Here is a 56,137-nt window from a genome sequence, read left to right as displayed (position 1 = left end):
TTCACGGTCAACAGCGCGACGCAGATCACCGCGACGACGCCTGCGCATGCCGCGGGTGCGGTGGCGGTCGCGGTGACGACCCCGGGCGGTACCGGCAGCAAGGCGAACGCGTACACCTATGTCGCCGCGCCGACGGTCACGGGCGTCGCGCCGACGCGGGGTCCCGCCGCGGGCGGCACCAGCGTCGTGATCACCGGCACGAACCTCGCGGGCGCGACGGCGGTCAGCTTCGGTGGCACCGCGGCGACCGCGTTCACGGTCAACAGCGCGACGCAGATCACCGCGACGACGCCTGCGCATGCCGCGGGTGCGGTGGCGGTCGCGGTGACGACCCCGGGCGGTACCGGCAACAAGGCGAGCGCGTACACCTATGTCGCCGCGCCGACGGTCACGGGCGTCGCGCCGACGCAGGGTCCCGCCGCGGGCGGCGCCAGCGTCGTGATCACCGGTACGAACCTCGCGGGCGCGACCGCGGTCAGCTTCGGCGGCACCGCGGCGACCGCGTTCACGGTCAACAGCGCGACGCAGATCACCGCGACGACGCCTGCGCATGCCGCGGGTGCAGTGACCGTCGCGGTGACGACGCCGGGCGGCACCGGCAGCAAGGCGAACGCGTACACCTATGTCGCCGCGCCGACGGTCACGGGCGTCGCGCCGACGCAGGGTCCCGCCGCAGGCGGCACCAGCGTCGTGATCACCGGCACGAACCTCGCGGGCGCGACCGCGGTCAGCTTCGGCGGCACCGCGGCGACCGCGTTCACGGTCAACAGCGCGACGCAGATCACCGCGACGACGCCTGCGCATGCCGCGGGTGCAGTGACCGTCGCGGTGACGACGCCGGGCGGCACCGGCAGCAAGGCGAACGCGTACACCTATGTCGCCGCGCCGACGGTCACGGGCGTCGCGCCGACGCAGGGTCCCGCCGCAGGCGGCACCAGCGTCGTGATCACCGGCACGAACCTCGCGGGCGCGACCGCGGTCAGCTTCGGCGGCACCGCGGCGACCGCGTTCACGGTCAACAGCGCGACGCAGATCACCGCGGCGACGCCTGCGCATGGCGCGGGTGCGGTGGCGGTCGCGGTGACGACGCCGGGCGGCACCGGCAACAAGGCGAGCGCGTACACCTATGTCGCCGCGCCGATGATCACGGATGTTGCCCCGGCCGAGGGGCCGTCGTCCGGCGGGACCCTGGTGACGATCACCGGCACGAACTTCGCCAGCGCGACCGGCGTCAGCTTCGGCGGCAGCGCGGCGACGTTCACGGTCGACAGCGCGACACGGATTACCGCGACGGCGCCTGCACACGCGGCCGGCGCGGTGGCGGTCACCGTCTCCTCGCCGGGTGGCGACGGCAACCTGCCAGGCGCGTACACGTATGTCGCGGCACCGACGGTGACAGGCATCGCGCCGGACCGCGGTCCGGTCGTCGGCGGCACCGAAGTCGAGATCACCGGCACGGGTTTCGCCGGCGCGTCGGTCGTGAAGTTCGGCACGACGCCGGCGATGTCGTTCACGGTGGACAGCGCGACGCAGATCACCGCGTTCGCGCCGGCGCACGCGGCCGGCGTCGTCGATGTCGTCGTGACGACGGTGGGCGGTGCCAGCGCAACGACGGGCGCGGACCACTACACCTACGTCGATCCGCGCCGCTGCCACGTGCGCGCCGATGCGACCGGTGCGAACGACGGCAGTTCCTGGGCCGATGCGTACACCGACCTGCAATCGGCACTCGCCGAAGCGGGCTGCGCCGAGGTCTGGGTCGCGCGTGGCGTCTACCGCCCCGTCGTGCCGGTCGATGCGGGCAACGTCACCGCGGCCGAACGCGCGGCCGCGTTCCGCCAGCGACCACTGACGGCGCTGTACGGCGGCTTCGCCGGCAGCGAGGACATGCTCGATCAGCGCGATCCGTCGGCGCAGCCGACCGTGCTGTCGGGCGACCTCGCCGGCGACGACACCGGTGCGATCGACGGCGTTGATCCGCTCGTGCCGACGGACGCATCGGCCGATGAGAACAGCCTGCATGTGCTCGTCATGGGCGGGGCCGGCCTGCCGATCGACGCGGCCACCGTGCTCGACGGCTTCATCATCACGGGCGGCCACGCGGACGGCAGCGGCGCGGACGGCAACGGCGGCGGTCTCGCCTGCGATGGGCGCGGCGCGGGCAACGCGTGCAGCCCGACGCTGGCGCGGGTCGTGTTCAGCGGCAACCACGCCGCGCTCGACGGTGGTGCGCTGCACGCCGACGGCAGCAACGGTGGCGACGCCAGCCCGGTGCTCGACCAGGCGCTGTTCCGCGGCAACCGTGCCGGCTGTGGTGGTGGCGCGTCGTTCGCGAACAGTGCCGGCACGAGCAATCCGGTGATCGCGCACTCGACGTTCGCCGGCAACACCGCGTCCACTGCAGGCGGTGCGCTGTGCCTGCGCTCCAACGCGGGCGGCAGCGGCACGCCGCAGCTCGGCAACGTTACCTTCAGCGGCAACCTCGCCGGCGATGGCGCCGGTTCGGGCAACGGCGGCGCGATCCATGGGCTGGCCGATTCCGCGGGCACGCTGCATCTGCAGGTGCGCAACGTGACCTTCAGCGGCAATCACGCCGCACTCGATGGCGGTGCGATCCACCTCTCCGCCGCCGACGGTGGCGTGGCCGCGGCGAGCCTGGGCAATGCCGTGCTGTGGAACGACAGCGCTGTGGGCGCAGGAGCGGAAATTGCCCTCGCGGGCGGCGCCACCGCGACGCTGGCACACGGCGTCGTCGATGGCGGATGTCCCGCCGGCGTCGCCTGCAGCGGCGCGATCATCAGCGCCGATCCGCGCCTCGGCGTGCTCGCCGACAACGGCGGCGCGACGCCGACGCACCTGCCCGGCGCGGGCAGCTCCGCCGTCGATGCCGGCGACGACGCCACCTGCGAGGCGGACGACCAGCGCGGACTGGCGCGCCCGCAGGGCACGCATTGCGACCTCGGCGCGGTCGAGGCGGGCCCGCCTTCGCTGAGCCTCGTGCTCGATCAGGCCGGTCCCGCCTGGGTGACGTACGGCGAGGTCGTCGACTACGTCGTGCGGCTGGTCAACGCCGGCGAAGGCGCCGCGACGAACCTCGCGGTGCAGGCGACATTCGGCGGCGGCGCCGACATCGGCAACACGCAGTGGCAATGCATTCCCGGCAGCATCGGCGCGACCTGCACGATCGCCGGCAACGGCCCTGTCGACGACAGCGTGACGATCCCGCCGGGCGTGAGCGTGACCTGGCTGATCCATGTGCCGGTATCGACCTCGACGCCGGCCGGCACGCTCGACTTCATCTTCGGCGCGAGCGGCATCGCGGCCCTGCACGACAGCTCGACGATCGTGCTGTTCCGCGACGGCTTCGAGGCGGGCGAGTCGCCTTGAAGCGCTTCAAAGATTGAAACACGAGGCACACGGAGCACGCGGGGAATTCAAGGCGAAGCCTGGAACACACGGACGCGAAGGAAGAACGGAGCCGGAACGATCGGAATACGTGGCACACGGAGCATGGGAGGTTCACCACTCGAGCCCTTGCTCTGCTCCGTGTTTCAATCGTCGAGCTTCGTGGGACAACGGCCGTGCGTGGGTATCGGCGAAAGATCGGGGTACAGGGCATGCGGAGTATCGGTATTCGAATGTGGTGGACAGCACGGGTCCTGGCAGCGATGGCGGTGGCGGCGTCGGCGCCTGCGCGGGCCGACTACCGGATCGCGCCGGTCGGTGGCGACATCACGGGCAGGCAGCTGTCGGCTCAGCTTGCCGCGGGTGACGTCAGCCTCGTCGCTGCATCCGGCGATCTCGTCGTCGACGATACGGTGAGCTGGGGCGCGCACACGCTGACGCTGTCGGCACCGGGCGGCGCGATCGACGTCAACGCCGTGATGACCGCGTCCGGTTCCGCGAACCTCGCGCTCGAGGCTTCCGCCGCGGGCGGCGTCAACATGGCGCTCGGCGGCAATGCGTCGACCGGCAATGCGTTCATCGGGCGCGTGGATTTCACCGGCAGCGCGCAGGCGTTGCGCCTCGACGGCGCCGATTGCACGCTGATCCGTGATGCCGCCGGGCTCCAGGCCATTGCCGGCAGCAGCCTCGAAGGTTGCGTTGCGCTGGCCGCCGACATCGACATCGGCGTGCTCGCGGGCTTCCAGCAGCTCGCCATCCAGCACCACGGCGTCCTCGACGGCCTCGGCCATGCGTTGAGCCTCGCCACCGACGGCAGCCTCTTCGTGATGTTCACGACCGTGGCGAGCGACGCGGTCATCCGCAATATCGGCCTGCAACGCGGCAACGTGTCGGGCATCGGGCCGCTCGCCTATACCAACAACGGCGTCGTCAGCAACGTGTATTCGGCGGTCGACGTGACCTACACCGGCCTCATCAACGGCGCCGGCAGCCTGCTCGGGGAGAACGCGGGCTACATCAACAATGCCTGGGCCAGCGGCAACGTGACGGCACAGTACGCCGGCGCCGGCGGCCTCGTCGGTTACAACCATGTCGGCAGCAACGGCGAGGGCGGTTCGATCCGCCATGCCTGGGCACGCGGCAACGTGAGCGGCGCCGCGGCGGGCGGCCTCGTCGGCATCGCCCAGTCGGGCACGATCCGCGACGCCTATGCGACCGGCAACGCGACCGGCGCGACCGGCGCGGGCGGACTGCTGGGCACGTCATTCGGCGGCAGTGGCAGCGCGCTCGAGAACGTGTTCGCGACCGGTGGCGTTTCGGGCGGCGGTGCAAGCGCCCTCGTCGGCTCGGCGACACCCAGTGCGATCAGCCATGCCTGGTTCGTCACCGACACGCCGGGCCTGCACCCCGACAACGGGGTCGGTAGCGCGACGACGCTCGCCAGCCTCGTCGCCGCGTTGCCGGCCGGCTTCGACGGCGCCGTGTGGGAAAACCAGAACGGTCGCACGACGCCATACCTGAAGTCGGTACCGGGCGCGGTCTACGTGAAGGCGGAAAGCGCGAGCGGCGCGAGCGCACGCGTGTACACGCCGGTATCGACGCTCGATCAGCTGCAGGCGATCGAGCACGACGTCGCCGGCGCATATGCCTTGTTCGAGGACATCGACGCGACGCCGACGCGCACCTGGAACAGTGGCCAGGGTTTTGCGCCGATCGGTCCCGCTTACTTCACCGGGCGCTTCGACGGCCTCGGCCACGTGGTCGCCCATCTTCACGTCGACCGCTTCAACACGAGCTATCTCGGCCTGTTCGCGATGATCGGCAGCGGTGGCGTGGTGCGCGGCGTCGGCGTCGAAGACGCTTACGTCCACGGCAACCAGTACATCGGCGCACTGGCCGGCGAGAACGACGGCAGCATCGTCGATGCCTGGGCCAGCGGCAGCGTGTCGGCTGCATTCGATGTCGGCGGACTCGTCGGCGCCAATGTCGGCAGCATCGACAGGGCCTATTCCACGGTTGCGGCCGCGGCCCAGGCCCATTCCACCGGCGGCCTCGTGGGTTACCACGTCATCGGCACGATCAGCCGTTCCTACGCCAGCGGTCAGGTGACGGGCACGAACAATGTCGGCGGCCTGGCGGGCCTCACGACCACCAGCAGCAGCATCAGCAACAGCTACTGGGACAGCTACAGCACCGGGCGCGCCGCCGCCGTCGGCAGCGGTGGCGCCGCGGTGACCAATGTCGGCGCGGTCACCAGCGATCCGGCGCAAGCGGGCGCGGCGAATTACGCCTTCGGGCAAAACGCGTATGCGAACTTCAACTTCGCCGGCGACTGGGTCGCGTTCGAGGGAACGCGCCCGTTCCTGCGCAGCGAGTGGCAGACGACGCTGACGAACGCGCACCAGCTGCAGCTGATGAACCTCGCGAAGGGCGCGCGCTACACGCTCGGCGGGCCCTACACGTCGTTCGGTCATGTCGATGCCGGCGAGACCGGGCGCAACGACGGGACCGCGGCCAGGAGCGCGGGCATGTGGGCGCGGACCGGCTTCGCCCCGGTGGGTGCTTCGGCAGCCGATCCCTTCACCGGCGAACTCGACGGCCAGCATCACGTCATCCGCGGCCTCGCGGTGCGCAATCCCGGCGCGGTCGCCGGACTGTTCGCATGGGTCACGGGCGGCAGCCTGCGCAACCTCGGCCTGCGCGACGTCGACATCATCGGCGCAGGCTATGTGGCCGGCCTCGCCGTGCGCATGGACGAACTCAGCGAAGCCCGCAACGTCTACGTCACCGGCCAGGTCAAGGCGATCGCCGCGCCGGCCAGCGGCGAGATCGAGCAGGCCGTTGCCGCGGGGCTGGTCGCCGTGCTCGACGGGAGCAGCATCGACGCGAGCTACGGCCGGGCCCGCGTCGAGGCGGTTGCCGGCAGCAGCGGCAGCTATGACCTCGGCATCGTCGGCGGGCTGGTCGGCGCCAACGTCGATGGCAGCCTCGGTCACAGCTACGCCAGCAGCGAGCTCGGCGTCGCCACGGATCCCGCCAGCCTCAACTACGCGGGCCAACTGGTCGGCGCCGACAACGGCGGCGTCTACCTCGAGGACTTCTGGGACGGCGACGCCGGCCCCACGGGCGTGGGTTCGGGCGATGTCGCCGGCGCGACGGGTCTGACGCGGACGCAATGGCTGTCGCAGGGCCCGATCGCGAGCGGATCGTGGGACACGACCGCCACGTGGGTCGCCGGCTATCCGTTCCCGCTGCTGCGAGGATTCCCGCACGTGCGCGTGATCGCGCAGGGCGCGCATGTGACGCAGGGTGTTCCGGCCGTGACGGCGGATTCGTATTCCGTCATCGACCAGGACGGTTTCGACGCGAGCGCATGGGTCGTGGGCACGCCGTCGTGGTTCGCCGATCCTGGCCTGCCCGCCGGCGCCGTCGCCAACATCGGCGGCACCGGCGTGACGATGGCGGCGGCATATCCGTTGCACGAGGTGACCTACGTCGGCTCGGACATCGTGCAGCCGCCGGCGATGCCACACCTCGCACTCTCGCTCACGCAGGGCGCCCCGGCCTACGTGACCTACGGCGAGATCGTCGACTACGTGGTCACGCTGGCCAACAGCGGCAATGCACCGGCGCTGGCCCAGGTGCAGGCGAGCTTCGCCGGCGGCGCGGATGTCGCGTCGGCGAACTGGCAGTGCATCGCAGGCAGCGTCGACGCGAGTTGCCTCGCCGCCGGTGCGGGCCCGATCAACGACAGCGTGACGATCCCGCCGGGCGTGAGCATGACCTGGCTGATCCACGTGCCGGTGTCGACCTCGACCACCGCGGGCACGCTCGACTTCACGTTCACCGCCGCAGGGATCGACGCGCTGCACGACAGTGCGACGATCGTGATCTTCCGCGACGGGTTCGACGGCGACATCGCATCGACGGAGGAAGCACCTTGATGAACGCACTGATCCGCGCGTCCTGCATCGCGCTCGCGGGCATGTCCGCATCCATCGCGCCGACCGCGCGCGCCGGCCAGGGCGCGCTCGTGCTCGAGGCGAGCGACGGCCACGCCTTCGCGCGCTACGGCCAGACGCTCGCCTACGTCGTCACGCTGACCAACAACGGCACGACCGCGGCGAGCGGCGTGGCCGTCACCGCCACGCTTTCGCCGGCGTGGGATGCAGCCGCTGCAAGCTGGACCTGCTACCCCGGCACCGACGGCGCGACCTGCACCGCGAGCGGCAGCGGGCCGCTCGACGACCTCGCCACCTTGCCGCCCGGCGCGCGCGCGACCTGGGTGCTGCAACTGCCGGTGCGCATCGACGCGGAAGACGCCATGGCGACGGTCGACGTGACCGCGACCGGCGCCGCGCCCGTGAGCGACACGAACGCGCTCGTGATCTTCAAGGAAGGTTTCGACGTGCCGTACGGCGACGGCACGCAGGACGTGGGCGACATCGTGGACGAGTGAAGCGGAAGACCGAAACCACGAAGGACACGAAGGGAAGCGCATCGAGTCGATCCGGCGCTGCGCCGCGCGGGGATGGTGGTATGCCGTCCGGCCGGGTGTCGCACGCTTTCCGCCTCTCCCGGTGCCGGAACCCATCGCCGGAAAGCGAGACCGATCCCACGACGACGCCAACCCTGGGCCGATATCCCTTCTTCGTGTGCCCGGTGTGCTCCGCGTTCCAGGCGTCCCTTTCAGGCGGAACGCGCGCGCGCGACCGCGGCGCGCCGCGCGCGGCGTTCTTCGCGGCGCCGGCGGCGGTGCTCGCTCATGCGCGCGAAGATGAGGTAGATCGCGGGCGTCGACAGCAGCGTGAGGCTCTGCGAGACGATCAGGCCGCCGATCATCGCGATGCCGAGCGGGCGGCGCAGTTCCGAGCCGACACCGAAGCCGATCGCGAGCGGCAGCGCGGCGCAGATCGCGACCATCGAGGTCATCATGATCGGGCGGAAACGCACCAGCGAGGCCTCGCGGATCGCCTCGAGCGGCGCGAGGCCGTGTTCGCGTTCGGCGACGAGCGCGAAGTCGACCATCATGATCGCGTTTTTCTTGACGATGCCGATCAGCAGCACGATCGCGATCATCGATACGACCGAGAGCTCCGTGCCGGTGAGGATCATCGCGAGCAGCGCGCCGACGCCGGCCGACGGCAGGGTGGAGAGGATCGTGACCGGGTGGATGAGGCTCTCGTAGAGCATGCCGAGCACGATGTAGACGACGATGATCGCGCCGAAGATCAGCAGCGAGCTGTCGCCCTGCTGGCGCTGGAAGTTGCGGAAGTCGCCGGCGAAGTCGAGGCGGATGTCGCCGGGCAGGCGCATGCCCGAAATCGTGCCCTCGATGATCGCCTGCGCCTGGCCCATGCTCACGCCCGGGGCGAGGTTGAAGCTGAGGCTCATCGTCGAAAACTGGCCTTCGTGGCTCACCTCGGTCGGTGCGATGCCGTCGACCATCTTCGTGACCGCGGTGATCGGCACCATCGCGCCGGAGTTCGAGCGCACGTAGAGACGTTCGAGCGAGCCCGGGTCGGTCGCCTGGTTCGGCAGCGCGCTGAGCACGACCTTGAACTGGTTGACGTCGGAATAGATCGTCGACACCTGGCGCTGGCCGAATGCGTCGTTGAGCGCGCTGTCGACCGCGGCGACGCTGATGCCCAGGCGCGTCGCGCTGTCGCGATCGACGACGAGCGTCTGGCGCGGGCCCGATTCGTCGACGTCGCTGCCGACGTCGCGCAGTTGCGGCACCTTCTTCAGTGCCTCGACGAGCTTCGGCGTCCATTGCTGCAGGCTCGCGATGTCGTTGCCCTTGAGCTGGACCTGGTACTGCCCGCCGCCACCACCGCCACCGCCGCCGCCCCCGCTCGGCAGGTCCTGCACCGGGCGCAGGCGCATCTGCACGCCGGGCATCGCCTGCGCGGCGCGATTGAGCCGCGTCATCACCGCGAACGTCGACTCGCCGTGGCGTTCGGCGAGCGGCTTGAGCGTGATGTAGAGCTGGCCCGAACCGCCGCCGCCGCGGCCGAAGCCGCCGCCGAGGCGCGAGCCGACGCTGTCCACCGCGGGATCCTGCATGACCAGCGCGGCAAGTTTCTGCGTCTGCTCCATCATGCGCGGCGGCGAGATGTCCGCACCCGCGCTGATGCGTCCCTGCAGCATGCCGGTGTCCTGCTGCGGGAACAGGCCGCTCTGCAGGAAGCGCATGAGGAACACGGTCACGACGATCAGCAGCAGCGGCTGCAGCGCGGTCAGGCGCGGCCAGCGCAGCGCGTGGTCGAGCAGACGGCGATACACGCCGAGCATGCCGGCATGGATCGCATCGATGCGCGCGCCGAGCCGTGACGGTTTCGCCTCGGCGTGCGGCGACAGGAAGCGCCCGCACAGCGCCGGCGTCAGCGTCAGCGAGACGAGTGCCGAGAACAGGATCGCCGCGATCAACGTGATGCTGAATTCCTTGAAGAACTGCTCGGTGATGCCGCTCGCGAACATGACCGGCGCGAACACCGCGACCAGCGAGGCGGTGATCGAGACGATCGTGAAACCGATCTCCTTCGCGCCGCGCAGGGTCGCCTCCAGGCGCGGCATGCCCGCGTCGACGTGGCGGATCACGTTCTCGATGACCACGATCGCGTCGTCGACGACGAAGCCGATCGCGATCACCAGCGCCATCAGCGACATGTTGTCGAGCGTGAAGCCGAGCACGTACATGACGATGAACGCGCCGGCGATCGACAGCGGTACCGCAGTCGCCGCGATCAGGGTCGGCGCGAGGCGGCGCAGGAACAGCGCCATCGTGACGATGACCATGCCGAGGCTGATCAGCAGGCTGACCTGCACCTCGTCGATCGAAGCGCGGATGATCGGCGTGCGGTCGAAGAACGGCGTCAGCGTCACGCCGGCCGGAAGCCACGTCTGCAACACCGGGATTTCCGCCTTGACGCTGTCGACCGTCGCGATGACGTTCGAATCGGCCTGCTTGCGGACGAACAACAGGATCGCGCGGCGCGTGCCGTACCACGCGGCCTGGTACTGGTCCTGCTGTCCGTCGCGCACGTTGGCGACGTCGCTGAGGCGCACCGGCACGCCATTCCTCACCGCAACGACGAGGTCGGCGAACTCCGCCGCCGTGTGCAGCGCGTCGTTCGCCGACACCGCCATCGTCGTGCGGCCGTCGGAGAGGAAACCCTGTGGCGAGGTCACGTTCGCCGCGGTCAGCGCGTTGCGCAACTGGTCGGGCGACAGGCCCATCGAATTGAGCGCACGCAGGTTGAGGTCCACGCGCACCGCGGGCGTCGCGCCGCCGGCGACGTCCACGTCGCTGACGCCGGGCAGCTGGCGGATACGTTGCGCGATCAGCGAATCGGCGTAGTCGTAGAGTTTCGACAGCGGCTCGGTGTCGGAGGTCAGCGCGAGCGCGAGCACGGGCTGGTTGTTCGGGTTCGCCTTGCGGTAGGTCGGCGCGTTGGTGAGCCCCGCGGGCAGGTCCGGCGCAGCCGCATTGATCGCGGCCTGCACGTCGCGCGCGGCGTCGTCGACCTTGCGGCTGCCGTCGAAGATGAGGATCACCGACGCGCTGTTCTCGCTGCTCGTCGAGTTGATCGTGTCGATGCCCGGGATCTGGCCGAGATGGCGCTCGAGCGGCGCGGCGACGGTCGCCGCCATCACGTCGGCGCTGCCGCCGGGCTGGCTCGCGCTGACGAAGATCACCGGCGGCTCGAGGTTCGGCAGCGCGGCGATGCCGAGCAGGAAGTAGCAGATCGCCCCCGCGACGAACAGGCCGATCGCGAGCAGCGACGTCGCGATCGGGCGGCGGATGAACGGCGCGGAGATGTTCATCGCGATCCCCCGTGCCGCGCGGGCGGAGGCTCGGGCCGGCGCGGCGGCGTGCGGACGGGGAACGTCATGCCGACCTCGGCTGCGCGATCATCCGCGCGCGCGCCGCACGGCGCCGTCGCGCCCAGTCCGACAAGCGCTCGAAATAGAGGTAGATCACCGGCGTCGTGTACAGGGTGATCAGCTGCGACAGCAGCAGGCCGCCGACGATCGACACGCCGAGCGGCTTGCGCAGTTCCGAACCGATGCCGTTGCCGAGCGCAAGCGGCAGTGCGCCGAGCAGGGCGGCCGCGGTCGTCATCATGATCGGCCGGAAACGCAGCAGGCAGGCGCGGCGGATCGCCTCGTGCGGTTTCATGCCGTCGCGCTGCGCCTCGATCGCGAAGTCGATCATCATGATCGCGTTCTTCTTGACGATGCCGATCAGCAGCACGATGCCGACGATGCCGTCGACCGACAGGCTCATGCCGCACGCGATCAGCGCGAGCAGCGCGCCGACGCCCGCCGGCGGCAGGGTCGAGATGATCGTGATCGGATGGATGTAGCTCTCGTAGAGCACGCCGAGCACGATGTAGATCACCACCACCGCGGCGAGCAGCAGCAATACCTCGTCGGTGAGCGAGGAAGAGAATTCGGCCGCCTTGCCGACGAACTGCCCGCGCACCTGCGGCGGGAGCTTCAATTCCGCCTCGACCGCATGGATCGCGTCGACCGCATCGGACAGCGAATGGCCGCGCGCGAGGTTGAACGAGATCGTCACCGCGGGCAGCTGGTCCTGGTGGCTGACCACGAGCGGCGCGTTCGTCTCGGTCGCGCTCGCGAGGGCCGACAGCGGGATCGCGCCGCCGGCGCCGAGCGTGATGCCGACGTTGCCGGTACTGCCGATGCCTGACGGCGTCGCCGAATTGCTCGACGTCGCCTGGCCGAGCGTGGTCGCGTTGCTGCCGGTCAGCGCGCCGTTGCCGTTGCCACGCACGGTGAGCTGGTCGAGCAGCGCCTTGCTCGTGCGGAACTCGGGCGCGACCTCGAGCACGACGCGGTACTGGTTGAGCTGGGTGAAGATCGTCGAGATCTGGCGCTGGCCGAACGCGTCGTAGAGCGTGTCGTCGATCGTCTGCACCGGCACGCCGAGCCGGCTCGCCTTCTCGCGGTCGATCGTGAGGTGCAGCGCATTGCCCTGCGTGGCAAGGTTGTTGTCCACGTCGGCGAGCTCGGGCCGCTTGCGCAGCGCCTCGGTCATGCGCGCGGCGAAGCCGGCGAGCTCGCTCGAATTCACTTCCGACAACGCGTACTGGTATTCGGTCGGCGCGACGCGCGTGTCGAGTGCGACGTCCTGTACCGGCTTGAGGTAGAGCGCGACGCCGGGGATGTGCGCGGCCGCGCGCTGCAGCGCGGGCACGACCTCGGCGAGGCCGCCGCGCTCGCCGCGCGGCTTCAGCACGATGCTGAGCTGGCCCTGGTTGAGCGTCGGGTTGACCGAGCCCGCGCCGACGAACGCGGCGACGCCGGCGACGCCGGGCACCTGGCGCACCGCATCGGCGACCGCCTTCGTGCGCTGCTCCATCGCCGGGAACGCGATGTTCTGGTCGGCCTGCACGACGCCGGCGACCAGGCCGGTGTCCTGTTCGGGCAGCAGGCTCTTCGGGATCAGCACGTACAAGGCGATCGTCACGACGACGGTCGCCGAGGCGACGAGCAGCATCAGCGGCTGGCGCGCGAGCACCCAGTCGAGGCTGCGTGCGTAGACGTCGACGATGCGCGTCCACAGGTCGCGCTTGCCCGCATGCGCGGGGTCGTCGTGCGCGTGGTCGCCGGCCGGCAGCGCGTCCGCCTTGAGCAGGTACGCGCACATCATCGGTGTCAGGGTCAGTGAGATGAACATCGAGATCGCGACCGCGATCGTCAGCACCCAGGCGAACTCGTGGAACAGGCGGCCGGTCACGCCGGGCATGAGCAGCAGCGGCAGGAACACCGCGATCAGCGACACGGTCAGCGACAGCACGGTGAAGCCGATCTCCTTCGCGCCCATGATGGCCGCGGCGACCGAAGGTCGCTCGTCATCCCCTTCTCCCCGCGGCGCGGGGAGAAGGTGGCCCGAAGGGCCGGATGAGGGGCCGCGTCGCGAATAGCCCTCGAGGTAGCGCACGATGTTCTCGATCATGACGATCGCATCGTCGACGACGAAGCCGGTCGCGACGGTGAGCGCCATCAGCGACAGGTTGTCGAGCGAGAAGCCGGCGAACGCCATCACGCCGAACGTGCCGAGCAGCGAGAGTGGCACGGCGATGCTCGGGATCACCGTCGCCCACAGGCGGCGCAGGAACACGAAGATCACCGCGATCACGAGCAGCACGGTGAGCACTAGCGTGAACTCGACGTCCTCGACCGACGCGCGGATCGTCACCGTGCGGTCGGAGAACACGTCCAGGTGCACGTCCGCGGGCAGCAGCGCGCGCAGCGCGGGCAGTTCCTTGCGGATGTCCTCGACCGTCTTGACGATGTTCGCCGAAGGCTGGCGGCGGATGTCGAGCAGCACCGCGGGCTTGCTGTTCGCCCATGCCGCGAGCTGGTCGTTCTCGACGCCGTCGACGACGCGCGCGATGTCCGACAGGCGCACCGGTGCGCCGTTCCGGTAACTGACGATCGTCGAGCGGTATTCCGCCGCGTCGGCGAGCTGGTCGTTGGTGCCGATGCTGTAGCTCTGCACCGTGCCGTTGAGGCTGCCCTTCGGCGCGTTGACGTTGGCCTGGGTCAGCGCGCTGCGCACGTCCTCCATCGTCAGGCCGAGGTTGGCGATCTGCGCCGGGTTCACCTGCACGCGCACCGCGGGGCGCACGTTGCCCGCGATGCTGACGAGGCCGACGCCGCCGACCTGCGACAGGCGCTGCGCGAGGATGCTGTCGGCGTAGTCGTTGACCTCGCGCAACGGCCGCGTGTCGGACGTGAGCATCAAGGTCAGGATCGGCGCGTCGGCCGGATTGACCTTGTTGTAGACCGGCGGGTAGGGCAGGTTCGAAGGCAGGGTGCCGCGCGCGGCGTTGATCGCCGACTGCACGTCCTGGCCGGCCGCGTCGATGTCGCGGCCCTGGTCGAACGTGATGATGATCGTCGACAGCCCGGCCGAGCTGTCCGAACTCATCGTGACGATGCCGGAGATCTGCCCGAACTGGCGCTCGAGCGGCGTGGTCACGAGCGCGGCCATCGTCGATGCGCTCGCGCCCGGATACTGCGTCGTCACGATCAGGCTCGGCGCGTCGACGTCCGGTAGCGCGGCGACCGGCAGTGCGCGCCAGCCGATGATGCCGAGCAGGAGCAGCGCGACCATGAGAAGCGAGGTCGCGATCGGCCGGCGGATGAACAGGGCGGAGAAACCCATGCTGGCGTCAACCGGCCGTGGCGTGACGCAGGCGGCGGAGGGAGTCGCGCATCAGCCGCCCCCGCGCCGTCCGCCGCGCCGCTGCTGCGGCGCGCCCGAATCCTTGAGTTTCGACAGCTCCTGCGCACTCGGCGGCGCCGGCGCCTCGCCCGGCGCGAGCGCCTGTACCTTGCTGCCGGGCTTGAGGCGGAACTGGCCTTCGGTGACGACCTTGTCGCCGGCGGCGATGCCGCTCGCGACGAGCACGGCGTCGTCGCCGGCATCGCCCGCGGTGGTGACGGGTTTCATCGCGACCGTGCCATCCGCCTGCAGCGCGTAGACGTAATTGCCCTCGGGGCCGCGTTGCACCGCGGTCGCCGGCACGACCAAGCCGCCGGCGACGGTGCGCAGCTTCACGCGTACGTTGACGAACTGGCCCGGCCACAGCGCGGCGTCGGCATTGGCGAATTCCGATTTCAGCTTGAACGTGCCGGTCGTCGTGTCGATCTGGTTGTCGATGACCTTGAGCGCGCCGGTCGCGATCACGTGCGCATCGGTGCGATCCAGGGCGGCCACTTCGAGCCCGGCCGCGGCCGCGGCCTGCGCGCTGCGCACGCCTTCGAGGTTCTGCTCGGGCAGGGTGAACATCACGTTGATCGGATGCACCTGGGTCAGCACGACGATGCCGCTGCCCGCGTTCGCCTGCACGATGTTGCCGACGTCGACCTGGCGGATGCCGGCGATGCCGCTGATGGGCGCGGTGATGCGCGTGTAGCCGAGTTGCGTGCGCGCGCTGGCGATCGCGGCATCGTCGGCGGCGATCAGCGCCTGCTGCTGGCGCACGGTCTGGCGCTGGTTCTCGAGGTCCTGCGCCGAGACGAAGTTCTTCTTGATGAGTTCCTCGTAGCGCGCGAGCGTGCTCTGCGAAGCCGAAAGCTGCGCGGCGTCCTGCTTCTTCTTCGCGACGGCCTGGTCGAGCGCCGCCTGGTAGGTGCGCGGGTCGATCTCGGCGAGCAGGTCGCCCTGCTTCACTTCCTGGCCTTCGGCGAAGTGCAGCGCCATGAGCTGGCCGCCGACCTGCGCATTGACGGTCACGGTATTCAGCGCCTGCACGGTGCCGAGCGCGGTGAGGTAGACGGGCACGTCGCGGTTGACCGCGGCGACGACCGTGACGGGGACGGGCGCGTCGGCATTGGCCCCCGCGCCACGCCGGCCCGCGCCTGCGGGCGCGGCACCGGAGTGGAAGATGCGCCAGCCGACGAGGCCGGCGACGAGCAGGACGACGACGATGAGCGCGAGCTTCCAACGCGACATGGATCTTCCTTCCGACAGGGGGCCGGTACTCCGCCGGCGCTGCGCGAAGGCTAGCAGCCGCACCTGAACGGCGGGACATGGCGCGGCGTAAATCCATCTTTACAACACGCCTGCACGGTTCCTGCATGGTCGCGCGCCACGCTTGCATTCGCCGCGCGCGCCTGCATCTGCAAGGAACTTCGCCGTGGACCTGTCCTGATCCCGCAGGCCGTCGGGTCCGGGCCTTCCGAACCAGCGCGTTCCCACTTCCCTGAGGAGTCATCGCATGAATGCCGTTTGCGACATCCCCGGCGCCGGCCTGGCCGTCGACCGCTCCCTCGTTCCCGACGCCGCGTTCGACCCGGCGCCCGCACCCGGCGTGCACGAGGCGCGCGCGGTACTCGCGGGCGGCTGCTTCTGGTGCGTGGAGGCCGTGTTCCGCGAGCTCGACGGCGTGCTCGAGGTGACCTCGGGCTACAGCGGCGACGATGCGGCGAGCGCGAACTACGAGCGCGTCTGCAGCGGCGCGACCGACCACGCCGAGGCAGTGTCGATCCGCTTCGATCCGCGGCGCATCAGCTACGGGCGCCTGCTCAAGGTGTTCTTCGCGGTCGCGCACGATCCGACCCAGGTCGACCGCCAGGGCAACGACCGCGGCCGCCAGTACCGATCGGTCGTGTTCCACGCCGATGACACCCAGCGCGAGGTCGCCGCCGCATACATCCGCCAGCTCGACGCGGCGAAGGTGTTCAATGCGCCGATCGCGACCCAACTGGTGCCGTTGGAGGCGTTCCACGACGCCGAGCGCTACCACCAGAACTACGCCGCGCTGCACCCGGAGCAGGCGTACATCGCCGCGGTCGCCGCGCCGAAGGTGGCCAAGCTGCGCAAGCAGTTCGGCGACTGGCTGCGCGCCGACGGGCCGAAGGACGGAGGCCTCGCATGACGACGTCCGCATCGGGCCATGACCTCACGCCGCTCTCCGCGGCCGAACGCGAGAAACTCGCCGCGCGGCTGACGCCGGAGGAGCGCTATGTGCTGTTCGAGCACGGCACCGAGCGGCCGTTCTGCGGCGGCCTCCTGCACGAGCACGGCGAAGGCGTGTTCGCCTGCCGGCTGTGCGGGTTGCCGTTGTTCCGTTCGGTCACGAAGTTCGAGTCGGGGACCGGCTGGCCGAGCTTCCATGCGCCGTTCGACCCCGCGCACGTGCGCGAGATCCGCGACACGAGCCACGGCATGGTGCGCACGGAAATCCGCTGCGCACGCTGTGACAGCCACCTCGGCCACGTGTTCCCGGACGGGCCGCCGCCGACCGGCAACCGCTACTGCATGAATTCGGCCGCGCTCGAGTTCGTGCCGGCGTGAGGCATCCGCCGCGCGCGTCAGCGCGCGCGGACTTCCTCGGCGAGCACGGCGAGGAGCTGGTCCGGGTCGACCGGCCGGTCGATGAAGCGGATGCGCGGCAACGGTGGCAGGTCGGGCTCGATCGCCGCGCGCTCGGCCGGCGCGGCGATCAGGATCAGCGGGCCGCGATAGTCGCGTTCGAGCAGGTGCGAGGCCGTCATGACGCCGGTCATCAGGGTCATGCGACCGTCCATGAGCACGACGTCGGGCAGGCCGTCGCGTTCGATCGATTGCATCGCGACCGCGCCGTTGTCGGCGGCCGTCACCGCGTAGCCGCTCGACTCTATGATGTCCTGCAGCATGACGAGCTTGCTCTCGCGCTCGATCACGACGAGCACGCGCTCGCCGTGGCCGCGTTCGATCGCGGCCGGCCCGCCCGCGTCCGCGCCGGCCGCAGGCATCGGCACGTAGAGCGAGAACGTCGAGCCCTTGCCGGGTTCGCTCTCGACGCGGATCACGCCGCCATGGTTGGCGAGGATGCGCTGGCACGACAGCAGGCCGAGCCCGGTGCCCTTTTCCTTGGTCGTGAAGAACGGCTTGAACAGCCGGTCGCGCACGTCCTTCGACATGCCGATGCCGGTGTCGCTGATCGCGATGCAGAGGAAGCGCCCGGGTCGCGCGCTCTCGCCCGCCTCGAAGAACGATTCGTCGAGCAGCAGCGGGCGCACCGTCACGCGCAGCGTGCCGCCCGCGGGCATCGCCTGCGCGCCGTTGAGGCAGAGGTTGAGCAGGCACTGCTGCAGCTCGGTCGCGTTGCCTTCGATTTCCAGCGCCCGCTCCGGCGCGTCGACGACGAACTGCACGTCGCTGGCGAGGCTGCCACGCAGCAACATCGCGAGGCCGTCGATCAGCGAGGCGATCGACATGCGGTGCGCCGCCGCGCGCGAGCCGCGTGCGAACGAGAGCATCGAGGCGACGATGTCGAGGCCGCGCTGGGTCGATTCGCCGATCAGCCGGCCGATCTTGCGGATTTCCTCGTTCGGATCGTCGCGCAGCATCGCCACGCCCATCGCGATCGGCTGCAGCACGTTGCGCAGGTCATGGCTGAGGCCCGACGCGAGCAGGGCGAGGCTCTCGTAGCGCTGCACGCGCAGCAGTTCGGCTTCGGCCGCGTCGCGCGCGCGCTTGTCCTCCGCCTCGGCGAGCGCGCGGCGCACCGCGCTCGCCAGCCGCGCGAGGTTGTCCTTGAGCACGTAGTCGGTCGCGCCGCGGCGCAGCGCCTCGACCGCCGCGTCCTCGCCGATCGTGCCCGACACGAACAGGAACGGCACCCGCGGCGCGGTGTCGCGCGCGATATCCAGCGCGCGGTAGCCGGAGAACTCCGGCATGCTGAGGTCGGACAGAACGATGTCCGGCGTGAACGTCGCGAGCGCGCCGGCGAAACCGGCTTCATCCTCGACCCGGCGCCAGTCGACCTCGAGGCCGTCGTCGCGCAGCTGGTCGAGCACGAGCTCGGCATCGAGCTCGCTGTCCTCGACCAGCAGCACGCGCAGCGCGGGCGAGGCGTCCGCCATCAGGCCTCGGGGCGCGCTTCGTTCATGACGGCCCAGAACTGGCCGAGCGTCTGCACCGCGTCGAAGAACTGCCTCGCGTCGACCGGCTTGACCACGTAGGCGTTCACGCCGAGGTCCCAGCTCGCGGCGAGGTCGCGCTCCTCGCGCGACGAGGACAGGATCACCACCGGTATCGAGCGCGTCGACTCGTTGGCGCGGATCTCGCGCAGCACCTCGATGCCGTCCATGCGCGGCATCTTGATGTCGAGCAGCACGACCACCGGATTGCCGTCGCGGCGGTCGGCGAATGCGTTGCGCGCGTGCAGGAAGTCGAGTGCATCGACGCCGTCCTCGACGTGCACGATCGGGTTGGCGATGCGTGCCTCGCGCAGCGCGTCGATGGTCATCTCGGCGTCGGCGAGGCTGTCCTCGACGAGCAGGATGGAGCGGATTTCGCGGATCAAGGTGGTCACTCCCGGATGGATTCGTGTCGCGGCAGCGTGAAATGGATGGTTGCGCCCGTGCCGGTCTCGCCCTCGCCCCAGGTGCGCCCGCCGTGCCGCGCGACGATGCGGCGCACGGACGCGAGGCCGATGCCGGTACCTTCGAACTCCGATGCCTTGTGCAGACGCTGGAACACGCCGAACAGCTTGTCCGCGTACTTCATGTCGAAGCCGACGCCGTTGTCGCGCACCCAGAACTCCCGCGCGTCACCGTCGTCGCGGCAGCCGATCTCGATCTGCGCCGGCTCCCTGCCGGCAGTGTACTTCAGCGCGTTGTCGAGCAGGTTCTGCCAGGCCAGGCGCAGCATCGAGGCGTCGCCGATGACGACCGGAAGCGGCGCGACCTGCCACTGCACGCGTCGGTCCTCCACCGCCGACATGAGGGTCGAGCGCACTTCCTCGACGAGCGACTGCAGGTCGACGGGCTGCAGGCGCAGCGCGTGCCGCCCGAGGCGCGAGTAGGCGAGCAGGTCCTCGATCAGGGACGACATGCGGCGCGCCGAATCGGCGATCACCGCGCAGTAGTGGGCGAGCCTGGCGTCGCGTTCGTCGCCGAGCTGCGCGCCGAGCTTGTCGGCGAAGCCGGCGATGTGGCGCAACGGCGCGCGCAGGTCGTGCGAGACGGAATAGGAGAACGCCTCGAGTTCGCGATTGACCTCGGTGACCTGCTCGATCTTGCCGGACAGCTGGCGGTTGAGCTCGAGCACCTGTTCCTCGGAATGCTTGCGCGCGGTGATGTCGCTGACCGTGAGGAGGGCGGCCGGCCGGTCGGTGTCGGGCAAGTCGATCGCCCGCGCATTGACGATGACCCGGCGGCGGTTGCCGTCGGCGTCCTCCTGCTCGGTCTCGAAGTCCCAGAGCTCGCGGCGCTGCCCGACCACGTCGCGCAGGCGCTGCAGCAGCGCCGCGTCACCCCAGCCCCCAATGCCCTCGAGCGCGGCGCCCTCGGGCGACGGGATGCCGTAGAACTCGCTGAACGCGCGGTTCGCGTGCACGAGGGAAAGGTCCGCATCGACCACGGCGATCGGCTCGCGCACCGACTCGACGATGAGGCGGGCGCGCCCGACCGCGCTGCGCGCGCCCGCTTCGGCATCGATGCGGCGCGCGGTCTGCTTCTCGGCGACCCACAGCACGCCGCCGAGCAGCAGCACCTGCGCGATCGCGGTCGCGATCGTCACGAACTCGGCGAAGGCGACGCGCGCATCGGTGTGCCGCTGGCGCTCGAGCGCCAGTCGGTTCTCCTCGGCGAGCAGGTCCTCGGTGATGTCGCCGATCGCGACGCGGGCGATCAGTGCCGAGGGGTCCTGGCCGTCGACGATGTGGTCGAGTTCGGCGCCCGCCGCGTCGAGCCGGGCGCGCAGGAAACCGATCCGTTCCTGCTGCGACGGATTGTCGATCGTGAGTTCGCGCAGCTGCGCCAGCAGCGGCTCGAAGCGCGCGTGCGCACCCGCATAGCGCGCGCGCACGGCGTCGTCGCCGGGCACCAGGCGCGTCGCATACGCCGACGCCTGCAGTTCGGCGAGCGCCGCGTTGAGGTCGTACAGCGTCGCGCGCACCTGCTGCGAGTGGCTGAGCCAGCGGAACGAGTCGTTGGTCTCGTCGCTGGCGCGCTGGCGCACCAGCCAGCCGACGAAGACGACGAGCACGAGGCTGCCCATCAACGCCAGGAATCGCACATTGGCGGTGGTCAGTCGCACCGTTCGATACCTCCCCCGCGGAAAAGAAGGGCGCAACCGGCTATCTCGCATGAAACGGCCTGCGCGTCCAGCGCAGAACCTCGTGTTTCGTTCAGCAACGCAGGATGAACGGAACCGGCACCGTCGCCGCGCGCGTTAACGAAGGGTTTGGCGACGCGTCGCTACGGTCGCCGGGCTCCATTCGTTTCCACGGGACACGACAGCACCAACGGCCCTTGCCGGGCGAAAAGACACAGAGAGGGGATCGACATGGCTTCCATCGCACCACCCAGTACGTTCGCCGAGCGGCGTGCGCAGCGCGCGAAGCTCGCCGGCTCACTCACCGGCGATCTCGGCATCATCGCCCTCAACCTGCACCACGCGCTCAAGCGCAGCGACATCGTGGTGTGGACCGATGCCGCGGCGGAAGTGTACTTCGACGCGGCCGACCGCTGCCCCAACGTCGAGGCCGACCACCTCGTCGGCACCTACGGCCTCGGCGCGAACATCGCCGACATCGAGGCGGACCTCGGCGTCGTGCGCCACGAGCGGCTGTCGAGCTGGATGATCCTGTCGGGAGACGAGGCATGAGTATCGGTACCCGCTGCTGGTGATCCTCGTCCTCACGCTCGTGGCGGGCCGCCGGCGTGGCCGTACAGCCGCAGCTGGGGCTATTACCCGGCCGGCGGTGCGGGTGTGCTGATCGTGATCGTGGTGATCCTGCTGCTGCTCGGCGTCTTCTAGCGCCGCATTCGCGCGGCCGCTGCGGCATGCCTTAGGATGGCGGGCTTCCCGAACGGCCAGCCTGCGACATGCGTTCGATTCCATGGCGGTACCTGCCCGCCATCGCCTGCGTCCTGCCATCCACCGCATCGCCTGCCGCGGCCGACCTGCCGGCCGTGGTCGTAACGGCGACGCGCACCCCGCAGGAGGCGGACGACGTGCCGGCGTCGATCGATGCCGTCGCCTTCGACGACGTCGTCGACGTCTTCGGCGTCAATCCGTCGGACTATCTCGCCGGCATCCCGGGCCTGCTGGCGCGCGACCGGCAGAACTATGCGCAGGACGAGCAGATCTCGATCCGCGGCTTCGGCGCGCGCGCGACCTTCGGCGTGCGCGGCGTGCGCCTGTATACCGACGGCATCCCCGCGACGATGCCGGACGGGCAGGGCCAGGTGTCCCATTTCAGCCTCGATTCCGCCGCGCGCATCGAAGTGCTGCGTGGCCCGTTTTCGGCGCTCTACGGCAATTCCTCGGGCGGCGTGATCCAGCTGTTCGGCGCCGACGGCAGCGTGCCGCCGGAAATCTCGCTCGCGCTCGTCGGCGGCAGCTACGGCAATGCGCGCGCGAGCGTCAACGCGCGCGGCGTCGCCGGCGACCTCGACTACAACCTCGACCTCACGCATTTCCAGACCGACGGTTGGCGCGACCACAGCGCGGCGAAGCGCGAATCGGGCAACGCGAAGCTCGCATGGACGATCGGCGAAGGCGGCAAGCTCACCCTGCTCGCGAACACGCTCGCGTTGCCCGGCGCGGACGATCCGCTCGGCCTCACCCATGCGCAGTTCGACGCCGACCCGCGCGGCGTCGCGAGCGTCGCCACGCAGTTCGACACGCGCAAGAGCGTGCACCAGGACCAGGGCGGCGCGATCTGGGACCAGGACCTCGGTGGCGGCCACGCGTTGCGCGTGCTCGGCTACTACGGGACACGCGCGGTCGAGCAGTACCTCGCGATCCCGGTCGCGACGCAGGCCAATCCGAAGCATTCGGGCGGCGTGGTCGACCTCGACTCGCGCTACGGCGGCAGCGACGCACGCTTGACCTGGAAGGGAGAACTCGCCGGCCGCGCGTTCGAACTCGCCGCCGGCCTCAGCTGGGATCGCCAGGCGCAGCACCGGCGCGGCTACGCGAATTTTGTCGGCGACGTGCTCGGCGTGCGCGGCGCGCTGCGCCGCGACGAAGACGACACCGTGCGCGACTTCGACCAGTACGCGCAGGCGACCTGGCGTTTCGCCGACCGCTGGAGCCTCGTTGCCGGCCTGCGCCACAGCGACGTCGCCTTCCACGCGCGCGACCATTACGTGACGACCGGCAATCCCGACGACAGCGGCCGCGTCGATTACGGCGCGACGACGCCGGTCGCCGGGCTGCTGTGGCGCGCGGCGCGCGGCGTCAACGTGTACGCCTCGTACGGGCGCGGCTTCGAAACACCGACCTTCAATGAACTCGGCTATCGCGCCGACGGCGCGGCCGGCCTCGCGTTCGACCTCGATCCGGCGCGCAGCCGCAACGCGGAAGTCGGCATCAAGCTGCGACCGTCGACGTCGCTCGATGCGAGCGTGGCGCTGTTCCGCGCCGACACGCGCGACGAACTCGCCGTCGCGACCAGCGCGGGCGGACGGACGACCTACCAGAACATCGGCAAGGCGCGCCGCGACGGCGCCGAAGCGGCGCTCGCCTGGCGCGTCGGTGATGCCTGGACGCTGCAGCTTGCATGGACACGGCTCGACGCGACGTTCCGCTCCGCGTTCCTGACCTGCGCGGGCACGCCATGCACGACGCCGGATACGCCGGTCGGGGCGGGTGCGCGCATTCCCGGCGTCCCGCGCAGCATGGTGCACGCGGGGCTGCGCTGGGGTGGCGATCGCGGCTGGCACGCCGGCACCGCGGCCGATGCCGTCGGCGCGGTCGTCGTCAACGACCTCGGCACCGATCGCGCGCCCGGCTACGTCGTCGCCGCGGCCGACCTCGGCTATGCATTCGAACTCGACGCCGGCCGGCTCGATGCGTTCGCGCGCGTCGACAACCTGTTCGACCGCCGCTACGCCGGTTCGGTGATCGTCAACGACGCGAATGGGCGCTACTTCGAGCCGGCACCGGGGCGCACGGTCATGCTGGGCATGAAATGGACTTGGAATCGCTGAAAGGCGCCGGATAGCGTTCGCCTCGGTCGCGTCGTCGCCATGTCACGTTCGCTCGGCGGCGAGGGGTGCGGGAACCAAGCATTCATCGCAGGCCGCAGGCCGGAGTCGAAGGGCCGTCTCCTTGGGGGCGGCGCTCGGACTCCGTCCGTGGTGCGGGCCGTGCCCGGCGAACGGACATCGGGATGTGCCGTCAGGCGCGTCCGCGCGCCGCGCCGCCGAGCATCTGCGATCCGACCTTGAGCAGGTCCGACAAGCCGAGCTGGCCGTCGCCGTCCTGGTCGAGGATCGAGCCGAGCAGGCCGCCGTGCTGGCCCTGGCCGATCGTCTGCAATTCGCGACCGAGCAGGTCGCCGAGGCCGCCGCTGCCGTCGCCCTGTCGCTGCGTCATGTTGCCGAGCGCGGCCATCACGATCGGTGCGAGCATCGACAGCAGGGCACCGGCGTTCGCGCTGCCGATACCGCTGGCCTGGCCGATGTTCTGCGCGGCCTGGTCCTGGCGCCTGCCGAAGATGTGGCCGAGGATCGCGCCGCCGTCGCCGCCACCGCCGAGCACGCTGCCGAGGATCGAGCCGATGTCGCCGCCGGCATGGTCCTGCGCGGCGCGGTGCAGCGCGTCCGCGCCGGCGTCGGTCTGCGCGTTGCGCGCGAGCCCGCCGACGACCACGGGCACGGCTTGCTGGATGGCGGCTTCGGCCTGCGCCGGGTCGATGCCGAGGCGGCTCGCGATCGCCTCGATGCTCGCGGGATCGAGGTGGCTCAGCACCTGTCGGGTCAGATCGCTCATGGCAACTCTCCTGGATGGTTCGCATGCGCAGGGTCGCATGCCGACCTGTCGGGTGCATGTCGCCGGCGCGTGAAAGATCGTCACGCGAGGCCGGCACGAGCCGGCGGCGCCGAACGGGAGCACTATAGTCCCGTCCGACGGCTGCCGCAGGTGCCGATGAACGATACGGATCACCGCTTCGAACTGCTGCGTCGGCGCTACGCGCAGTCGTTCGCGGCCAAGCGGGCCGCGCTCGCGGATGCGTGGCTCGCCTTCGTCGCGATGCCCGACGATGCCGAGCGGGCACGCGAGTTGTCGATGCAGGTGCACCGGTTGTGCGGTTCCGCGGCCGCGTACGGCTACCTGCGACTCGGCGAGTGCGCATGCGCGGCCGATCGCCTCGTCGGTGACGAGCTCGCGGCGCCGCGGCTCGCGGGCGCCGAGCGCATGGGGCATTTCGAGGCCGCGGTGCGCGCGGTCATCGACGAACTCGCGGCGGCCGCCGCGGAGGAATCATCCCCGGCGCCGCAGCGGCCGTGACGCGACCGCGGTTTTCGCCGAGAATCCCGCGGTGAACTCCGACCGGGCGCGCCACGGCGCGCGCCGAATGCAAGCAGGGACCCCATGCATACCTTTCCCCCGATTTCCCTCATCGGCGCCCCGACCGACATCGGCGCCGGCCATCGCGGCGCGTCCATGGGCCCGGAGGCGCTGCGCGTCGCCGGACTCGCCGCCGCGCTCGCCGCGCGTGGCCTCGACGTGGTCGACCGCGGCAACGTGGCCGGCCCGTTCAACCCGTGGCTGCCGCCGACCGACGGCTATCGCCACCTCGGCGAGGTGGTCGCGTGGAACCGCGCGGTGATGCAGGCGGTCGCGGCGGAGCTCGCGCAGGAGCGCCTGCCGATCCTGCTCGGCGGCGACCACTGCCTCGCGATCGGCTCGATCACCGCGGTCGCGCGCCACTGCCGCGAGCAGGGCAAGCACCTGACCGTGCTCTGGCTCGATGCGCACGCCGATTTCAACACCAGCGCCATCACGCCGTCGGGCAACATCCACGGCATGCCGGTCGCCTGCCTGTGCGGTTTCGGCCCGCAGGAACTGACCGGGCTCGGCGGTGGCGCGCCCGCGCTGTCGCCCGAGCAGATCCGCCAGATCGGCATCCGCTCGGTCGATGCCGGCGAAAAGAAGCTCGTGCGCGACGTCGGCCTCGACATCTACGACATGCGCTACATCGACGAAGTCGGCATGAAGCGCGTGATGGAGGAGGCGCTGCTCAACCTCGGGCCCCGCGACCACCTGCACGTCAGCTTCGACGTCGATTTCCTCGACCCCGGCATCGCGCCCGGCGTCGGCACGACGATTCCCGGCGGCCCGAACTACCGCGAAGCGCAGTTGTGCATGGAAATGATCGCCGACAGCGGACGGCTCGGTTCGCTCGACATCATGGAACTCAATCCCGCGCTCGACGTGCGCAACCAGACCGCGATGCTCGCGGTCGACCTCGTCGAGAGCCTGTTCGGCAAATCGACGCTGATGCGCGACTGAGCCGCCTGGCGACGCCACCCACGCGCCGCCGGGCCGTCGTCACGCATGGGCTCGGCGTGGCGTCCGGGCATGGACAGCGGAGCGCGCGCGCGGTATGAACGAGGGCATCGATCGGGGAGTCGGCGTCGGAGCCGCATGAGTGCCGCGTTCGCGATAGGGTTGGTCCTGTTCGTGCTGGCGGCTGCCGGCATCGTCGTGGTCCTGCGTGGTCGGTCGCCGGCGCCGTCCGCCACGGAGGCGCCCGTGCGCGCCGCGCCGGCACCGCGTCGCCTGTCGCGCAGGAGCGCGCGCGCGGCTCCGGTCGAGGAGGTCGACGATGAACTGCGCGACGTCTTCGTCACCGAAGCGCGCGGCGAGATAGGCCACCTGCGCCGCGCGCTGCCGTACTGGCGCAGCGTGCCGGCCGACCTCGATCGCGCCGTGCCCCTGCGCCGCTCCTTCCACACGCTCAAGGGCAGCTCGCGCCTCGTCGGCGCGCCGGTGATCGGCGACTTCTGCGCGGCGATCGAGCGCCTGCTGCTCGCGGTCGTCGAAGGCAGCGTGCTGCCGGAGCCGGCCGTCATCGACACGATCGCGCGCGCAGTCGCCACCTTGCCGGCGCTGCTCGGCGAATTCACCGGGGAGCGCGCCACGCGCACCGACGTGTCGGCGCTCGTGCGCACCGCCGAGCACCTGCGTGGCGACGCGCCCGCGCCGCGCTGAGCCGCCGCGACCCCTGCATGCGACGCGTACAGGCTTCAGTCGAAGCCGTTCCTGAAGATCGGGTCCGCGGTCGCGCTGAGGCACGCCGGCGTGTGGCTGGCGATGTAGCCGAGCAGCGTGCTGATCTGCGCCGGGTGGAACACGAGGTCATTCTGGCCGCACGCCGCGCCGTTCGGGGCGCTCGTGTTGCAGTAACTCATCAACGTTCCATGGCCGCTGCCCGTGGCCGGGCAGCTCACCGGCCCGCCGTAGCAACCCGAAGCCGCCTCGCCCTTGTAGCAGACATCGATCGTGTTCGACGAAACCGGCCAGTTCGCCCCGTTCGCCGCGCTCGTGCAGTGCGTGTGTGCGGCGCCGAAGTTGTGGCCGAGTTCGTGGCCGACGATGCGTGCGGAAAGATCGACCGGCACCTGTGAACTCGTGAACACCTTGTTGACGCTGTAGCTGCCGCCGTTGCCGTTCTTGTTGCAATACGAATTGATCCAGGCGATGCCGGAGGCGGAGAAGCCGCCCGTCATCCGTCCGGACAGCAGCATCGTGAAGTCGCGATCGACCGCGGCATGGTTGGCCTGCCAGTAGTTGCCGAAATTGTTGAGATCGGTGCTGTTCGCGGCGGCATCCGGGGCGATCGCGTACGGCGTCGCGCCGGTGCGGAAGATCGTCGTGCCCTGCAGCAGCATCACATTGAGGTCGCGCACGTACATGACGTTCATGACCGCGAACAGGTCGGCGATCCAGTTCGTCGCCGCGGCGACGTTCGACGCGCCGGTGCCGCCGAAGCGATTGACGAGCAGCTCGCGATCGACGTCGACGGCGATCAGCGCGCCGCGCGGTAGCGTGCCCGCGATGCCGTTGCCGGACGAAAGCGGCAGCGGATCGGGCGGCGTGCCGAGGCCCATGACGCTGCCGTCGTCGGGCAGCACCTGCGGCACGACGCCCTTCGGCAGCGCTTCATCGGCGGGCTGCACGACGAGGCGCGTACCCTTCGCGTCGGAGCGTGCCGATATCGCGAACGCGCCGGACGGCCCCGAGCCGCTGCCCGTGACATTGCGGAAGCCGGGGTCGAACGCGAGGTGCGCGCGCACCTGGTCGCCGGCGTCGCGACCGATGGCTTCGATGCGCGGGCTGCGCGGCATCGCGTGTTCGCCGTCAGGCCCCTGCACGACGAGCCGTGCGCCTGCGGCATAGACGTCGATGCGCGTGAAGCGAAGGCTCGTGCGCCCGCCGTAGCCGTCCGGAAAATCGTCGATGGCGAGGCTGTCGCCGACGAGCAATGCGGCCAGCGCATCGATGTGTGCCGGTTGCAGCATGAGTTCGCGTGGCGCGGCGGCCGCGTGCACGCACGCCATGGCGAGGATGAGGGCGAGCATTCGGCGCATGACCGTTCCTCCATTCGGCACCCGGTCGTCATTCTAGACCTGCCGCGCGCGCGTGCGCTGAACCCGCGGGATCGCGCGGCACGCAGCCCCCCGGATCTTCGCCGACGGCTGCGACGACGCGACGTGAGGCGGATCAGCGCTGCGTGAGCAGGAGATCGCGCAGCACATGGCCGACACGCGCGCCCGTGTCGGCGAGCGGCTCATCGCCGCGGAACAGGACCTGCCGTCGCGCCGAAGGCACGACGAGGCGGCCGCGCTCGAGCGGCGCGGCTTCGTAGCGCGCGCGATCGTGGAGCGCGACCAGCGGGCGCGCGAGACGCGGATCGAGCGCCTCGATCCGCACGGTCGCGCCGAGGTCGCGCACGCTCTCGATGCGCGCGCCTTCGCCGCGTTCGGCCGGCACGAAGTCGAGGTCGTGCGGACGCACGAACGCGACCACGCGCTCGTCGTCGATGCCGGTCCAGCGTGCATGGATCGCCGCCGCCAGTTCGTTGACCTCGCCGAGGAAGCGGCATACGAACGGGCTCGCAGGGCGCGTGTAGAGCGTTTCCGAACTACCGATCTGTTCGATGCGACCCTTGTTCATGACCGCGATGCGGTCGGCGAGCTCGAACGCTTCTTCCTGGTCGTGCGTGACGAACACGCTCGTCACGTGGATGCGGTCGTGCAGGTCGCGCAACCAGCGGCGCAAGTCGGCGCGCACGCGCGCATCGAGCGCGCCGAACGGTTCGTCGAGGAGGAGGATATGCGGTTCGACCGCGAGCGCGCGCGCGAGCGCGACGCGTTGGCGCTGGCCCCCGGAGAGTTGCGCCGGGTAGCGGCGCGCGAACTCGCGAAGCTGCACGAGTTCGAGCAGTTCGCCGACCTTGCGTTCGAGTTCGGCGCGGCGCGGCCGGCGGAACCAGCCACGCACGCGAAGGCCGAAGGCGACGTTTTCGAACACGGTGAGGTGGTTGAACAGCGCGTAGTGCTGGAACACGAAACCGACGTGGCGCTTGCGCGCGCCCAGCGCGGTCACGTCCCGGCCCTCGAAGCGCACGCGGCCGCGATCGGGGAACTCGAGTCCCGCGATCGTGCGCAGCAGTGTGGTCTTGCCGCAGCCGGAGGGACCGAGCAGCGCGAGCAGCTCGCCCGACTCGATCGTGAGGTCGATGCCGGCGAGCGCGGTCGCGTCGCGGTAGCGGTACTCGATGGCGGACAGTTCGATGCTCATGGGGGGTTCTCGGCCTGCGTCGCGCGGCGCATGCGCCAGCCGACGAGTTGCTTCAATGCCAGCGTCGCCAGCGCGAGCAGGGCGAGCAGCGACGCGACGGCGAACGCGGCCGTGCGCTGGTATTCGTTGTAGAGGATCTCGACATGCAGTGGCATCGTGTTGGTGAGGCCGCGGATGTGGCCGGAGACGACCGACACGGCGCCGAACTCGCCGATCGCGCGCGCGTTGCACAGGATCACGCCGTAGGCGAGGCCCCAGCCGATCTTCGGCAGCACGACGCGCCAGAACATCGCGAAGCCGCCCGCGCCGAGCGTGATCGCAGCCTGCTCCTGCTCGCTGCCCTGCGCCTGCATCAGCGGGATCAGCTCGCGCGCGACGAACGGGAAGGTGACGAAGATCGTCGCGAGCACGATGCCCGGCACGGCGAAGATGATCTTGACGTCGTGCGCCGCGAGCCACGGCGCGAACAGCCCCTGCGCGCCGAACAGCAGCACGTAGATGAGGCCGGCGATGACCGGCGACACCGCGAACGGCAGGTCGATGAGGCTGAGCAGCAGGCCGCGACCCGGGAACGAGAAGCGCGTGATCAGCCACGCCGCGGCGATGCCGAACAGCGTGTTCGCCGGTACCGCGATCGCGGCGACGAGCAGGGTCAGGCGGATCGCCGCGCGCGCGTCCTCGTCGGCGAGGCTCGCGAGGTAGAAGTCGACGCCCTTTTCGAATGCGTAGCCGAACACGGCGACGAGCGGCAGCACGAGGAACAGCGCGACGAAAGCGAGCGCGAGCAGGAGCAGCGGCAGGCGCAGCCACCACGGGTCGCGCAGCGCGTTCGACGCCGGGCGCGCGCTCATGCGGCCCCCGCGGAACGGCGTCGCACGGTGAACAGCTGCAGCAGGTTCAGCGCGAGCAGGGTCGCGAACGAGCCCGCGAGCAGGACCAGCGCGATAGCGGTCGCGCCGGCGTAGTCGTACTGGTCGAGCTTGGCGGTGATCAGCAACGGCGCGATCTCCGACACCATCGGCATGTTGCCGGCGATGAAGATGACCGAGCCGTACTCGCCGAGCGCGCGCGCGAACGCGAGCGCGAAGCCGGACAGGATTGCCGGCCACAGGGTCGGCAGCACGACGCGCCACAGGGTCGTGAGCCGCCCCGCGCCGAGCGTCGCCGCGGCTTCCTCGACGTCGGGTTCGAGGTGCTCGAGCACCGGCTGCACGCTGCGCACGAGGAACGGCAGGCTCACGAACACGAGCGCGACGGTGATCCCGCCCGGCGTGTAGGCGATCTTCCAGCCGTGCGCCTCGAGCACGCGGCCGAGCGGCCCGTTCGACGCGTACAGCGCCGTGAGCGTGATGCCCGCGACCGCGGTCGGCAGCGCGAACGGCAGGTCGATCAGTGCATCGACGAACGCGCGGCCGGGGAAGCGGTAGCGCACGAGCACCCAGGCGAGCAGCGGCCCGAACACGAGGTTGACGAGGCCCGCGAGTGCGGCGCAACCGAACGTGACGCGGTACGCCGCGAGTGCACGCGGCGCGGTCACGATCGCCCAGAACTCGGCCGCGCCGAGCGAGGCCGACTTCCACGCGAGCGCGGCGAGCGGCAGCAGCACGATGAGGCCGAGATACGCGAGGCAGACGCCGAGCGTGAGGCCGAAGCCGGGCAGGGCGTGGCGGTGCTTCGCGCGCATCGATGCTCCCCTGTCCGGGACGCGCGGCCTAGCGGCCGGGCGTATAGATCTGGTCGAACGTGCCGCCGTCGGCGAAGTGCGCTGCCTGCGCCTTCTGCCAGCCGCCGAACGCCTCGTCCACGGTGAACGTCGGGACGTTCGGGAACTTCGCGGCGAACTTCGCCGCGACCGACGCATCGCGCGGGCGGTAGCCGTTCTTCGCGGCGATCTCCTGGCCGGCCGACGTGTAGAGGAACTGGAGGTACGCCTCGGCGACCTTGCGCGTGCCGTGCTTGTCGACGACCTTGTCGACCACCGCGACCGGCGGCTCGGCGAGGATGCTCACGCTCGGCACGACGATTTCGAAGCGGTCCTTGCCGCCGCCCTCGGCGAGCGCGAGCAGCGCTTCGTTCTCCCACGCGAGCAGCACGTCGCCCTGGCCGCGTTCGACGAACGTCGTGGTCGCGCCGCGCGCGCCGGTGTCGAGTACGGGCACGTTCCTGAAAAGCCTGGCGACGAAGTCCTTCGCCGCGGCGTCGCCGCCGGACTTCTTCGCCGCGTAGCCCCACGCGGCGAGGTAGTTCCAGCGCGCGCCGCCGCTCGTCTTCGGGTTCGGCGTGATCACGCCGACACCAGGCCTGACGAGGTCGTCCCAGTCCTTGATGCCTTTCGGATTGCCCTTGCGCACGAGGAACACGATCGTCGAGGTGTACGGCGCGCTGTTGTCGGGCAGGCGCTTTTGCCAGTCGGCCGGCACGAGGTTGCCATGCGTGGCGAGCGCGTCGATGTCCCAGGCGAGCGCGAGCGTGACGACGTCCGCCTCGAGGCCGTCGATGACGCTGCGGCTCTGCTTGCCCGAGCCGCCGTGCGATTGCTTGATCGTGACGGTCTCGCCGGTGCGTTGTTTCCAGTCCGCGGCGAAAGCGGCATTGACGTCGCGGTAGAGCTCGCGCGTCGGGTCATAGGAGACGTTGAGCAGGCTCGCGTCGGCGCGCGCGTGGCCGAAGGCGCCGGCCGCGAGCGCGGCGGCGAGCAGCGAAGCGGACCAGTGTCGCATGGCGGTTCCCCAGTCGAAGTTCGAGGGAACCAGTCTGGCAGCGAATTCGTTAGCGAGGCGTTAGGCGCGCATGACGAATCGGCATGCGGTTATGCAGCCACGGGGTCGGGCGCGAAAAAAACGGCTGCCATCCGACCGGATGGCAGCCGTTCGCCACGAAGCGGAGCGATCAGAACTCGTACGACGCGCCCGCGTAGAACGTGCGGCCGATGCCGGGCTCGAGGCCGTTCGAGAACACGCGCGAGTAGTACTTGCGGTCGGCGATGTTCGACACGCCGCCGAGCAGGCGCAGCTGCGGCAGCACCCACCAATCGGCCGAGAAGTCGGCCACCGTGTAGGAAGGCACCTTGGCCGGGATGTAATTGGCCGCTCCGGCCGTGCCGGCCGGCAGGTTCGAGTCCTGGAAGTACTGGCTGGCGACCGACACCGCCGACAGCGCGAGCTTGTAGTGCTTGTCTTCGCGCCACGACAGGCCGACGCGCGCGAGGTACTTCGGCGAGAACGCGGGCCGGTTGCCGAGGTTGGCGGGATTGCGCGTCGAGGTGAACTCGGCGTTGAGCAGGCTCAGGTTCGCGAACAGGGACAGGTGCCGTGTCGTCTTCGGATCGCGCGCGGCGAGGAAGTCGTAGTCGATCTGGCCTTCGAAGCCGCGATGGCGCGTGTCGCCGGTGTTCACGTTGATCGTGTTGTTCGGCGGCGCGTCGGGGCCGGCCGGCTGGCTCTCGATGCGGTCCTTGACGTTCACCCAGAACAGGCTCGCGTCGTAGAACAGGCCGTCGACCGGCGTGCCGTGGACGCCCGCTTCCCACGACAGCACGTGGGTCGGATCGGGGTCGTTGATCGATCCCGCGGCGGTATTGCCGAACGGCGAGCCGATATCGAAGTAGCGCACCGGGCGCCAACCTTGCGAGACGTTGAAGTAGGTCTCGTTGCCGCGACCGAAGTCGTTGCCGAAGCCGAGGCCGAACAGCGGCACCGTGTGATCGACGCTGCGGTCGACGAGGTCGCGCGTCAGATTCGGCGGCTTGACCGTTTCGTCGATGTCGACGTTCTCGCGCTCGAGGCGCACCGACGGTACGAAATGCCATCCACCGGCGAAGCGGAACACGTTCTCCGCGAACACCGCACCGTAGTCGGTCGAACGCTCCTGACGCAGGCGCGGGACGCCGTCGCGATCGTAGCGATCCGGCGTCAGGCCCTGCATCGTCCACTGCCGGAACGGCGCGTCCGAATGGTAGTAGGTCGTACCGATCGTGAAGGCGTTGCCGCGGCCCCAATGGTGTACGACGCGCGCGTCGAGGCCACCGAAGCGGAATTGGTCATCCTGCAGTGTCGACGTCGTCGGCACGGGGGAGTCCGGCGGCGGACGGTCCTGCGAACGCGACGCGTTGTCCTGGTAGCCGTACCAGAGCTTGGCGACGAGCTCGGTGTCGGCGTCGAACTTGCGGTCATGGCCGAGGATCGCGACGTAGCGGTCGGTCCACAGTTCGTTGTGCGGCGTCGTCACCGTTTCCGCATCCGCGGCGAACTGCGGATAGGAGAGCTTGCCCGGGTCGCCGGTGTCGAGGCTGTAGGCGTGGAAGTCGAACGTGTAGTACGCCGCGTCGTCAGGGCGATAGCCGAGGTGCAGGTCGCCGCCGCGCAGCTTCGAGTCACCGTTGTCGCGCTCGCCGTCGCTCGTGCGGTAGTGCGCGTCGACGAGGTAGTCCCATGCGCCCGAAGTGCCGGACAGCTGGTTGAACGTCGCGAACAGGCCGTTGCTGCCGGCGACGTTCTCGGTGTAGCCGGCGAGTTCGCGGTCGGCGACCGGCTTGCGGCTGACGAGGTTCACGACCGGCGGCGGCTCCGGCCCGTACAGCAGCGAGCTGCCGCCGCGGATCAGCTGCACTTCGGACAGCGTCTGCGGCAGCGGGAAGGTGTAGATCGTCGGATAGCCGATCCAGTCGGACATCAGCGGGATGCCGTCGAGCATCACGGTGACGAACTCCGACTCCTGCGGATTGCCGATGCCGCGGTAGCTGAGGTTCATCTGGCCGGGCGACTGCTGCTCGGAGTAGAAGATGCCGGGCGTCTGCGCGAACAGCGCGCGGTTGTTGTTGTCGACGACGGTCGGGATGCTGTCGAGCTTGGTGATCGAGGTCTTCTTCGTCACCGTGATGAGCGGGCCGTCGACCTCGCGCATGATGTGCTGCAGCTTCGGCCACGTGTCGTCGTGCAGGCCGCGCTCGCGCACGTTGATCTTCGGCAGTTCGGTCGTATTGTTGTTCTGCGCGTCGGCAGCGGCATCCGCTGCGGCGACGTCGTCCGCGCGCGCGATCGCGGGCGCGAACAGTGCCTGGGCAATCGCCAGGGCGAGCAGGCCCGGCACGATCTGGGTCGTCTTCATTGCAACATCCTCGGAGAGTGTCGCGCCGCCCCCCTTGGACGCGCGCAGCGCGCTTTATGACAGGCTTGCGCTGTATTGCGTACGGTCCATAGGCCTACGCCTGCAGGCGGATCAGCGCGAATTCGCCTCCGCCGGGACGCCCATACGGCTGCGTCCGGTTCCCGCTGGCAGCGCCGCTGGCGCCCCCGGGAGCGGCACGCGCAGGCGCGTGCCGCCGATGCACTCGGATCACCAACGCCGCTGCGGCGGATCCGGCACGAACCCGCCCGGGAACGGCTGCGGCTCGGTGCGCGCGACCGGGCGCGCGATGATGCCCTGCTCGACGAGGTTGGCGTAGCTGTCGTACCAGACCGCGAGCGTTTCGGCCGGCGTGCGCGACGCGCGCTCGAACGTGGTTTCGTCGACGTGGGCGTACTCGCGCGCGCCGTGGCCGGTGCCGAGCCGTTCGCCGGAGGCGAGGCTGTCGGCCTTGGCGCGGGCTTCGGGCTTGGCCTGCGCCAGCGAAGGGCTCGGCGCGGCTGCGCCGGCGGCACGTTCGCTGCGCTGCGTCTCCGCGGCCGGTGCCGGCGGGGCGGGCGGCGCCGCATCGCGTGCGGCTTCCTTCGCGATCCGCTCGCGCTCGCGCCAGACTGGCTGGCGCTCGATGAACACGGCGACGCCGATCACGCCGACGTTGTTCGGCCGACCGGTGCGCGCGGCGTAGCTGTTCGGCAACGCGGTGAAATTGAACTGGGCGATCTCATCGAGGTTCTTGCGCCAGCCGGCGATCTCGGTCGACTCCCACGCGTCGAGCACGTAACCGGTCTGGTTCGTGTCGGCGGTCTGGCCGCTCACCGCATTGACGCCGTCGACGCTGAGCACGGCGAGCACGCGCCCGCCGGTGCGGTTGGTCAGTCGCACCGAATAGCGATGCCCTGGCGTGCCGGCGACGTAGAGCTTGCCGCGATCGGCATACGTCGGCAGGGTCTGGCCGGTGTCGCGATCGACGACGGCGAGGTCGAGCAGGTTGCCCGCGTGGGCGGTCGAGGCGAGGCCGGCGGCGAGCAGGGCGGCGCAAAGCAGGGTACGCATGACGCATCTCCGTGGTGGGGCAGCAATGGGTCCAACGCCCCGGGGCGTCTCCCGGGGTTGAACCCGTGGCCGCGTCCCGGCGAACGCAGCCGCGTCGGCAAAAGCCGGAAAAGCCTGGAAGACGGAGCGCGGAGTAAAAGCTTCAACAACCGCGGCTTTTGCCTTCCGCGGGTGCTGCTTCGTGTTTCAGGCCTTGCGCTTTCCCGGCACCGATCGAGCCCCGACGGGCGGGAGTTCCCGTAAACTCGTCGGCCCCCGACTGCGCATGCAACCGTGTGAGCCACGACAAGCGCCGGATCCTCACCGGCATCACGACCAGCGGCACGCCCCATCTCGGCAACTACGTCGGCGCGATCCGCCCGGCCATCGCTGCGAGCCGGCGCGCCGACGCGCAGTCGTTCTATTTCCTAGCCGACTACCACGCGCTGATCAAGACCGGCGATCCCGCGCGCGTGCAGCAGTCGACGCTGGAGATCGCCGCGAGCTGGCTCGCCTGCGGGCTCGATCCGGACAGCGTGCACTTCTACCGGCAGTCGGACATCCCGGAAATCCCCGAGCTCACCTGGTTCCTCACCTGCGTCACCGCCAAGGGCCTGCTCAACCGCGCGCATGCGTACAAGGCCGCGGTCGACCAGAACAGTGCGGCCGGCGAGGATGCCGATGCCGGCATCACCGCGGGCCTGTACATGTACCCGGTGCTGATGGCCGCGGACATCCTCATCTTCAACGCGCACGAAGTGCCGGTCGGCCGCGACCAGATCCAGCACATCGAGATGGCGCGCGATATCGGCCAGCGCTTCAACCACCTCTACGGTGGCGACTACTTCACCTTGCCCGAGGCGCGCATCGAGGAGAACGTCGCGACGCTGCCCGGCACCGACGGGCGCAAGATGTCCAAGAGCTACGACAACACGATCCCGTTGTGGCTGCCGGCGAAGGACCTGCGCAAGGCGATCCTCGGCATCGTCACCGACTCGCGCGCGCCGGGCGAGCCGAAGGACCCGGACAGCTCGAACATCTTTGCGATCTACCAGGCGTTCGCGAGCGCGGAAGAAACCGCGGCGATGCGCCGCGCATTCGCCGACGGCATCGCCTGGGGCGAGGCGAAGCAGGCACTGTTCGAGCGCATCGACGCCGAACTTGCACCGATGCGCGAACGTTACGAGGCGCTCGTCGCCGAGCCCGAGCGCATCGAGAAGCTGCTGCTCGACGGCGCGCGCCGCGTGCGCGAGATCGGCACGCCGCTGCTGCGCCGCCTGCGCACCGCGGTCGGTATCCGGCCTCTGGACGAGCTCCACGGCAACGCGACAGGCGCGATTCTCCGCGATCGAGCGTCATCGGTTGCGAGCGTCCCACCGCACCTCAAGAGCTATCGCGATGCCGACGGCCGATTCCATTTCAAGTTTACCGATGGCGACGGAACCGTGCTGCTGGAGAGCGGCGGGTTCGTTTCGCCGCGCGACGCCGGCCAGTACGCGAGCCGGCTCGTCGACGCCGGTGACGACGCCGAGGCCGCGCGCAACCTCGTAGGCGACACGAGCGCGATCGCGGTCGCGCATCCCGACCTGGAACGCGTGCTTGCCGCGTTGGCGCGCCTGAAGGCAGACAAGCTCGCGAGGGAACACGCGAAGAAGTAGAGCCGCTGCGACACCCGTGTGGGACGTGTCCACTGGGCGACCACGGCGTCGCAATGCACCGCGGTGTGCCGGTCGCGCACGGGGTGCGCCTGCAGCGGGTGTCGTATGCCGAGTCCGTGGATGGAAGCCGCGACGCTTCCCGGCCCTCGGCCAAGCCCTCGACAAAGCGCGACCCGCCCCCACATGACCTTGGTCAATAGGCCCCGCCCGCCACACGGCGTATCCTGAGTGACCTGCTTCCCGAAACCCCGCGTCGTGTCCTTCCGCCTCATCCTCGCCATCGTCGCCGTGCTCTACCTCGCCAGCGTGCTCTATGTGCACTGGCGCGGGCGCGAGCGCCTCTCGTTCAAGCGCCAGCTCGTCGACCACTCCGGCATCTTCGCGCCGTACAACGTGCTCATGTACGCGTTCTCGGCGACGCCCGCGCGGCCTTACCTCGATCGCGCCGCGTTCGCCCACCTCGATGCGCTGCGCGATGGCTGGCAGGGCATCCGCGAAGAAGCGCTGCACCTGTTCGACGAGGGCTACATCCGCTCGGCCGAAAAGCACAACGACGCGAGCTTCTCGTCATTCTTCAAGGAAGGCTGGAAGCGCTTCTACCTCAAGTGGTATGGCGAACCGCTGCCGTCCGCGCACGCGCTGTGCCCGAACACGGTCGCGCTGCTCGCGACGATCCCCGAGGTGAAGGCGGCGATGTTCGCGCTGCTGCCGCCGGGCGCGAAGCTCAACCCGCACCGCGATCCGTTCGCCGGCTCGCTGCGCTACCATCTTGGCCTCGTCACGCCGAACTCGGACGCGTGCCGCATCTTCGTCGACGGCGAGGAATACTCGTGGCGCGACGGCGAGGACGTCGTGTTCGACGAGACCTACGTGCACTGGGCCGAGAACCGCACCGACCAGACGCGCGTGATCCTGTTCTGCGACGTCGAGCGGCCGCTGCGCACGCCGATCCTGCGCGCCATCAACCGCGTCGTCGGCCGCGTGCTCGGGCAGGCCACCGCGACGCAGAACGTCGGCGGCGAGCGCGTCGGCGCGATCAACCGCCTGTACGGCCTCGCCCACCAGGCCGGCGTGCTGCGCAAGCGCTTCAAGCGCGCCACGCCGCGCCTTTACAAGCTCACCCGCGTCGCGCTCGTGCTCGCCCTCGCCGCATGGCTCGCCCTGCCGTGGCTGCGTGGAATCTGAGCCGAAGCAACGGCCAAAGCCTGAAACACGAAGGACACGAAAAAGAGCAGCAACGGTGGTTGCCTCCGTCGCGCGCGGGCGTGCGGATCGTGCGTGCTTTGCCGCGCGCCTTGGTGGCGTCGAGTCCTGCGGATGCCCGGACATGAAATGTCCGAGAGTCTTTCCTTCGCGTCGAAGGCTTTGCTCCAGCTCCTGCTCCGCCCGGCCTAGGCCGCCGCGGCGAACTCGTGCGCCGCATCCGCGGCGAGTGCGTCGAAGTACTCGCGCGTGAGGCGCTGCTGTTCGGCGGCGCTCTCGGCGCGGTTCGCCACCGCGCGGAACGCGGCGTTTTCCGGGCGGTCCTTCGCGTACCAGCCGAGGTGCTTGCGCGCGATGCGCACGCCCTGCTGCTCGCCGTAGAACGCGTAGAGGTCGTCGAGGTGGCCGAGCAGGATGTCGCGCACTTCGGCTGGCGACGGCGGCGCGAGCGTCGCGCCGGTCGCGAGGTGGTGGGCGACCTCCCGGAAGATCCACGGCCGCCCCTGCGCGGCGCGGCCGATCATGACCGCGTCGGCGCCCGTCATGTCGAGTACGTGCTTCGCCTTCGCCGGCGAATCGACGTCGCCGTTGGCGAACACCGGGATGCGGATCGCGGCCCTGATCGCCGCGATCGTCTCGTACTCGGCTTCGCCCGCGTAGAGGTCCGCGCGCGTGCGGCCGTGCACGGCGAGCGCGGCGATGCCGGCGTCCTCGGCGATGCGCGCGATGCGCACGCCGTTGCGATTGTCGCGGTTCCAGCCGGTGCGGATCTTCAGCGTGACCGGCACGTCGACCGCGTTCACGACCGCGGCGACGATGCGCGCGACGAGGGGTTCGTCCTGCAGCAGCGCCGAACCCGACCAGACGTTGCAGACCTTCTTCGCCGGGCAGCCCATGTTGATGTCGATGAGCTGCGCGCCGTGGTCGACGTTGTAGCGCGCGGCCCCGGCGAGCATCGCCGGGTCGTAGCCGGCGATCTGCACGCTGACCGGATCGGGCTCGCCGACGTGGTCCATGCGCTTGAGCGACTTGCGCGTCGTCCACAGGCGCGGATCGGCGGTCGTCATCTCGGACACGGCCAGCCCCGCGCCGAGCCGCTTGCACAGCTGGCGGAACGGCTTGTCGGTGACGCCGGCCATCGGCGCAAGCACGACGGGCGGGTCGATCGTATGGGAACCGATGCGCATGGGGTCCGCATTGTAGCCGCGCGCCGCCACGCGCGCGCCGTCATGGCCGAAAGTACGGGGAAGGTGCCTTCGACGTCAGCCCTCAGCCCTCGAGCACATGCGGCCGCCCGCCCCCGGCAGCGGCCGCATGCGCCCTCGATCAGCGCTTCGCCGCCTTGCGCAACTTCGCCGCGACGGCCCTGTCGACCTGGCGGCCGAACGCGCGGTGCGCCGGGGCATTGGTCGCGTCGATGCTGACGTCGTCGATGAAGATGTTGCCGTCGAACGCGCCGCCACCCGGGTAGTCGTACTGGAACTGGATCGTGTGCTCGGCGCCGTCGGCGTAGCCCGAGATGTCGATCGACTGCGGCACGTACTGCATGTCGCCGGCGAGCGTCGAAACGTCGGTGGTTTCGACCGGCGTGCCATCGACGGTGACGGTGAGGGTGCCGGCGAGGTCGGGCACGCCGGCGGCGAAGCGCCAGTAGTTGAGGTACTGCGGGCCGCTCGCGGGCATCGTCAGCGTCTGCGCAAGCGTCTGCGTCTCCGGGTTGTCGCCGCCCCAGCCGCCGAACCAGACGGTGTAGATGCCGTCGTGCGTCGGCATGCCGCCGGAGACGAAATTGGTGCCGCCACCAGCGTTGGGGTTGCCGTCGACCGCATCCCAGTGCGGGTTCGGGCCGAAGTCCGCCTCGGTGTCCTCGAAGCTGCCGTCGGTGACCACCGGCGGCGGCGGCGGCGGGTCGAAGCCGTCGGCGAACAGGTGGTCGACCGGCGAGTTGGCGCCGTCGACGACGAACGAGACCATGCCGTTCGTGCCGAACGTCCAGCCGGCGACCTTCGAGCCGTCGCCGGAAATCGCGGTGAGGCCTCCCGCGAGCGGCAGCGTGAGATCGCCCGGGATCTGGATGCCGCGGTCGGCGAGGTAGTCGGTGAGCACCTGCGAGCCGCCCGCTTCGGTCCAGATCAGCAGCGCGCGCGGCGGGTTGTCGAAGAAGCCGCTCGCGCCGACGATCATCGAGCCGTCGTCGCTGACGCCGAACGCGAACGGCATGTCCGGGATCTCGGTGATCTCGCCGGTCGCGACGTTCATGCGCCAGCCGCTGCCGACCGCCCATTGGCCGTTGCCGCTGAGGCCGTCCGTTTCGCCGAGGTCGTTGCCTTGGGCGTCGCGCACGTAGGTCGCCACGCGGTCGATCCAGACGACGCCGCGGCGGAAGCCGGTGACCGGGTCGTCGCTCCAGCCGCCGACGACATGGCCGTCGGCGCTGATCACATTGCCGCGCGACGCGCTCGTCGTGTTGTCGACGGGCAGGTCGACGACGCCGTCGACGGGCGAGTAGTAGTAAGCCTTGGCGACGCTGAAGTCGTCGGTCCAGGCGAGGCCGACCGCGCTGCCGTCGTCGGCGAGATCGTAGACGTCGACGTTGTCGATGCCCGCGGGCATCGGCAGCGGCGTCGAGGTGGCGGCACCGATCGGCGACACTGCCGGCAGGTCGTGGCCGCCGTTGGCCGAGCCGCCGTCGTCGGAGCGCGCGCCCGAGATCGTGCCGGCGTTGTTGACGCCGTTCGCATAGACCATGTCCTGCACCAGGTCCTCGGCGCCCGTCGACGCCGTCCAGCGCAGGCCGCCGGCGCCGAATACCGAGGCGACGAGGTACTCGCCGTTCTGCGAGAACTTCGTCGCCTGTGCATTCGGCGTCGTGAGTTCGATCAGGCTCGCGGCGTGGGCGACGCCGCCGGCCGAGGCGAGGGCCGCGGCGAGCGCCGCCGCGATCGGGGAAATACGCATGCTGACTCCTGGACGTATGGATGGCCGGTCGGGATGCCGGCGATCGACCGGGATGCGTGCCGCAGCCCGGAGCCGCCGACCCTAGTCCGCCGCCACCGACGCGGGACTCACGCGTCATTCGCGGCCCATTCGCGCTCGCTTCGCGGAGCGTTTTCGCCTTGCCCTACAACGGTTTGGCGCGGGGCGGCGCGCGCTCCGCGAGCGCGTGCGGCGTGGCCGTGGCCGTGGCGAGGCGGCGCATGTGCTGCAGCGCCGCGACCCAGCGCGCGGCGAGCCCGGCCTGGGCGGCGATCGCCTCCGCCTGGTCGAGATGGCTCCTCGCGTCGGCGCCGAGGCCGAGTGCGAATTCGGCCTCGGCCAGCGCGAGCGCGGCCTCGGCGATGCGCGGGCTCGTGGGCAGGTACAGCGCGTGCCGGGCGGCGAGCGCGTCGGCGAGCAGCGGACGCGCCCGGGCGGCGTCGCCGCGCAGGAGCCGCGCGCGCGCCTCGAGCACGGCGCCGTCGGCGATCGTCGAGCGCAGGAACGGCGCGAGTTCGCTCGCTCGCGCGCGCGCGACCACATCGGCCGCGCGCGTGATCGCCCGCACGGTGAGACCCTCGGCCAGCTCCAGCTCGGCTTCGACGAGATCGCGCCGCAGGGCCGCGGCGAGCGAGGAGAGCGCATCGCCGTCCAGCGCGGGCAGGCTGGCGAACTGCTCGCGCGCGCCTGCGACGCGCCCGGCATCGAGCGCGATGCGGATGCGCAGCATCGCCGACGCCTCGCTCGGGCGCCGGCCGGCGTGTGTGAGGATGTCGGTCGCCTCGGCCAGGGCGCGCTCGGCGTCGGCGTCGCGGCCGAGCTCGACCTGCGCATCGGCGAGCCGCTGCAGCGAGATGCCGAGGAACGCGCCGGTCGGATCGAAATCGCGCGCGAGCGCGACGGCCGCTTCGGCATCCGCGAGCGCCGAAGCCGCATCGCCAGCACGCGCCGCCGCGCGGCTCGCCATGCCGAGGGCGTAGGTGCGCAGTTGCATCGCCTCGATGCCATGGTCCGCGGTCGGCGCGGCGGCCTTCGCCTGCAGCGCCGCCTCCAGCGCCTCGCGCGGCCGGTCGGCATTGAGCAGCGTGGCGGCCATGGTCGTCTGTGCGCGCACGAGGTCGTAATCGTTCTCGTCGTGGAACGCACGCGCCTGTGCGATCGCGTGTTCGAGCGAGGCGCGCGCCGCGTCGTGGCGCGATGTGTAGCTCTGCGCCTCGCCGAGCTGGCGATAGTAGGTGGACAGCATCGGATTGTGCGCGCCGTCGCTGGCGAGCGCGACGTCGACCGCGCGCTGCAGGGGGCCGACCGCCTGCGCCATGCGCGCGCTGTAGCCCGCGACGAGCCCCTGCAGGTAGAGCGCCTGCGCGAGGTCGTCCGATGGCGGCATGCGTTCGAGGATCGCGACCGCCCCCGCGGTTTCATTGGCCGCACTCGCCATGTCCGTCGTGACGTGGCTGCTCGCGCGCGTGACGAGCAGCTTGGCGCGCAGCACCGAATCCCGGTCACCGAGCCGGTCGAGGATCGCGCCGGCCTCGGCCAGCGAGGACTGCTGCTCGGCGTCGTCGGGCGAGACGTCGGCGAGCGCGATGAGGTCGGCCGCGAGCTCGCGCGAATCGCCACCGTTGACGCGCCGGCTCAGCGGCACTGCCGTGCGGCGCACCGGCACCTGTGCGGCGGAGAGCGCGAACTCGCCGTAGAGGTCGCCGAACAGGCGCAGCAGCGCGAGCTTGTGCGCCGGCGCGTCGTCGAGTTCGTGCTGGATGCGCTCGACGCCGATGTCGAGCAGCTCGCGTGCGGTCGTCGCGCGTGCCTTGACGGGATCGGCCTGGCGGCTGCTGCTGTGGCGGAACAGGTCGACCAGGAATGCCTGCACCGCGGCGGAGCTGCGTGCCTCGGCGCGCGCCTTGTCCGCCTGCCAGGCGATGCCGCCGAGCGCGATCGCCATCGCCGCGAACACGGCGCCGGCGCTCGCGAGGCCGAGCCAGTGCCGCCGCACGAAGCGGCGCAGGTGATAGCCGGTCGCGCCCGCGCGCGCGGCGACCGGTTCGTGCGCGAGATGGCGACGCACGTCGTCGGCGAGCGCGCGCGCGTCCGGATAGCGCGCGGCCGCGTCGCTGCGCAGTGCGCGCCGCACGATCGCATCGAGGTCGCCGCGCAACGCACGCGCAGCGACGCCGCCCGCGCCGGCATGGCGGCTCGGCGGCGGCAACGGCCGCTCGGCGAGGCGGCGCAACGCGGTCGTCATCGGGGCGCCTTCGACGGACCACGGCAACGTGCCGGTCAGCAGTTCGAACAGCGTCACGCCGAGCGCATGAACGTCCGTGCTCGTGCCGACGTGCCCGCCGGTCAGCTGTTCGGGCGCGGCATAGGCGGGCGAAAGGTGCAGCGTCTGCGTGGTGTTGCGTCCACCGTCCTGGTCGAGCAGCTTGGCGATGCCGAAATCGAGCAGCTTCACGCGGCCGTCGGCGCCGACGAGGATGTTGGCCGGCTTGATGTCGCGGTGCACGACGAGGCGCGTGTGCGCGTACGCGACCGCGTCGCACACCTGCAGGAACAGTTCCAGCCGCTCGCGCAGCGGCAAGCCGTGGCGCCGCGCGTATGCGGTCAGGTGCTCGCCCTCGACGTACTCGATGACGAGATAGGCCGAACCACGCGCATCGACGTCGGCTTCGTACAGGCGCGCGATGCCCGGATGCTCGAGCGAGGCGAGGATGCCGCACTCGATCGCGAAGCGCGCGCGCGTCGCCGCGTCGGCATCGCGCACGAGCTTGACCGCGGCGCGTTGCGCGAAGCCGCCGTCGTCGCGCTCGGCGAGCCAGACTTCGGCCGAGCCGCCGCTGCCGAGCTTGCGCACGAGGCGGTACGCACCGACGCGGCGCGCGACGCCGGGCGGCGCCGCACCCGCCGGCACCTCGGCGCCGTCGCGCAGCGGCGTGCGATCGAGGAAGCCTTCGCCGGACTCGGCCAGGCGCAGCAGGCGATCCATGCGCTGGCGATAAGCGGGATCGGTGCCGCACACCTGGTCGAGCAAGACGGCGCGCTGCTCCGGCGCACATGCGAGCACACGCGCGAGCAGCGCTTCGATCGCTTCGAGCTTGCGGCTGGTCGGATCCACGCCTGCAGGTTCCCGGGTTCCGCATCGTGCACGACCGAGTATCGCACTGGCCGCGGTTGGCCGCGTCGCTCGCGGGCGGCGCTTTCCTTTCCTCTTACGCTCGGGTACGCCGATTTCCGCCATCACGTGGGCCTTGGTGCCCTGGTTCACCACGCGGAACGTTGCGCTCCTCGGCGCTCCGTGTGGTAGCCACGCAAGGCTTCTTCCGCCCTTGCGCGGCGCTCGCGAGGTTCCGCTCGCCTCGGCGGCGAGCGGGTGTCTTCTCTTTGCTTGCCCAAAGAGAAGGCACCAAGAGAAAGGGCACCCGCGTCGCCGCCCGCGGGGCTGCGCCCCGCGGGTTCGCGGTCGTCGGCCGGTTGCGCCGACAGCGCATCCCTGCGCTGACGGCGCAATGCGCGCGATCCATCGCGCGCACCCTTCGGGCCGTTTCGGCCGCCGCCCGCCGGCGCCGAGGGGACCCGGTGGAGCGGAACAGCAGGAAGAGCAGGAAGAGCAGGAAGAGCAGGAAGAGCAGGAAGAGCAGGGAGGCTCCACCTCGTCGTCCCGGCGAAAGCCGGGACCCAGCGTCTTCGCACCGCACAGGAGCGGGATTCCGGCGTCGCCGGAATGACGACGCTTTTGCTTTCGCTTGATTGCTGGCGAAAGCACAGGTTGAAGCGGAAGAAGCCTTGCGCGGCTCCCCGCATCGGCTCCGGCGCAATGCTCCGCGCGGTGGGCGGCCGAGGCCAACCAACCCGTGCGTGAGACCGAAAAAAAAACCTTCCCCGTTGCCGGGGAAGGTCGCCACGAGGCAGTCGCGCGCTCGATGGGAGGGAGAGGGAAGGAGCGCGCGAACCGCCTTTCCCGAGCAGCAGCTATTTCGAGATGTCGACGTCCTTTGTCTCGCGCACGAAGAACGTGCCGATCACGAAGGTCATCGCGGCGATGATCACCGGGTACCAGAGGCCCGAGTAGATGTCGCCGGTGGCGGCGACGATCGCGAAGGCCGTGGTCGGCAGGAAGCCGCCGAACCAGCCGTTGCCGATGTGGTAGGGCAGGCTCATGGAGGTGTAGCGGATGCGCGTCGGGAACAGTTCGACCAGCCACGCCGCGATCGGGCCGTAGACCATCGTCACGTAGATCACGAGGATCGTGAGGATCAGCAGCAGCATGCCCTGGTTGATCTGCGCGGGATCGGCCTTGGCCGGATAGCCGGCCGAGGCGAGCGCGCTCTTGAGGTCGGCGTTGAACGTCTCCGATTGCGCCTTGAACGCGGCCGGGTCCATGCCGGTGCCGTTGAACGACTGGATCGTGGTCGCGCCGACCTTCACGCTCGCGCCGTCCGTCCCCGGCGTTTCCTGGTTCGAATACGGGATGCCGCCCTTGGCGAGCGCGCTCTTGATGATGTCGCAGGCGCTGGTGAAGGTCTTCTTGCCGATCGGGTCGAACTGGAAGCTGCACTTGGCGGGGTCGGCGACGACGACGACCGGGCTGGTCGCCGCGGCGTGTTCGATCGCCGGGTTGCCGTAGTGGGTGAGCGCCTTGAACAGCGGGAAGTAGGTCAGCACCGCGAGCAGGCAGCCGAGCATGATGATCGGCTTGCGGCCGACGCGGTCGGACAGCGCGCCGAACACGACGAAGAACGGCGTGGCGATGAGCAACGCGCCGGCGATCAGCAGGTTCGCGGTGACCGCTTCGATCTTCAGCACCTGGGTCAGGTAGAACAGTGCATAGAACTGGCCGCAGTACCACACGACGGCCTGGCCGGCGGTCGCGCCGAGCAATGCGAGCAGGACGACCTTGCCGTTGTCCCAGCGCGCGAACGATTCGGTCAGCGGCGCCTTCGAGTGGCGGCCCTCCGCCTTCATCTGCTGGAACAGCGGCGACTCGTTGAGCTGCAGGCGGATGTAGACCGAGATCGCGAGCAGCAGCGCGGAGAGGATGAACGGGATGCGCCAGCCCCAGGTGTCGAAGTCCGCGCCGAGCATCTTGCGGCAGGCGAGGATCACGATCAGCGAGAGGAACAGGCCGAACGTCGCGGTGATCTGGATGAAGCTGGTGTAGAAGCCGCGCTTGCCCGGAGGAGCGTGTTCGGCGACATAGGTCGCCGCACCGCCGTACTCGCCGCCGAGCGCGAGGCCCTGCAGCAGGCGCAACGCGATCAGCAGGATCGGCGCGGCGACGCCGATCGACGCATAGCTCGGCAGCACGCCGACGAGGAACGTCGACAGGCCCATGATCACGATCGTGATGAGGAACGTGTACTTGCGGCCGATCATGTCGCCGAGGCGGCCGAACAGGATCGCGCCGAACGGGCGGACCGCGAAGCCGGCGGCGAATGCGAGCAGCGCGAAGATGAAACCGCTGGTCGGGTTGAGGCCGGAGAAGAACTGCTTGGCGATGATCGCGGCGAGCGATCCGTACAGGTAGAAGTCGTACCACTCGAACACCGTGCCGACGCTCGACGCGATGATCACGCGCTTGTGGCCGGTGGTGAGCGGAGTGGCCGACGGGGAAGTGGTCGCTACGGTTGCCATGGTGTGGTCGCCCCCAAGGTTGATGACGGCTGTCGCCGGCGAGGTGGGTGATCGGCGGCCGCGTCGCGCGGACCGCGCAGCCTGCGGTCCCGCGCACGGGGCGCGGGACCGCCTGCGATCAGAACGTGTACATCGCGCTCACGGCGATCTGGTTGCCGCTGGTCTCCTTGGTCGTGTCGCCCGCGATCGACTTCAGCGTGTCGTGCAGGAACTCCAGTCCAAGCTGGTACGGACCGCTCGCGTAGTGCAGGTTGAGCGCGGTCTGCCGGTTGCGCAGCAGCCCGCTCGCGCCATTGCCCGCCCATTCGAGCACGTCGCCCGAATCGGGTTTGGCGGACGCGAAGAACGCGTTCATGCTCCAGTTCTTCGTGAAGTTGTAGCCGACCTGGAAGAAGCCGCCGGTTTCCTGGATGTCGCCGAACTGCGACATCGCGCCGAAGATCGGGCCGAGCCCCTTGCCGGTGTAGACGAGGCCCTTGAGGTTCCACGGCCCCGGTTTCCACGAGCCGCCGATCTCGACGCCGGTGCTCTTGAGGCCCGACTTGACCGGTGTCGCCGCGTTGCCATCGACGCCCTTGAGATCGATGTCGGCGTAGTGCGCGGCCGCATAGGCGATCCAGTTGGAGCCTTCGGCGCGGATGCGCGCCTCGATCTGCGGACGGAAGTCGGCATTGCCTGCGGTGAGGTGGTTGACCGCCGTGCCCTGGTTGTTCCAGCTGCCTTCGAACGCGCCGACGTCGAGGCGCCACTTGGTGCCTTCGGCGCCGTGGTTGAGGTCCTGCATCATGACGACGCCCGGGTAGCGCCAGCCGATCACGCCGGTGCCGTAGCCGAGCGGGAAGGCGAGGTGCGACAGCGAGGTCGGGATGTTGTCGATCGGGAACATCAGGTCCCACTGCTGGCCGACGCGCACCTTCGTGCCCGAATCGGCGCGCGCGATGTCGAGGTAGGCCTGGCGCAGGCGCGGCGTCGGCTGCGCGAGGCTGTAGGCGCCGGCGCCGTTGTAGCCGCCGAAGAAGTCCATCTCGATGCGGCCGCCGCCGGTCCAGTCGTCGTTGAGGCGTGCGCCGGTGATGTCGAGCCAGAAGCGCGTGTTGCGGATGTCGACGCCGCTCAGGTTGCCCTTCGAGCCGACCACGGGGAATTCGGCGTTCTGGCCGTTGCCGTAGGTGAAGGACTTGTTCTGGCTGAATGCGGTCGCGTTGACGAAGCCGTGGAACGCGACGCTCATGCCCGGCGCGGTGGTGAACGCGGGCGTTTCCTTCTTCGGCTCGGGCGGCGGCGGGGGCGGTGGCGCCTGCACCACCACCGGCGGCGCCTCGCGCTGCGCCTTGATCTGGTCCATCAGCATCTGGACCTGGTGTTCGAGTTCGCTGACGCGCTGCTCGAGCGCGTCCTCGCGCTTGGACGCGGCCGACGCGACGGCTGGCAGCGCGAGCGCGCAGGCGAGCGCGAGCGCGCTCGTGCGCAGGCCGCGACGTAGCTGTGCATGCATGGTGACCGACCCCTCTGTCTGTGGTGGAACCGCAACGGTTCGACATCTCCCCATGGCGTGCGCCGTGCGCATCGCCAGCCCCGGGTGCGAATCGGCACCAGGCGATCCGAGCTTGCGCGCCGCTGCGGCGCATCCTCAATTCGCCAAAGGTCGCGACTCGACTAAAGTCGCAGGCGCGGCGCCGTCGCGCGTGGCGCGGGCTACCATGGCGCTACGCACAATCGCATCCGGAGGGACCTTCGATGGCCAGCCTGCACCCCGTTTCCGCCGATTTCGCCGCGCGCGCGCGCATCGACAAGGCGGCGTACGAACGCGAGTACGCCGAGTCGGTGCGCGACCCGGTCGCGTTCTGGGACCGCATCGGCCGCCGCCTCGACTGGATCAAGCCGTACAGCGAGGTCAAGGACGTGTCCTTCGATGCGCGCGACCTGCACATCCGCTGGTACGCCGATGGCGAACTCAACGTCGCGGCCAACTGCCTCGACCGCCACCTCGCCACGCGCGGCGACAAGACCGCGATCATCTGGGAGGGCGACGATCCGGCGCAGTCGCGCCGCATCAGCTACCGCGAGCTGCACGCCGAGGTGTGCAAGGCGGCGAACCTGCTGGTGAACCTCGGCATCGGCAAGGGCGATCGCGTCGCGATCTACCTGCCGATGATCCCGGAGGCGGCGGTCGCGATGCTCGCCTGCGCGCGCATCGGCGCCGTGCACACGGTCGTCTTCGGCGGCTTCTCGCCCGACTCGCTCGCCGGGCGCATCGCCGACTCGGGCTGCAAGCTCGTCATCACCGCCGACGAGGGCGTGCGCGGCGGCAAGAAGGTGCCGCTCAAGGTCAACGTCGACGAAGCGCTGCAGCGGCCCGGCACCAACAGCGTCGAGACCGTGCTCGTCGTGCGCCACACCGGTGGCGCGGTCGCGATGCAGCCGCCGCGCGACCGCTGGTGGCACGCGCTGATGGAAGGCCAGCCGGCGACGCACGAGGCGGTCGCGATGAACGCGGAAGACCCGCTGTTCATCCTCTACACCTCCGGCAGCACCGGCAAGCCGAAGGGCGTGCTGCACACGACCGGCGGCTATCTCGTCTACGTGAGCTACACGCACGAATGCGTGTTCGACCTGCGCGAGGACGACGTCTACTGGTGCACGGCCGACGTCGGCTGGGTGACCGGCCACAGCTACCTCGTCTACGGCCCGCTCGCCAACGGCGCGACCACGGTGATGTTCGAGGGCGTGCCGAACTGGCCCGACACGAGCCGCTTCTGGCAGGTCGTCGACAAGCACGGAGTGACCTTGTTCTACACCGCGCCGACCGCGATCCGCGCGCTCATGCGCGAAGGCGAGGCGCCGGTGAAGAAGGCCTCGCGCGCTAGCCTGCGCCTGCTCGGCACGGTCGGCGAACCGATCAATCCCGAGGCCTGGGAGTGGTACTGGCGCGTGGTCGGCGACGGCCGCTGCCCGGTCGTCGATACCTGGTGGCAGACCGAGACGGGCGGGATCCTCATCACTCCACTCGCAGGCGCGATCGACCAGAAGCCGGGTTCGGCGACCAAGCCGTTCTTCGGCGTGAAGCCGGCGATCGTCGACGCCAATGGCGCGATCCTCGAGGGCGCCACCGAGGGCAACCTCGTCCTCACCGATTCGTGGCCGGGCCAGATGCGCACCGTCTACGGCGACCACCAGCGCTTCATCGACACCTATTTCCGCACCTATCCCGGCATGTACTTCACCGGCGACGGCGCGCGCCGCGACGAGGACGGTTATTACTGGATCACCGGTCGCGTCGACGACGTGATCAACGTATCGGGTCATCGCCTCGGCACCGCGGAAGTCGAAAGCGCGCTCGTCGCGCATCCGAAGGTCGCCGAGGCCGCGGTGGTCGGCTATCCGCACGACATCAAGGGGCAGGGCATCTACGCCTACGTCACGCTGAAGAGCGGCGAACCGGCGACCGACGAACTGCGCAAGGAACTCGTCGCCTGGGTGCGCAAGGAAATCGGCCCGATCGCGACGCCCGACCAGCTGCAATGGGCACCCGGCCTGCCGAAGACGCGCTCGGGCAAGATCATGCGCCGCATCCTGCGCAAGATCGCCGAGAACGCGCCGGACCAGCTCGGCGACACCTCGACGCTGGCCGATCCGTCGGTGGTGAAGAACCTGGTGGAGGAGCGGTTGGTGAAATGAAGCCGGGAATGGGGATTCGTGATTGGTGATTCGCAAATGCAGGCGACATATCGCGATCGCCGGCTCGCAGGCACCACGAATTCCCAGCCACGAATCACCAACCACCAATCACGAATCACCATATGCGCGAAGTCCTGATCGCCGACGACCACCCGCTGTTCCGTGATGCGCTCAAGCGCGCGGTGCAGACCGAGTGGCCGAATGCCTTGTTGCACGAGGCGGACAGCGTGCCGGCGTTGCAGGCGCTCATCGACGCGCACCCGGACGCGGAGCTGCTGCTGCTCGACCTGCACATGCCCGGCGCGAGCGGGTTCTCCGCGCTCGTTCACGTGCGCAGCCAGTATCCGGGCCTGCCGATCGTCGTCGTCTCCGCGCACGAGGAAAGCGCGGTGATCGCGCGCGCGGTCGCGCACGGCGCGTCGGGCTACATCCCGAAATCGGCCTCGATCGGCACGATCGTCGACGCCGTGCGCGGCGTGCTCGCCGGCGAGGTCTGGCTGCCCGAGGCACTGGTCGGCCCCGGCGCGGCACTCGCACCCGACGAAGCGGACGCGGCGGCGCGCATCGCCGAACTCACGCCGCAACAGTTCCGCGTGCTCGCGATGATCGCCGAGGGCCTGCTCAACAAGCAGATCGCCTACGACCTCGGCGTCTCCGAAGCGACCGTGAAGGCGCACATGACCGCGATCATGCGCAAGCTCGGCGTCGGCAACCGCACCCAGGTCGCCCTCCTCGCCAACCACCTCGCGCTCGACGACGAGTCCTTGTCCTGAAGCCAGAACCAAAGCCGGGGCCGAAGCCTCCGTGTCCCAGGCTTCGCCTCCTGCGTTCCTGCACCCTCAATTCTCCGTCGCCGGGTTGCGCGCGCGTTGCGATCGGCGGCCGAGCTGGGCGATGAGGGCGCGCAGGGCGGCGGGGCGCACGGGTTTGTGCAGCACGACGTAGCCGGCCTCGCGCGCCTGGGCGTGCAGTTCGGCGCCGTGGTCGGCGGTGATCAGGGCGCCGGGCGGCGGTGGCTCGCACGCGGCGCGCACGCGGGCGAGGGCGTCGATGCCGTTCTCGCCTGCGTCGAGGTGGTAGTCGGCGAGGACGAGGTCGGGGCGGCGGCGGCGCGCGGCGTCCACCGCGCTCGCGATGTCGCCGGCGAGGTCGCTGGCGACGCCCCATTGCGCGAGCAGGGTCGCCATGCCGTCGAGGATTGCCGCATCGTTGTCGATGCACAGCACGCGCAGGTCGGCGGCGAGGCCGATCGCGCGCGCGCGTGCCGGTTCCGCGCTGTTCTCCGCCGGGGCCGGCTGCGCGCGGGCGACGGTGACCGAGAACACGCTGCCGTGGCCGAGGCGCGAGCGCAGGTCGAGCTGGTGGCCGAGCAGGCGCGCCATGCGGTCGCAGATCGACAAGCCGAGGCCGAGGCCCTTCTCGCCCCACGGCGATACCTGCGTGCCGCGATGGAACTCGTCGAAGATCGCATGCTGTTGCTCGGGCGAGATGCCAGGCCCCGAATCGCGCACTTCGATGCGCCATGCGTCGGGCCCGGCGCGGCGCACGCCGAGCAGCACGCTGCCGCTGCGCGTGTAGCGCAAGGCATTGGCGAGGAAGTTCTGCAGGATGCGCCGGAGCAGCTGCGGATCGGTGCGCACCCACGCGCGCGTCGGCACGAAGCGCAGGCGGATCGCGCGCGCGTTCGCCTGCACGCCGAACTGGTGGCGCAGCGGCTCGATCACCTCGGCCAGCGCGACGGTGCCGATCTCGGCGCGGTACTTGCCCGCATCGAGGCGTGAGGCCTCGAGCAGCGCGTCGAGCAGGTCTTCCGCGGCCTTGAACGCGGTGTCGATGCGTTCGGCCAGGCGCGCCGACTCGGCGTCGAGCTGCGGCTGCTGGCGCAGCGCGGAGGTGAACAGGCGCGCGGCATTGAGCGGCTGCAGCAGGTCGTGGCTCGCCGCGGCGAGGAAGCGTGTCTTCGACAGGTTGGCCGATTCGGCCAGGCGCTTGGCCTGCTCCTGGGCGGCGAGCGCCTCGGACAATTCGTGCGTGCGCTGCTCGACGCGCTGCTCGAGCGTCTCATTGGCCTCGATCAGCGCCTGCTCGGCGTGCTTGTACGCGGTCACGTCGTTGAAAGTCGTGAGGTAGCCGCCGCCCGGCAGCGGTTCGCCGCGCGTCTCGATCACGCGCCCGTCCTCGCGCGTGCGCAGCCAGATGTGCGGCTGCGCCCGGCGCAGGTGCGCGATGCGCTTGCGCACGTGCGCCTCGACGTCGCCGGGCCCGAGCAGGCCGCGTTCGGCGTTGTGGCGGATCAGGTCGGCGACGGGCCGGCCGACGTAGACGTAGCCTTCCGGGTAGTCGAAGAAGTCGAGGTAGCGCCGGTTCCAGGCGACGATGCGCAGGTTCGCGTCGACGACGCTGATGCCCTGCATCATGTTCTCGAACGTGACCGCCATGAGCTCGCGGTTGAAGCGCAGCTCCTGCGACGTCTCGTCGAGCATCGCGACCGCCTCGGTGAGGTCGAGGCCGGTGCCGCGCAGTGCAGTCGTGAGCATGCGCCGCGCGGTCGCCGCGCCGACCGCGCTCGCGAGCAGGCGTTCGGTGTGCTGCAGCAGCGCGCGGTCGGCATAGGCGTCGTTGGCGAGCGATGCCTGCTCGGACTGCGCGTAGCTCGCGAATGCGCGCTCGGCATTGCGTTCGCCGACGATGCGCTCGGCGATCGCGCGCAGCTCGCCGACGCGCACGCGCCCGCGCCATTCCCCAGCGCCCGACGGCCGCGCGAAATCCGGGTCGAGGAACGCGGCCGCGCGCAGGCGCTCATCCACGCCCGGGCGCAGGCGCAGCGAGACGAACACGAGCAGGGCGACGTTGAACAGCAGCGACCAGAACGCGCCGTGCGTGACCGGCTCCCAGCCCTGCAGGTTGAACAGCGCGTGCGGGCGCAGCCAGCCGATTTCGAACGGTCCGCGCTCCATCCACCGCGTCGACAGCCAGCCCGCACTCGCGAGCGTCGGCAGCAGCAGCGTATAGGCCCAGACGAGGAAGCCGGCGACGAGGCCGCAGATGACGCCGAGCCGGCTCGCGCTGCGCCAGTACAGGCCGCTGACGATCGCGGGCGCGAACTGGGCGACCGCGGCGAACGAGAGCAGGCCGATCGCGGCGAGGTTCTGGCTCTGCGTGCTGGCGCGGTAGTAGGCGAACGCGAGCAGCACGAGCACGACGATGGCGACGCGGCGCACGCCGAGCACGATGCCGGACAGGTCCTCGCGCTGTTCGAGGCGCAGGGCGCGGATGCGCAGCAGCAGTGGCATGACGAGGTCGTTGCTGACCATCGTCGCGAGCGCGACCGAGGCGACGATGACCATGCCGGTCGCGGCCGAGTAGCCGCCGATGTAGGCGAAGATCGCGAGCAGGCGGTCGCCGTTGGCGAGCGGCAGCCACAGCACGTAGGCGTCCGGCGCGATCGCATGGCCGCGCGCGGCGACCGCACCCGCGTGCACGATCGGCAGCGCGAACAGGCAGATCACCGCGAGGTAGACCGGGAACAGCCAGCGCGCGCGGCGCACGTCGGACGGGTTCTCGCATTCCACCACGCCGACCTGGAATTGTCGCGGCAGGCAGAAGATCGCGGTGAACGCGAGCACGGTCTGGGCGAGGAAGCCGGGCGGCAGGCCGTTCGCCAGCGCCGCCTCGAACGGTTGCGCGAACACGTCGAGGTCGCGACTGCGGCCGAGCGCGTACACGCCCACCGCGACGAACGCGAGCAGCTTGACCAGCGACTCGGCGGCGATCGCGAGCATCATGCCGTGATGGTGTTCGCTCGCATCGATGCCGCGCGTGCCGAACAGGATCGCGAACGCGGCGAGGATCAGCGCGATGTAGAGCGCGGTGTCGCCGAACGGCGAGTCGGCGTGGCCGCCGCCGCCCGCGAGCACGGTGAAGCTCATGCCGACGGCCTTCAGCTGCAGGGCGAGGTAGGGCACCACCGCGGTCACCGCGATCAGCGTGACGAGCGCGCCGAGCGCGTGCGACTTGCCGAAGCGCGAGCCGATGAAATCCGCGATCGAGGTGATGCGGCGCTCCTTCGCGACCGCGACGAGACGCTCGAAGAGGCCGAAGCCGGCGACGAACAGCAGGATCGGGCCGAGATAGATCGGCAGGTAGGCGAGGCCGTCGCGCGCGGCGGTGCCGACCGCGCCGTAGAACGTCCACGACGAGCAGTACACGGCGAGCGCGAGGCTGTAGACGATCGGCCGCAACCACGCGCGCGTCGGATAGAGCGGCCGCCGGTCGCCGTAGTAGGCGACGCCGAACAGCGCGCCGACGTACAGCACCGAAGCGAGCAGCAGGATCCAGCGTGGAATCATCCAGTGGCCTCGAAAGCGTCCGCATCGCGCATTGCTGCGACCGCACGCGGCGCGCCCGGCATCGTCGCGGGCGCGCGCGGCAGGCCGATCATACGACCGACGCGACGCCACGCGCGGCGTGCCCGTAAAATGGACGCCCTTGCGCTCCCCCGGCCACGAAATGGCGTTCCTCGACCAGTTGATCAGCCTCTTCATCCAGCACGGCTACTTCGCCGTGTTCGCGGTGCTGCTGATCAGCGGCCTCGGCGTGCCGATCCCGGAGGACCTCTCGCTCGTCGCGGGCGGGATCATCGCCGGGCTCGGCCATGCCGACGTGCGCGTGATGTGCGCGGTCGGGCTCGCCGGCGTGCTGGTCGGCGATTCGTTCGTGTTCCTCGTCGGCCGCACGTTCGGCGTTCGCGCGCTGCGCGTGCGCTGGGTCGCCCATGTGCTCACGCCGCGCCGGCATGCGCAAGTCAAGGCGAAGTTCTCGCGCTACGGCAACCGCCTCATGTTCGTCGCGCGCTTCCTGCCGGGGCTGCGCACGGCCGTGTTCCTCACCGCGGGAATGAGCCACCGCGTGTCCTTCCTGCGCTTCATCGCGCTCGATGGCCTCGCCGCGCTGGTCTCGGTGCCGTTCTGGATCTGGCTCGGCTATCTCGGCGCCGAACACCGCGAGTGGGTGCTCGCCCAGCTGCACCGCGGCCAAGGCGTGCTCGGCGCGCTGCTCGTCGTGCTCGTCGCGTTCGTCATGGCATGGGCCTGGCGTCGCGGCCGCGAACGCCTGCGCCGCCTGCACGCGCACCGCGAACGGCGTGCGGAACGCACGCGGTCGTGAAGAAGCCGCTCGTGTTTCAAGGCTTCGGCTTTCGCCCGCCGATGCGGCACTCTCCGTAGGGCGGTACGCGCCAAGCGCGTGCCGCCGCATGCTCGCCGCCGTGTCGCGGTCGTGCGGCGGGACTCGCGCTGCGCGCTCGACCCGCCCTACGCCCTCGACTCGGCTGTAGGCATGCAAGCCCCGGGTGGGT

35 protein-coding genes and 1 pseudogene are annotated in these 56,137 nt (G+C 70.2%); 16 read left to right on the top strand and 20 right to left on the bottom strand.

Annotated features, from left to right (window positions below):
- From EV148_RS18620 to EV148_RS18345, 3 genes are all read left to right on the top strand, one after another.
- The coding region (locus tag EV148_RS18620) for an IPT/TIG domain-containing protein (RefSeq protein WP_199222701.1) at positions 1–3,387 on the top strand (3,387 nt) is incomplete at its 5' end.
- Positions 3,388–3,674: 287 nt separating this feature from the next.
- Entirely contained in the window at positions 3,675–7,349 is a 3,675-nt protein-coding gene (locus tag EV148_RS03200) for a GLUG motif-containing protein (RefSeq protein ID WP_158287290.1), read from the top strand.
- Positions 7,349–7,864, top strand: a complete 516-nt coding sequence (locus tag EV148_RS18345; protein WP_158287289.1) for a DUF11 domain-containing protein — start codon at positions 7,349–7,351, stop codon at positions 7,862–7,864. Before EV148_RS03200 ends, EV148_RS18345 begins: the two co-directional genes overlap by 1 nt.
- A gap of 230 nt (positions 7,865–8,094) precedes the next feature.
- Here the strand turns inward: EV148_RS18345 and EV148_RS03190 are convergent, their stop codons facing one another.
- From EV148_RS03190 to EV148_RS03180, 3 genes are all read right to left on the bottom strand, one after another.
- Positions 8,095–11,232: an efflux RND transporter permease subunit gene (locus tag EV148_RS03190; RefSeq protein WP_131993330.1), complete on the bottom strand. Its 3,138-nt coding sequence runs from the start codon at positions 11,230–11,232 to the stop codon at positions 8,095–8,097.
- Positions 11,233–11,296: 64 nt separating this feature from the next.
- Positions 11,297–14,605 carry an efflux RND transporter permease subunit gene (locus EV148_RS03185; protein ID WP_131993327.1) on the bottom strand — a complete coding sequence of 1,103 codons (3,309 nt, stop codon included), beginning with the start codon at positions 14,603–14,605 and terminating at the stop codon, positions 11,297–11,299.
- A 51-nt stretch (positions 14,606–14,656) separates the two neighbouring features.
- A complete protein-coding gene (locus EV148_RS03180) occupies positions 14,657–15,898 on the bottom strand; it encodes an MdtA/MuxA family multidrug efflux RND transporter periplasmic adaptor subunit (RefSeq protein ID WP_131993324.1) in 1,242 nt (413 codons plus the stop codon).
- Positions 15,899–16,163: 265 nt separating this feature from the next.
- On the opposite strand from EV148_RS03180, the gene msrA reads away from it, so the two are divergent.
- Positions 16,164–16,823 carry a peptide-methionine (S)-S-oxide reductase MsrA gene (gene msrA / locus EV148_RS03175; protein ID WP_131993321.1) on the top strand — a complete coding sequence of 220 codons (660 nt, stop codon included), beginning with the start codon at positions 16,164–16,166 and terminating at the stop codon, positions 16,821–16,823.
- Positions 16,820–17,242 (top strand): peptide-methionine (R)-S-oxide reductase MsrB, encoded by a 423-nt coding sequence (gene msrB / locus EV148_RS03170; protein ID WP_131993318.1) that lies wholly within the window; start codon positions 16,820–16,822, stop codon positions 17,240–17,242. Before msrA ends, msrB begins: the two co-directional genes overlap by 4 nt.
- 17 nt (positions 17,243–17,259) lie before the next feature.
- On the opposite strand, the gene EV148_RS03165 is transcribed toward msrB, so the two are convergent.
- From EV148_RS03165 to EV148_RS03155, 3 genes are read right to left on the bottom strand one after another with little or no spacing between them, the layout of a single operon-like run.
- Positions 17,260–18,795: an ATP-binding response regulator gene (locus EV148_RS03165; RefSeq protein WP_131993315.1), complete on the bottom strand. Its 1,536-nt coding sequence runs from the start codon at positions 18,793–18,795 to the stop codon at positions 17,260–17,262.
- Positions 18,795–19,235, bottom strand: coding sequence for a response regulator (locus EV148_RS03160; RefSeq protein ID WP_131993961.1), 441 nt, complete (start codon positions 19,233–19,235; stop codon positions 18,795–18,797). Before EV148_RS03160 ends, EV148_RS03165 begins: the two co-directional genes overlap by 1 nt.
- Positions 19,236–19,243: 8 nt before the next feature.
- A complete protein-coding gene (locus EV148_RS03155) occupies positions 19,244–20,974 on the bottom strand; it encodes a sensor histidine kinase (protein ID WP_241987954.1) in 1,731 nt (576 codons plus the stop codon).
- A gap of 249 nt (positions 20,975–21,223) precedes the next feature.
- Here EV148_RS03155 and EV148_RS03150 point away from each other — a divergent pair, with 249 nt between their 5' ends.
- The 3 genes and pseudogenes from EV148_RS03150 (at position 21,224) to EV148_RS03140 (ending at position 23,877) form a co-directional block, all read left to right on the top strand.
- Entirely contained in the window at positions 21,224–21,544 is a 321-nt protein-coding gene (locus EV148_RS03150; RefSeq protein WP_131993312.1) for a hypothetical protein, read from the top strand.
- 90 nt (positions 21,545–21,634) lie between these two features.
- Positions 21,635–21,697: pseudogene (locus EV148_RS19125) on the top strand (hypothetical protein); the annotation flags it as partial.
- Positions 21,698–21,765: 68 nt separating this feature from the next.
- Positions 21,766–23,877: a TonB-dependent receptor family protein gene (locus tag EV148_RS03140; protein ID WP_131993309.1), complete on the top strand. Its 2,112-nt coding sequence runs from the start codon at positions 21,766–21,768 to the stop codon at positions 23,875–23,877.
- Between the two features lie 190 nt (positions 23,878–24,067).
- Here EV148_RS03140 and EV148_RS03135 read toward each other — a convergent pair whose 3' ends face one another.
- Positions 24,068–24,661, bottom strand: coding sequence for a DUF937 domain-containing protein (locus tag EV148_RS03135; RefSeq protein ID WP_131993305.1), 594 nt, complete (start codon positions 24,659–24,661; stop codon positions 24,068–24,070).
- 156 nt (positions 24,662–24,817) lie between these two features.
- Between EV148_RS03135 and EV148_RS03130 the strand changes: the two genes are divergently transcribed.
- The 3 genes from EV148_RS03130 to EV148_RS03120 all read left to right on the top strand — a co-directional run bounded on the left by EV148_RS03130 (position 24,818) and on the right by EV148_RS03120 (position 26,887).
- Positions 24,818–25,180: a hypothetical protein gene (locus tag EV148_RS03130; protein WP_131993302.1), complete on the top strand. Its 363-nt coding sequence runs from the start codon at positions 24,818–24,820 to the stop codon at positions 25,178–25,180.
- Between the two features lie 84 nt (positions 25,181–25,264).
- The gene (gene rocF / locus EV148_RS03125; RefSeq protein WP_131993299.1) at positions 25,265–26,185 is read left to right on the top strand and encodes an arginase; all 921 of its coding nucleotides are present in this window, start codon (positions 25,265–25,267) and stop codon (positions 26,183–26,185) included.
- A gap of 135 nt (positions 26,186–26,320) precedes the next feature.
- Positions 26,321–26,887, top strand: coding sequence for an Hpt domain-containing protein (locus EV148_RS03120; RefSeq protein ID WP_158287288.1), 567 nt, complete (start codon positions 26,321–26,323; stop codon positions 26,885–26,887).
- A gap of 35 nt (positions 26,888–26,922) precedes the next feature.
- Here EV148_RS03120 and EV148_RS03115 read toward each other — a convergent pair whose 3' ends face one another.
- The 7 genes from EV148_RS03115 to EV148_RS03085 all read right to left on the bottom strand — a co-directional run bounded on the left by EV148_RS03115 (position 26,923) and on the right by EV148_RS03085 (position 35,656).
- A complete protein-coding gene (locus tag EV148_RS03115; protein WP_131993293.1) occupies positions 26,923–28,266 on the bottom strand; it encodes a M12 family metallo-peptidase in 1,344 nt (447 codons plus the stop codon).
- A gap of 133 nt (positions 28,267–28,399) precedes the next feature.
- A complete protein-coding gene (locus EV148_RS03110) occupies positions 28,400–29,479 on the bottom strand; it encodes a sulfate/molybdate ABC transporter ATP-binding protein (protein ID WP_131993290.1) in 1,080 nt (359 codons plus the stop codon).
- Entirely contained in the window at positions 29,476–30,330 is an 855-nt protein-coding gene (gene cysW / locus EV148_RS03105) for a sulfate ABC transporter permease subunit CysW (RefSeq protein ID WP_131993287.1), read from the bottom strand. Before cysW ends, EV148_RS03110 begins: the two co-directional genes overlap by 4 nt.
- Complete coding sequence (gene cysT / locus EV148_RS03100) at positions 30,327–31,163, bottom strand: sulfate ABC transporter permease subunit CysT (protein ID WP_131993284.1); 837 nt, start codon at positions 31,161–31,163, stop codon at positions 30,327–30,329. The genes cysW and cysT overlap by 4 nt, the downstream gene beginning before the upstream one ends.
- A gap of 28 nt (positions 31,164–31,191) precedes the next feature.
- Entirely contained in the window at positions 31,192–32,199 is a 1,008-nt protein-coding gene (locus EV148_RS03095) for a sulfate ABC transporter substrate-binding protein (RefSeq protein ID WP_131993281.1), read from the bottom strand.
- Positions 32,200–32,368: 169 nt separating this feature from the next.
- On the bottom strand, positions 32,369–34,585 hold the full coding sequence (locus EV148_RS03090; RefSeq protein WP_131993278.1) for a TonB-dependent receptor family protein: 2,217 nt from the start codon (positions 34,583–34,585) through the stop codon (positions 32,369–32,371).
- 228 nt (positions 34,586–34,813) lie between these two features.
- Positions 34,814–35,656, bottom strand: a complete 843-nt coding sequence (locus tag EV148_RS03085) for a hypothetical protein (RefSeq protein WP_131993275.1) — start codon at positions 35,654–35,656, stop codon at positions 34,814–34,816.
- Between the two features lie 275 nt (positions 35,657–35,931).
- Here EV148_RS03085 and EV148_RS03080 point away from each other — a divergent pair, with 275 nt between their 5' ends.
- Complete coding sequence (locus EV148_RS03080) at positions 35,932–37,293, top strand: tryptophan--tRNA ligase (RefSeq protein ID WP_131993272.1); 1,362 nt, start codon at positions 35,932–35,934, stop codon at positions 37,291–37,293.
- 255 nt (positions 37,294–37,548) lie between these two features.
- Entirely contained in the window at positions 37,549–38,478 is a 930-nt protein-coding gene (locus tag EV148_RS03075) for an aspartyl/asparaginyl beta-hydroxylase domain-containing protein (protein WP_131993269.1), read from the top strand.
- Between the two features lie 206 nt (positions 38,479–38,684).
- Here the strand turns inward: EV148_RS03075 and dusB are convergent, their stop codons facing one another.
- The 5 genes from dusB to EV148_RS03050 form a co-directional block, all read right to left on the bottom strand.
- Positions 38,685–39,683 (bottom strand): tRNA dihydrouridine synthase DusB, encoded by a 999-nt coding sequence (gene dusB, locus EV148_RS03070; protein WP_131993266.1) that lies wholly within the window; start codon positions 39,681–39,683, stop codon positions 38,685–38,687.
- Between the two features lie 139 nt (positions 39,684–39,822).
- Positions 39,823–41,454 (bottom strand): hypothetical protein, encoded by a 1,632-nt coding sequence (locus tag EV148_RS03065; RefSeq protein ID WP_131993263.1) that lies wholly within the window; start codon positions 41,452–41,454, stop codon positions 39,823–39,825.
- Between the two features lie 163 nt (positions 41,455–41,617).
- Positions 41,618–44,587, bottom strand: a complete 2,970-nt coding sequence (locus EV148_RS03060) for a serine/threonine-protein kinase (protein WP_158287287.1) — start codon at positions 44,585–44,587, stop codon at positions 41,618–41,620.
- Between the two features lie 854 nt (positions 44,588–45,441).
- Positions 45,442–47,103, bottom strand: a complete 1,662-nt coding sequence (locus tag EV148_RS03055) for an MFS transporter (protein ID WP_131993257.1) — start codon at positions 47,101–47,103, stop codon at positions 45,442–45,444.
- A 118-nt stretch (positions 47,104–47,221) separates the two neighbouring features.
- Positions 47,222–48,598: a hypothetical protein gene (locus tag EV148_RS03050; protein WP_131993254.1), complete on the bottom strand. Its 1,377-nt coding sequence runs from the start codon at positions 48,596–48,598 to the stop codon at positions 47,222–47,224.
- Positions 48,599–48,840: 242 nt separating this feature from the next.
- Here EV148_RS03050 and acs point away from each other — a divergent pair, with 242 nt between their 5' ends.
- Both acs and EV148_RS03040 read left to right on the top strand, forming a co-directional pair.
- A complete protein-coding gene (gene acs / locus EV148_RS03045; protein ID WP_131993251.1) occupies positions 48,841–50,781 on the top strand; it encodes an acetate--CoA ligase in 1,941 nt (646 codons plus the stop codon).
- A gap of 122 nt (positions 50,782–50,903) precedes the next feature.
- The gene (locus EV148_RS03040) at positions 50,904–51,554 is read left to right on the top strand and encodes a response regulator (RefSeq protein WP_131993248.1); all 651 of its coding nucleotides are present in this window, start codon (positions 50,904–50,906) and stop codon (positions 51,552–51,554) included.
- A gap of 66 nt (positions 51,555–51,620) precedes the next feature.
- Here the strand turns inward: EV148_RS03040 and EV148_RS03035 are convergent, their stop codons facing one another.
- Positions 51,621–55,130, bottom strand: a complete 3,510-nt coding sequence (locus EV148_RS03035) for a hybrid sensor histidine kinase/response regulator (RefSeq protein ID WP_199222700.1) — start codon at positions 55,128–55,130, stop codon at positions 51,621–51,623.
- 139 nt (positions 55,131–55,269) lie between these two features.
- Here EV148_RS03035 and EV148_RS03030 point away from each other — a divergent pair, with 139 nt between their 5' ends.
- Positions 55,270–55,947 carry a DedA family protein gene (locus tag EV148_RS03030; protein ID WP_241987953.1) on the top strand — a complete coding sequence of 226 codons (678 nt, stop codon included), beginning with the start codon at positions 55,270–55,272 and terminating at the stop codon, positions 55,945–55,947.
- Positions 55,948–56,137 lie beyond the last annotated feature (190 nt).

Origin of the sequence: Dokdonella fugitiva (genome assembly GCF_004342425.1) — a bacterium.
Lineage (GTDB): Bacteria > Pseudomonadota > Gammaproteobacteria > Xanthomonadales > Rhodanobacteraceae > Dokdonella_A > Dokdonella_A fugitiva.
This window is presented reverse-complemented; position numbering and strand designations above follow the sequence as displayed.

Bases quoted from the DNA above. Each gene is read 5' to 3' on its own strand.
- EV148_RS03190 (WP_131993330.1), bottom strand. From the start codon at position 11,232: ATGAACATCTCCGCGCCGTTCATCCGCCGCCCGATCGCGACGTCGCTG.
- EV148_RS03055 (WP_131993257.1), bottom strand. From the start codon at position 47,103: ATGGCAACCGTAGCGACCACTTCCCCGTCGGCCACTCCGCTCACCACC.
- acs (WP_131993251.1), top strand. From the start codon at position 48,841: ATGGCCAGCCTGCACCCCGTTTCCGCCGATTTCGCCGCGCGCGCGCGC.
- EV148_RS03185 (WP_131993327.1), bottom strand. From the start codon at position 14,605: ATGGGTTTCTCCGCCCTGTTCATCCGCCGGCCGATCGCGACCTCGCTT.
- EV148_RS03035 (WP_199222700.1), bottom strand. From the start codon at position 55,130: ATGATTCCACGCTGGATCCTGCTGCTCGCTTCGGTGCTGTACGTCGGC.
- EV148_RS03065 (WP_131993263.1), bottom strand. From the start codon at position 41,454: ATGCGTATTTCCCCGATCGCGGCGGCGCTCGCCGCGGCCCTCGCCTCG.
- cysW (WP_131993287.1), bottom strand. From the start codon at position 30,330: ATGAGCGCGCGCCCGGCGTCGAACGCGCTGCGCGACCCGTGGTGGCTG.
- EV148_RS03095 (WP_131993281.1), bottom strand. From the start codon at position 32,199: ATGCGACACTGGTCCGCTTCGCTGCTCGCCGCCGCGCTCGCGGCCGGC.
- rocF (WP_131993299.1), top strand. From the start codon at position 25,265: ATGCATACCTTTCCCCCGATTTCCCTCATCGGCGCCCCGACCGACATC.
- EV148_RS03150 (WP_131993312.1), top strand. From the start codon at position 21,224: ATGGCTTCCATCGCACCACCCAGTACGTTCGCCGAGCGGCGTGCGCAG.
- EV148_RS03130 (WP_131993302.1), top strand. From the start codon at position 24,818: ATGAACGATACGGATCACCGCTTCGAACTGCTGCGTCGGCGCTACGCG.
- EV148_RS18345 (WP_158287289.1), top strand. From the start codon at position 7,349: ATGAACGCACTGATCCGCGCGTCCTGCATCGCGCTCGCGGGCATGTCC.
- dusB (WP_131993266.1), bottom strand. From the start codon at position 39,683: ATGCGCATCGGTTCCCATACGATCGACCCGCCCGTCGTGCTTGCGCCG.
- EV148_RS03140 (WP_131993309.1), top strand. From the start codon at position 21,766: ATGCGTTCGATTCCATGGCGGTACCTGCCCGCCATCGCCTGCGTCCTG.
- msrA (WP_131993321.1), top strand. From the start codon at position 16,164: ATGAATGCCGTTTGCGACATCCCCGGCGCCGGCCTGGCCGTCGACCGC.
- EV148_RS03120 (WP_158287288.1), top strand. From the start codon at position 26,321: ATGAGTGCCGCGTTCGCGATAGGGTTGGTCCTGTTCGTGCTGGCGGCT.
- EV148_RS03180 (WP_131993324.1), bottom strand. From the start codon at position 15,898: ATGTCGCGTTGGAAGCTCGCGCTCATCGTCGTCGTCCTGCTCGTCGCC.
- EV148_RS03115 (WP_131993293.1), bottom strand. From the start codon at position 28,266: ATGCGCCGAATGCTCGCCCTCATCCTCGCCATGGCGTGCGTGCACGCG.
- EV148_RS03165 (WP_131993315.1), bottom strand. From the start codon at position 18,795: ATGGCGGACGCCTCGCCCGCGCTGCGCGTGCTGCTGGTCGAGGACAGC.
- EV148_RS03040 (WP_131993248.1), top strand. From the start codon at position 50,904: ATGCGCGAAGTCCTGATCGCCGACGACCACCCGCTGTTCCGTGATGCG.
- EV148_RS03135 (WP_131993305.1), bottom strand. From the start codon at position 24,661: ATGAGCGATCTGACCCGACAGGTGCTGAGCCACCTCGATCCCGCGAGC.
- EV148_RS03090 (WP_131993278.1), bottom strand. From the start codon at position 34,585: ATGAAGACGACCCAGATCGTGCCGGGCCTGCTCGCCCTGGCGATTGCC.
- cysT (WP_131993284.1), bottom strand. From the start codon at position 31,163: ATGCGCGCGAAGCACCGCCACGCCCTGCCCGGCTTCGGCCTCACGCTC.
- EV148_RS03050 (WP_131993254.1), bottom strand. From the start codon at position 48,598: ATGCATGCACAGCTACGTCGCGGCCTGCGCACGAGCGCGCTCGCGCTC.
- EV148_RS03110 (WP_131993290.1), bottom strand. From the start codon at position 29,479: ATGAGCATCGAACTGTCCGCCATCGAGTACCGCTACCGCGACGCGACC.
- msrB (WP_131993318.1), top strand. From the start codon at position 16,820: ATGACGACGTCCGCATCGGGCCATGACCTCACGCCGCTCTCCGCGGCC.
- EV148_RS03085 (WP_131993275.1), bottom strand. From the start codon at position 35,656: ATGCGTACCCTGCTTTGCGCCGCCCTGCTCGCCGCCGGCCTCGCCTCG.